Source organism: Bacillus sp. IS1, assembly GCF_032461585.1.
Taxonomy (GTDB): domain Bacteria; phylum Bacillota; class Bacilli; order Bacillales; family Bacillaceae; genus Bacillus; species Bacillus velezensis.
In genome coordinates, this window is record NZ_JAWCWR010000011.1 from 1 (window position 1) to 52,582 (window position 52,582).

The 52,582-nt window shown below is 42.9% G+C and carries 78 protein-coding genes, 5 tRNA genes, 1 rRNA gene and 1 pseudogene; 76 read left to right on the forward strand and 9 right to left on the reverse strand.

Annotation, left to right across the window (positions count from 1 at the left end; all coding sequences use genetic code 11):
- Positions 1–7 precede the first annotated feature (7 nt).
- From rrf to RUW00_RS21505, 3 genes are all read left to right on the forward strand, one after another.
- A 5S ribosomal RNA gene (gene rrf, locus RUW00_RS21495) occupies positions 8–123 on the forward strand.
- 46 nt (positions 124–169) lie between these two features.
- Positions 170–244: transfer RNA gene (locus RUW00_RS21500), tRNA-Asn, on the forward strand.
- Positions 245–246: 2 nt separating this feature from the next.
- A tRNA-Thr gene (locus RUW00_RS21505) sits at positions 247–319 on the forward strand.
- Positions 320–496: 177 nt separating this feature from the next.
- Here RUW00_RS21505 and RUW00_RS21510 read toward each other — a convergent pair.
- From RUW00_RS21510 to RUW00_RS21525, 4 genes are all read right to left on the reverse strand, one after another.
- Positions 497–1,711, reverse strand: a complete 1,215-nt coding sequence (locus tag RUW00_RS21510) for a site-specific integrase (RefSeq protein ID WP_069013509.1) — start codon at positions 1,709–1,711, stop codon at positions 497–499.
- Complete coding sequence (locus tag RUW00_RS21515) at positions 1,698–2,228, reverse strand: ImmA/IrrE family metallo-endopeptidase (RefSeq protein ID WP_025284104.1); 531 nt, start codon at positions 2,226–2,228, stop codon at positions 1,698–1,700. Before RUW00_RS21515 ends, RUW00_RS21510 begins: the two co-directional genes overlap by 14 nt.
- A gap of 79 nt (positions 2,229–2,307) precedes the next feature.
- On the reverse strand, positions 2,308–2,916 hold the full coding sequence (locus RUW00_RS21520) for a hypothetical protein (RefSeq protein ID WP_069013508.1): 609 nt from the start codon (positions 2,914–2,916) through the stop codon (positions 2,308–2,310).
- A 232-nt stretch (positions 2,917–3,148) separates the two neighbouring features.
- Positions 3,149–3,484: a helix-turn-helix domain-containing protein gene (locus RUW00_RS21525; protein ID WP_224994200.1), complete on the reverse strand. Its 336-nt coding sequence runs from the start codon at positions 3,482–3,484 to the stop codon at positions 3,149–3,151.
- A gap of 150 nt (positions 3,485–3,634) precedes the next feature.
- Here RUW00_RS21525 and RUW00_RS21530 point away from each other — a divergent pair, with 150 nt between their 5' ends.
- The 47 genes and pseudogenes from RUW00_RS21530 (at position 3,635) to RUW00_RS21760 (ending at position 31,613) form a co-directional block, all read left to right on the forward strand.
- Positions 3,635–3,868, forward strand: a complete 234-nt coding sequence (locus RUW00_RS21530) for a helix-turn-helix domain-containing protein (RefSeq protein ID WP_053285433.1) — start codon at positions 3,635–3,637, stop codon at positions 3,866–3,868.
- A gap of 67 nt (positions 3,869–3,935) precedes the next feature.
- Entirely contained in the window at positions 3,936–4,130 is a 195-nt protein-coding gene (locus RUW00_RS21535; protein WP_025284108.1) for a helix-turn-helix domain-containing protein, read from the forward strand.
- 85 nt (positions 4,131–4,215) lie between these two features.
- Complete coding sequence (locus tag RUW00_RS21540; RefSeq protein ID WP_038455948.1) at positions 4,216–4,482, forward strand: helix-turn-helix domain-containing protein; 267 nt, start codon at positions 4,216–4,218, stop codon at positions 4,480–4,482.
- 1 nt (position 4,483) lies between these two features.
- On the forward strand, positions 4,484–4,747 hold the full coding sequence (locus tag RUW00_RS21545; RefSeq protein WP_069013507.1) for a hypothetical protein: 264 nt from the start codon (positions 4,484–4,486) through the stop codon (positions 4,745–4,747).
- A 14-nt stretch (positions 4,748–4,761) separates the two neighbouring features.
- Positions 4,762–4,926, forward strand: coding sequence for a hypothetical protein (locus RUW00_RS21550; RefSeq protein WP_164971929.1), 165 nt, complete (start codon positions 4,762–4,764; stop codon positions 4,924–4,926).
- A gap of 161 nt (positions 4,927–5,087) precedes the next feature.
- Positions 5,088–5,282 (forward strand): hypothetical protein, encoded by a 195-nt coding sequence (locus tag RUW00_RS21555; protein ID WP_069013506.1) that lies wholly within the window; start codon positions 5,088–5,090, stop codon positions 5,280–5,282.
- 112 nt (positions 5,283–5,394) lie between these two features.
- On the forward strand, positions 5,395–5,580 hold the full coding sequence (locus RUW00_RS21560) for a hypothetical protein (protein WP_069013505.1): 186 nt from the start codon (positions 5,395–5,397) through the stop codon (positions 5,578–5,580).
- Entirely contained in the window at positions 5,577–7,565 is a 1,989-nt protein-coding gene (locus tag RUW00_RS21565; RefSeq protein WP_069448501.1) for an AAA family ATPase, read from the forward strand. The genes RUW00_RS21560 and RUW00_RS21565 overlap by 4 nt, the downstream gene beginning before the upstream one ends.
- The gene (locus RUW00_RS21570) at positions 7,562–7,813 is read left to right on the forward strand and encodes a hypothetical protein (protein WP_069013503.1); all 252 of its coding nucleotides are present in this window, start codon (positions 7,562–7,564) and stop codon (positions 7,811–7,813) included. Before RUW00_RS21565 ends, RUW00_RS21570 begins: the two co-directional genes overlap by 4 nt.
- Complete coding sequence (bet, locus tag RUW00_RS21575; RefSeq protein WP_069013502.1) at positions 7,806–8,546, forward strand: phage recombination protein Bet; 741 nt, start codon at positions 7,806–7,808, stop codon at positions 8,544–8,546. The genes RUW00_RS21570 and bet overlap by 8 nt, the downstream gene beginning before the upstream one ends.
- Entirely contained in the window at positions 8,543–9,244 is a 702-nt protein-coding gene (locus RUW00_RS21580; protein ID WP_069013501.1) for an MBL fold metallo-hydrolase, read from the forward strand. The genes bet and RUW00_RS21580 overlap by 4 nt, the downstream gene beginning before the upstream one ends.
- Positions 9,245–9,444: 200 nt before the next feature.
- Positions 9,445–10,200 (forward strand): hypothetical protein, encoded by a 756-nt coding sequence (locus tag RUW00_RS21585; protein WP_069013500.1) that lies wholly within the window; start codon positions 9,445–9,447, stop codon positions 10,198–10,200.
- Positions 10,201–10,205: 5 nt separating this feature from the next.
- Positions 10,206–10,487 (forward strand): replicative helicase loader/inhibitor, encoded by a 282-nt coding sequence (locus RUW00_RS21590; RefSeq protein WP_069013499.1) that lies wholly within the window; start codon positions 10,206–10,208, stop codon positions 10,485–10,487.
- Complete coding sequence (dnaB, locus tag RUW00_RS21595; protein WP_069013498.1) at positions 10,462–11,760, forward strand: replicative DNA helicase; 1,299 nt, start codon at positions 10,462–10,464, stop codon at positions 11,758–11,760. Before RUW00_RS21590 ends, dnaB begins: the two co-directional genes overlap by 26 nt.
- A gap of 14 nt (positions 11,761–11,774) precedes the next feature.
- Positions 11,775–11,957, forward strand: a complete 183-nt coding sequence (locus tag RUW00_RS21600) for a hypothetical protein (RefSeq protein ID WP_069013497.1) — start codon at positions 11,775–11,777, stop codon at positions 11,955–11,957.
- 96 nt (positions 11,958–12,053) lie between these two features.
- Positions 12,054–12,512 (forward strand): RusA family crossover junction endodeoxyribonuclease, encoded by a 459-nt coding sequence (locus tag RUW00_RS21605; protein ID WP_069013496.1) that lies wholly within the window; start codon positions 12,054–12,056, stop codon positions 12,510–12,512.
- Positions 12,482–13,174 (forward strand): hypothetical protein, encoded by a 693-nt coding sequence (locus RUW00_RS21610; RefSeq protein WP_069013495.1) that lies wholly within the window; start codon positions 12,482–12,484, stop codon positions 13,172–13,174. The genes RUW00_RS21605 and RUW00_RS21610 overlap by 31 nt, the downstream gene beginning before the upstream one ends.
- A 134-nt stretch (positions 13,175–13,308) precedes the next feature.
- The gene (locus RUW00_RS21615; RefSeq protein ID WP_069013494.1) at positions 13,309–13,488 is read left to right on the forward strand and encodes a hypothetical protein; all 180 of its coding nucleotides are present in this window, start codon (positions 13,309–13,311) and stop codon (positions 13,486–13,488) included.
- Positions 13,485–13,745: a DUF3850 domain-containing protein gene (locus tag RUW00_RS21620; RefSeq protein ID WP_109566639.1), complete on the forward strand. Its 261-nt coding sequence runs from the start codon at positions 13,485–13,487 to the stop codon at positions 13,743–13,745. Before RUW00_RS21615 ends, RUW00_RS21620 begins: the two co-directional genes overlap by 4 nt.
- Positions 13,729–13,935 (forward strand): hypothetical protein, encoded by a 207-nt coding sequence (locus tag RUW00_RS21625; protein WP_315956767.1) that lies wholly within the window; start codon positions 13,729–13,731, stop codon positions 13,933–13,935. The genes RUW00_RS21620 and RUW00_RS21625 overlap by 17 nt, the downstream gene beginning before the upstream one ends.
- A 141-nt stretch (positions 13,936–14,076) precedes the next feature.
- Positions 14,077–14,280 (forward strand): XtrA/YqaO family protein, encoded by a 204-nt coding sequence (locus tag RUW00_RS21630; protein WP_069013491.1) that lies wholly within the window; start codon positions 14,077–14,079, stop codon positions 14,278–14,280.
- A gap of 38 nt (positions 14,281–14,318) precedes the next feature.
- A complete protein-coding gene (locus RUW00_RS21635; RefSeq protein WP_109566641.1) occupies positions 14,319–14,540 on the forward strand; it encodes a hypothetical protein in 222 nt (73 codons plus the stop codon).
- A 47-nt stretch (positions 14,541–14,587) separates the two neighbouring features.
- The gene (locus tag RUW00_RS21640; protein WP_069013522.1) at positions 14,588–14,872 is read left to right on the forward strand and encodes a hypothetical protein; all 285 of its coding nucleotides are present in this window, start codon (positions 14,588–14,590) and stop codon (positions 14,870–14,872) included.
- Complete coding sequence (locus RUW00_RS21645; RefSeq protein ID WP_069448502.1) at positions 14,869–15,171, forward strand: hypothetical protein; 303 nt, start codon at positions 14,869–14,871, stop codon at positions 15,169–15,171. The genes RUW00_RS21640 and RUW00_RS21645 overlap by 4 nt, the downstream gene beginning before the upstream one ends.
- A complete protein-coding gene (locus RUW00_RS21650; protein WP_069013520.1) occupies positions 15,146–15,385 on the forward strand; it encodes a hypothetical protein in 240 nt (79 codons plus the stop codon). Before RUW00_RS21645 ends, RUW00_RS21650 begins: the two co-directional genes overlap by 26 nt.
- Positions 15,386–15,398: 13 nt before the next feature.
- Positions 15,399–15,833: a hypothetical protein gene (locus RUW00_RS21655; RefSeq protein ID WP_069013519.1), complete on the forward strand. Its 435-nt coding sequence runs from the start codon at positions 15,399–15,401 to the stop codon at positions 15,831–15,833.
- Positions 15,834–15,934: 101 nt separating this feature from the next.
- A complete protein-coding gene (locus RUW00_RS21660) occupies positions 15,935–16,321 on the forward strand; it encodes an ArpU family phage packaging/lysis transcriptional regulator (RefSeq protein ID WP_069013518.1) in 387 nt (128 codons plus the stop codon).
- 496 nt (positions 16,322–16,817) lie between these two features.
- Positions 16,818–16,988: a hypothetical protein gene (locus tag RUW00_RS21665; RefSeq protein WP_175365362.1), complete on the forward strand. Its 171-nt coding sequence runs from the start codon at positions 16,818–16,820 to the stop codon at positions 16,986–16,988.
- Between the two features lie 375 nt (positions 16,989–17,363).
- Positions 17,364–17,888: a stress response protein YvgO gene (locus RUW00_RS21670; protein ID WP_233662651.1), complete on the forward strand. Its 525-nt coding sequence runs from the start codon at positions 17,364–17,366 to the stop codon at positions 17,886–17,888.
- Positions 17,889–18,017: 129 nt separating this feature from the next.
- Complete coding sequence (locus RUW00_RS21675) at positions 18,018–18,539, forward strand: ParB N-terminal domain-containing protein (protein ID WP_069013517.1); 522 nt, start codon at positions 18,018–18,020, stop codon at positions 18,537–18,539.
- A 9-nt stretch (positions 18,540–18,548) separates the two neighbouring features.
- Complete coding sequence (locus tag RUW00_RS21680) at positions 18,549–19,574, forward strand: DNA cytosine methyltransferase (protein ID WP_069013516.1); 1,026 nt, start codon at positions 18,549–18,551, stop codon at positions 19,572–19,574.
- Between the two features lie 127 nt (positions 19,575–19,701).
- Positions 19,702–19,950: a hypothetical protein gene (locus RUW00_RS21685; protein ID WP_069013515.1), complete on the forward strand. Its 249-nt coding sequence runs from the start codon at positions 19,702–19,704 to the stop codon at positions 19,948–19,950.
- A gap of 48 nt (positions 19,951–19,998) precedes the next feature.
- A complete protein-coding gene (gene terS, locus RUW00_RS21690) occupies positions 19,999–20,880 on the forward strand; it encodes a phage terminase small subunit (protein WP_053285403.1) in 882 nt (293 codons plus the stop codon).
- Positions 20,880–22,226, forward strand: coding sequence for a PBSX family phage terminase large subunit (locus RUW00_RS21695; RefSeq protein WP_069013514.1), 1,347 nt, complete (start codon positions 20,880–20,882; stop codon positions 22,224–22,226). Before terS ends, RUW00_RS21695 begins: the two co-directional genes overlap by 1 nt.
- Positions 22,192–23,739, forward strand: a complete 1,548-nt coding sequence (locus tag RUW00_RS21700) for a phage portal protein (protein WP_069013513.1) — start codon at positions 22,192–22,194, stop codon at positions 23,737–23,739. The genes RUW00_RS21695 and RUW00_RS21700 overlap by 35 nt, the downstream gene beginning before the upstream one ends.
- Positions 23,723–24,640 (forward strand): phage head morphogenesis protein, encoded by a 918-nt coding sequence (locus tag RUW00_RS21705; RefSeq protein WP_069013512.1) that lies wholly within the window; start codon positions 23,723–23,725, stop codon positions 24,638–24,640. The genes RUW00_RS21700 and RUW00_RS21705 overlap by 17 nt, the downstream gene beginning before the upstream one ends.
- Positions 24,641–24,683: 43 nt before the next feature.
- Positions 24,684–24,867 (forward strand): annotated as a pseudogene (locus RUW00_RS23080) (hypothetical protein); the annotation flags it as partial.
- A 489-nt stretch (positions 24,868–25,356) separates the two neighbouring features.
- Entirely contained in the window at positions 25,357–26,544 is a 1,188-nt protein-coding gene (locus tag RUW00_RS21715; protein ID WP_069448503.1) for an XkdF-like putative serine protease domain-containing protein, read from the forward strand.
- 29 nt (positions 26,545–26,573) lie between these two features.
- Positions 26,574–27,509, forward strand: coding sequence for a phage major capsid protein (locus RUW00_RS21720; protein ID WP_069013426.1), 936 nt, complete (start codon positions 26,574–26,576; stop codon positions 27,507–27,509).
- A gap of 11 nt (positions 27,510–27,520) precedes the next feature.
- Complete coding sequence (locus tag RUW00_RS21725) at positions 27,521–27,871, forward strand: YqbF domain-containing protein (protein WP_053285396.1); 351 nt, start codon at positions 27,521–27,523, stop codon at positions 27,869–27,871.
- Between the two features lie 5 nt (positions 27,872–27,876).
- On the forward strand, positions 27,877–28,269 hold the full coding sequence (yqbG, locus tag RUW00_RS21730; protein WP_053285437.1) for a protein YqbG: 393 nt from the start codon (positions 27,877–27,879) through the stop codon (positions 28,267–28,269).
- Entirely contained in the window at positions 28,266–28,628 is a 363-nt protein-coding gene (locus tag RUW00_RS21735) for a DUF3599 family protein (RefSeq protein ID WP_069013427.1), read from the forward strand. The genes yqbG and RUW00_RS21735 overlap by 4 nt, the downstream gene beginning before the upstream one ends.
- Positions 28,625–29,128, forward strand: coding sequence for an HK97 gp10 family phage protein (locus RUW00_RS21740; protein WP_069013428.1), 504 nt, complete (start codon positions 28,625–28,627; stop codon positions 29,126–29,128). Before RUW00_RS21735 ends, RUW00_RS21740 begins: the two co-directional genes overlap by 4 nt.
- Positions 29,129–29,141: 13 nt before the next feature.
- Positions 29,142–29,579 carry a phage tail terminator family protein gene (locus RUW00_RS21745; RefSeq protein WP_069013429.1) on the forward strand — a complete coding sequence of 146 codons (438 nt, stop codon included), beginning with the start codon at positions 29,142–29,144 and terminating at the stop codon, positions 29,577–29,579.
- Positions 29,576–29,767 carry a YqzN/YkzM domain-containing protein gene (locus RUW00_RS21750; RefSeq protein ID WP_109566643.1) on the forward strand — a complete coding sequence of 64 codons (192 nt, stop codon included), beginning with the start codon at positions 29,576–29,578 and terminating at the stop codon, positions 29,765–29,767. The genes RUW00_RS21745 and RUW00_RS21750 overlap by 4 nt, the downstream gene beginning before the upstream one ends.
- Positions 29,768–31,168 (forward strand): phage tail sheath family protein, encoded by a 1,401-nt coding sequence (locus RUW00_RS21755; protein WP_069013431.1) that lies wholly within the window; start codon positions 29,768–29,770, stop codon positions 31,166–31,168.
- A gap of 1 nt (position 31,169) precedes the next feature.
- Positions 31,170–31,613, forward strand: a complete 444-nt coding sequence (locus RUW00_RS21760; protein WP_019712741.1) for a phage tail tube protein — start codon at positions 31,170–31,172, stop codon at positions 31,611–31,613.
- 365 nt (positions 31,614–31,978) lie between these two features.
- On the opposite strand, the gene bsrH is transcribed toward RUW00_RS21760, so the two are convergent.
- Positions 31,979–32,062 carry a type I toxin-antitoxin system toxin BsrH gene (gene bsrH, locus RUW00_RS21765; protein WP_129091953.1) on the reverse strand — a complete coding sequence of 28 codons (84 nt, stop codon included), beginning with the start codon at positions 32,060–32,062 and terminating at the stop codon, positions 31,979–31,981.
- A 159-nt stretch (positions 32,063–32,221) separates the two neighbouring features.
- On the opposite strand from bsrH, the gene RUW00_RS21770 reads away from it, so the two are divergent.
- The 17 genes from RUW00_RS21770 to RUW00_RS21850 all read left to right on the forward strand — a co-directional run bounded on the left by RUW00_RS21770 (position 32,222) and on the right by RUW00_RS21850 (position 46,672).
- Positions 32,222–32,671 carry a phage tail assembly chaperone gene (locus tag RUW00_RS21770; protein WP_069013432.1) on the forward strand — a complete coding sequence of 150 codons (450 nt, stop codon included), beginning with the start codon at positions 32,222–32,224 and terminating at the stop codon, positions 32,669–32,671.
- Between the two features lie 41 nt (positions 32,672–32,712).
- Complete coding sequence (locus RUW00_RS21775; protein WP_223198305.1) at positions 32,713–32,844, forward strand: hypothetical protein; 132 nt, start codon at positions 32,713–32,715, stop codon at positions 32,842–32,844.
- Between the two features lie 42 nt (positions 32,845–32,886).
- The gene (locus RUW00_RS21780; RefSeq protein ID WP_069448505.1) at positions 32,887–38,193 is read left to right on the forward strand and encodes a phage tail tape measure protein; all 5,307 of its coding nucleotides are present in this window, start codon (positions 32,887–32,889) and stop codon (positions 38,191–38,193) included.
- Positions 38,186–38,845, forward strand: a complete 660-nt coding sequence (locus RUW00_RS21785) for a LysM peptidoglycan-binding domain-containing protein (RefSeq protein ID WP_069013434.1) — start codon at positions 38,186–38,188, stop codon at positions 38,843–38,845. The genes RUW00_RS21780 and RUW00_RS21785 overlap by 8 nt, the downstream gene beginning before the upstream one ends.
- A gap of 13 nt (positions 38,846–38,858) precedes the next feature.
- The gene (locus RUW00_RS21790; protein WP_069013435.1) at positions 38,859–39,839 is read left to right on the forward strand and encodes an XkdQ/YqbQ family protein; all 981 of its coding nucleotides are present in this window, start codon (positions 38,859–38,861) and stop codon (positions 39,837–39,839) included.
- Positions 39,836–40,102: a DUF2577 family protein gene (locus tag RUW00_RS21795; protein ID WP_069013436.1), complete on the forward strand. Its 267-nt coding sequence runs from the start codon at positions 39,836–39,838 to the stop codon at positions 40,100–40,102. The genes RUW00_RS21790 and RUW00_RS21795 overlap by 4 nt, the downstream gene beginning before the upstream one ends.
- A gap of 13 nt (positions 40,103–40,115) precedes the next feature.
- A complete protein-coding gene (locus RUW00_RS21800; protein WP_069013437.1) occupies positions 40,116–40,541 on the forward strand; it encodes a DUF2634 domain-containing protein in 426 nt (141 codons plus the stop codon).
- Complete coding sequence (locus RUW00_RS21805) at positions 40,534–41,580, forward strand: baseplate J/gp47 family protein (RefSeq protein ID WP_069013438.1); 1,047 nt, start codon at positions 40,534–40,536, stop codon at positions 41,578–41,580. The genes RUW00_RS21800 and RUW00_RS21805 overlap by 8 nt, the downstream gene beginning before the upstream one ends.
- The gene (locus RUW00_RS21810) at positions 41,564–42,142 is read left to right on the forward strand and encodes a YmfQ family protein (protein WP_025284118.1); all 579 of its coding nucleotides are present in this window, start codon (positions 41,564–41,566) and stop codon (positions 42,140–42,142) included. Before RUW00_RS21805 ends, RUW00_RS21810 begins: the two co-directional genes overlap by 17 nt.
- Positions 42,139–42,411, forward strand: a complete 273-nt coding sequence (locus tag RUW00_RS21815; protein WP_069013439.1) for a hypothetical protein — start codon at positions 42,139–42,141, stop codon at positions 42,409–42,411. The genes RUW00_RS21810 and RUW00_RS21815 overlap by 4 nt, the downstream gene beginning before the upstream one ends.
- A 2-nt stretch (positions 42,412–42,413) precedes the next feature.
- The gene (locus tag RUW00_RS21820) at positions 42,414–43,511 is read left to right on the forward strand and encodes a hypothetical protein (RefSeq protein WP_025284120.1); all 1,098 of its coding nucleotides are present in this window, start codon (positions 42,414–42,416) and stop codon (positions 43,509–43,511) included.
- 11 nt (positions 43,512–43,522) lie between these two features.
- The gene (locus RUW00_RS21825; RefSeq protein ID WP_069013440.1) at positions 43,523–43,861 is read left to right on the forward strand and encodes an XkdW family protein; all 339 of its coding nucleotides are present in this window, start codon (positions 43,523–43,525) and stop codon (positions 43,859–43,861) included.
- Positions 43,858–44,022: an XkdX family protein gene (locus RUW00_RS21830; RefSeq protein WP_069013441.1), complete on the forward strand. Its 165-nt coding sequence runs from the start codon at positions 43,858–43,860 to the stop codon at positions 44,020–44,022. The genes RUW00_RS21825 and RUW00_RS21830 overlap by 4 nt, the downstream gene beginning before the upstream one ends.
- 95 nt (positions 44,023–44,117) lie before the next feature.
- The gene (gene xepA, locus RUW00_RS21835; protein WP_069013442.1) at positions 44,118–45,020 is read left to right on the forward strand and encodes a phage-like element PBSX protein XepA; all 903 of its coding nucleotides are present in this window, start codon (positions 44,118–44,120) and stop codon (positions 45,018–45,020) included.
- A gap of 70 nt (positions 45,021–45,090) precedes the next feature.
- On the forward strand, positions 45,091–45,369 hold the full coding sequence (locus RUW00_RS21840) for a hemolysin XhlA family protein (RefSeq protein ID WP_025284124.1): 279 nt from the start codon (positions 45,091–45,093) through the stop codon (positions 45,367–45,369).
- Positions 45,370–45,381: 12 nt separating this feature from the next.
- Complete coding sequence (locus RUW00_RS21845; protein WP_025284125.1) at positions 45,382–45,645, forward strand: phage holin; 264 nt, start codon at positions 45,382–45,384, stop codon at positions 45,643–45,645.
- Between the two features lie 55 nt (positions 45,646–45,700).
- Positions 45,701–46,672 carry an N-acetylmuramoyl-L-alanine amidase gene (locus RUW00_RS21850; protein WP_069448506.1) on the forward strand — a complete coding sequence of 324 codons (972 nt, stop codon included), beginning with the start codon at positions 45,701–45,703 and terminating at the stop codon, positions 46,670–46,672.
- 196 nt (positions 46,673–46,868) lie between these two features.
- On the opposite strand, the gene RUW00_RS21855 is transcribed toward RUW00_RS21850, so the two are convergent.
- Positions 46,869–47,501, reverse strand: a complete 633-nt coding sequence (locus RUW00_RS21855) for a DUF6338 family protein (protein WP_069013551.1) — start codon at positions 47,499–47,501, stop codon at positions 46,869–46,871.
- A 192-nt stretch (positions 47,502–47,693) separates the two neighbouring features.
- Between RUW00_RS21855 and RUW00_RS21860 the strand changes: the two genes are divergently transcribed.
- Both RUW00_RS21860 and RUW00_RS21865 read left to right on the forward strand, forming a co-directional pair.
- The gene (locus tag RUW00_RS21860) at positions 47,694–47,852 is read left to right on the forward strand and encodes a hypothetical protein (RefSeq protein WP_162532055.1); all 159 of its coding nucleotides are present in this window, start codon (positions 47,694–47,696) and stop codon (positions 47,850–47,852) included.
- Between the two features lie 242 nt (positions 47,853–48,094).
- Positions 48,095–48,325 (forward strand): helix-turn-helix domain-containing protein, encoded by a 231-nt coding sequence (locus tag RUW00_RS21865; RefSeq protein ID WP_069013552.1) that lies wholly within the window; start codon positions 48,095–48,097, stop codon positions 48,323–48,325.
- Between the two features lie 94 nt (positions 48,326–48,419).
- On the opposite strand, the gene RUW00_RS21870 is transcribed toward RUW00_RS21865, so the two are convergent.
- Positions 48,420–48,755 (reverse strand): hypothetical protein, encoded by a 336-nt coding sequence (locus RUW00_RS21870; protein WP_069013553.1) that lies wholly within the window; start codon positions 48,753–48,755, stop codon positions 48,420–48,422.
- Positions 48,756–48,829: 74 nt separating this feature from the next.
- On the opposite strand from RUW00_RS21870, the gene RUW00_RS21875 reads away from it, so the two are divergent.
- Entirely contained in the window at positions 48,830–49,366 is a 537-nt protein-coding gene (locus RUW00_RS21875; RefSeq protein WP_069013554.1) for a hypothetical protein, read from the forward strand.
- A 114-nt stretch (positions 49,367–49,480) separates the two neighbouring features.
- Positions 49,481–50,608, forward strand: coding sequence for a Rap family tetratricopeptide repeat protein (locus RUW00_RS21880; RefSeq protein ID WP_069013555.1), 1,128 nt, complete (start codon positions 49,481–49,483; stop codon positions 50,606–50,608).
- A gap of 175 nt (positions 50,609–50,783) precedes the next feature.
- Here the strand turns inward: RUW00_RS21880 and RUW00_RS21885 are convergent, their stop codons facing one another.
- Entirely contained in the window at positions 50,784–50,972 is a 189-nt protein-coding gene (locus RUW00_RS21885) for a hypothetical protein (RefSeq protein ID WP_069013556.1), read from the reverse strand.
- Positions 50,973–51,079: 107 nt separating this feature from the next.
- Here RUW00_RS21885 and RUW00_RS21890 point away from each other — a divergent pair, with 107 nt between their 5' ends.
- From RUW00_RS21890 to RUW00_RS21910, 5 genes are all read left to right on the forward strand, one after another.
- Complete coding sequence (locus tag RUW00_RS21890; protein WP_069013557.1) at positions 51,080–51,307, forward strand: WYL domain-containing protein; 228 nt, start codon at positions 51,080–51,082, stop codon at positions 51,305–51,307.
- The gene (locus RUW00_RS21895) at positions 51,300–51,509 is read left to right on the forward strand and encodes a LexA family protein (RefSeq protein ID WP_021494575.1); all 210 of its coding nucleotides are present in this window, start codon (positions 51,300–51,302) and stop codon (positions 51,507–51,509) included. Before RUW00_RS21890 ends, RUW00_RS21895 begins: the two co-directional genes overlap by 8 nt.
- Positions 51,510–52,097: 588 nt before the next feature.
- Positions 52,098–52,172, forward strand: a tRNA-Gly gene (locus tag RUW00_RS21900).
- 32 nt (positions 52,173–52,204) lie between these two features.
- Positions 52,205–52,281, forward strand: a tRNA-Arg gene (locus tag RUW00_RS21905).
- A 16-nt stretch (positions 52,282–52,297) separates the two neighbouring features.
- A tRNA-Pro gene (locus RUW00_RS21910) sits at positions 52,298–52,374 on the forward strand.
- 3 nt (positions 52,375–52,377) lie between these two features.
- Here the strand turns inward: RUW00_RS21910 and RUW00_RS21915 are convergent.
- On the reverse strand, positions 52,378–52,582 hold a 205-nt coding region (locus RUW00_RS21915), incomplete at its 5' end, for a hypothetical protein (protein WP_396334725.1).

The following is a 52,582-nucleotide window of genomic DNA, read 5'->3' on the forward strand; positions in this document are numbered from 1 at the left end:
TCAATGGTTTGGTGGCGATAGCGAAGAGGTCACACCCGTTCCCATGCCGAACACGGAAGTTAAGCTCTTCAGCGCCGATGGTAGTCGGGGGTTTCCCCCTGTGAGAGTAGGACGCCGCCAAGCTTTTTTATTTTATCTACCATGTTTTTGTTTATGAAGCTTATAATATTCCGCAGTAGCTCAGTGGTAGAGCTATCGGCTGTTAACCGATCGGTCGTAGGTTCGAGTCCTACCTGCGGAGCCATTGCTTCCATAGCTCAGCAGGTAGAGCACTTCCATGGTAAGGAAGAGGTCAGCGGTTCGAGCCCGCTTGGAAGCTTATCTAAATACGTTGATCTGAAGCAGTTTCCGCGCGTTATGGAACTGTTATTTTTTTGTCTAAAATTAGGTTGGGGACGAATTGGGGACGAATTATCAAATCGCACCTATTATCTTGTCCTAGTTTTTATATTTTTAGGCTGGGGACGAGTGGGGGACGGATTATCAAATCGGCCTTTTAACTTGTCCCAGTTTTTATATTTTCTGAGTAAATCATATTTCCGATCGCATCTGCCACCAATGCGTCTGCCTGTCTATTACTGTGAGTATATGTGTTTAAAGTTGTTTGTATATTTGAATGACCAAGTCTCTCAGAGATATCTTTTATATTTAAACCAGGTACTGTACCAAGCTGGTTAACTAACATGGTTGCATGTGTATGCCGCAAGTCATGCAGCCGTCCCGGCTTTATGTTATGTCTTTTAGTGAATTTCTGCCACCAGGTATTTGGAGATGTGGGATACTGTGGCTTCCCGTTATCCGCTCCAAACAACATGAGTTTATTTTTGTCTTCTTTCCATCCAACCCACAACTCACCTAATAGAAGTCTGTTTTTCTTTATCTCCTTTAATAAAATATAAGCTTCCTGCATAACAGAGGCCGGCAATGTAATCGTCCTAGATGACTTATTTTTTGGGGCCTTAAATCTATATCCGTGTTTCTTTGTATATTGCAATGACTCATCAATTCTAACCTGATTCGTGTCAAAGAATAGGTCAGATTCATCTATGGCTAATAACTCGCCTCTGCGAAACCCTCCAGTAATTGCAAATTTGATAAATACCCGATTTCTCAGAGGAGCATATTCATCAAGTAGATGAAAAATATGATTGATTTCTTCTTCTGTATATATTTCATATTCTTTATATTCTTGTTTTGGCCGCTTAACATTTAAAGCCGGATTTTCACCAATTATCTTCCACTCAGCAGCTCTTCCCAATATGTCTCTTATAATTCGATACCGGGCATGAATACTTGAAGATGAGATATTTTCATTACTCTTTTTGTAGTCATCTAAAAAATTCAGAATATGGATTGGCTGAATATCTTCTAAATGCATATCACCAAACCATGGCCTAATTTCTTTACTCATTATATAGTTATAGGTTTCAATTGTTTTCCCGTCTAGGTGACTCATTGCATATTTGTTTTCCCAGTCATCTACAAACATATTGAATGTTCTCTTTTGGGGCTTTATATAAGTGCCGGCTTCAATTTCAGCCTTGAATTTATACCATTCACTTTCTAAAAAAGTCCTAAGTTTTTTTGGTGATTTTAATAATTTTTCATCTTCAATCCTAATGGACTTTTTTTCTTTTTTTCTTTTTCCTTTAGTCCCTACCTCCACAATGAGACGGTACGATTTTTCTCCTCTTTTCTCAATACTCGGCATAGACAAACTTCTCCTTTTCTAATCTTTGAGTTAAGAAAGCATGATATTTAAAACTGAATAGTTTGCGGAGATACATATCCAGGCGTGTCTCTGCGAATGGATACGTAACTTGAAATAAGTTGGATATGTAGGTTATTGCCTCTCGTTTGGTGGCCGGTAGAACGAGATTCTTCAACATAAAAGTGGGAACTGCGAAGTGATACATAAAAGCATTTGCCTGATTCTCCTGCAGCTCTCTAAATAGGGAAGGGATCTTGTATTGAACACCGACATGATTAATGTGATGGCAGAGTTCATGGCAAAAATCTTCCCATTGCTTCTTTTTAGACATACGTGAATCAAGGATAATACAAGCCATCCCCAGTAATTTCACAGCTACACTCTTTTCATTTTTGTAGTAAATTAATATCTTTAATCGTTCTGCGATTTTTTCTAAGTCTCCAGCTCCTGGCTCAGTAATTCCTATACCGGAATAAATAGATCTAATTCTTTCTTCAAGTAATGATAATTGAAACAAAATAAATCCTCCTGCAGTAACTACAAACCTATGTTCGGTTTTATTGTTTAAAAGAAAAGCCTGAAAAAGCAGGCTCATTTTAATGCTCTAAGTTAATCTTTATATCCATCTTATCCCCTAATGCTGTAGCATTCTCATCGCTTGGAGATGCAACCCTTAGACGAATTGAATCTAGATTTTCTATATCCTCTTCATTTTGAAAGATATAAAAAACAGATCCACTGTCTTTTACTTTCCCAATATACTCTCCGAGAAGGTCGTCACTTTCATCAAGAGAAGGTTCCTCAACTTGTACTCCGGTGCTTGTAGCAAGTTTTATACTATCTGGAGTGAAATTCACTACTCCATCAGATGTATTCTTCGCTTCCAGTTCAAGTTCAATAAAAGGCGTTTTCTCATTAGCCACCGCTGCAATTACTCTTTTCACAGTAAGTTGCATAGGGCCAGATTTAGCTGTGGTTTCTTTATTGCTTATGGCCGTTACTTTTGCTGTTCCACCATCAATTTCATATACATCTCCAACTTCGTTGGGCCCGTTTTCGGAAATATCCTGACTCTCCGACGGGCTATTATCAGGAACACTGTTTTTGTTCCCGGAAGATGAAGAAGAAGACTCTTCACTATTTTTGCAGGCTGTGAGTAACACGAGCGAAGCAATCAATAGTAAAGTCCCCAACCTCTTAAACAATTTTTTGTCCCCCTTTTGATTTTCTTTATATCTCAATCAATTTACTTATTCGTGAACAGTTTATTTTACAGTACACGCTTACCGCAAAACCTTGGTAATTCTATGTTTTCATGGGGATGAAAATTTTTAATTTAACACTTAATTTTCTTTTTGTTAAACAAATGCTAAACAAATGTTTTACCAAAAGAAGAATTAAGAAGTTAAGAATTAAGAAGTGGAGAATGATTGTCTGCTATTCATCGAACCCTTTTTTGAGAAGATACTCTAAAAGCTCTTTCGCTTGTTCCTTGGTGATTTTTCCGTCACGGCCAGCAATTAAAGTTTCAGGGTCATTTAAGAGTTCATCTATCTTTGAGTCATGGGAGTCACCTTTTAGAAGGTAGTCTGTAGAGACATCCAATACTTTAGATAAACTAATAATTTCTGAATCAGTAATAGGGCGAGTACCTTTTTCTATACGGTTCATAACAGCATAATTTAGGTTTACACGGCGAGCCAACTCCCTTTGGGACCAGCCTTTTCTTTCTCTTAATAAAACGATCCGATCACCTATATTCAATGTTTTCACCACTTTCCAAGTAAGACAAATGATATCACGTTTCCGATATGGAAACAAAAAAAGTTTCTAAATTGTAAACAAAAATCGTTGACATTTCTGTTTTAGAAATGTATTATGTGATTACAGTGTTTCTGAAACAGAAACGAAAGGAGTGAAGAAATGCAGCAGCTTAATTTAATTTTCATCAAGAATAGACGAAAAGAATTAAAAATCTCTCTGCAATATATGGCGACAAAATTAGGTTTCAAAACTGGCTCAAGTTATTTGAAATATGAGCAAGGCCTATACGCTTTTAAAGCTGAACAATTGCCGATCTTAGCACACCATTTACAATGCAAAATAACAGATTTTTTTGCGGAAAACGTTTCTGATTTAGAAACAAGTAGTGCTTAAGGGATTTCGTAATGAGAAATGAACCGTTAATCCCTAAAAATAATGATTAATGGTGAGGTGTGAAATTTTGCAACGAACAGCATTAAGCCCTCAAGAAACAGCTGCTTTTTTGGGGGTTCATAAAGAAACCATTTATAGCATGGTAAGAAACAACCAAATTCCTCATTTTAGGGTGGGGAGGAAGATTTTCTTTAGGGTTGATTCACTCAATGCATGGATAAAAGAACAGGAAGAAAACAGCGTGCTTTCTATTGAAATGTAGATTTCTTCCACCTAAGAGTACAACATGCTCCGACACAAATCTGTTCTGTTTCAGAACATGTTCCGATTTGGAACATTGAGGGGGGGTGAACAAGTTGAAATTAGGGGCACTACTTCGAAGTACGCGGGAGCGGGCGGGTCTTTCACAAGAACATCTAGCTGAATTACTACACCGATCCCGCAGCTGTATATCAAAATTTGAGAACGACAAAAAATCTTTAGATGTTCCTACATACGTACGATGGATGGAAGCGACAAATGCAAAGGAGGCAATGATTGCAACGTTATGCGGCATTGATCCGAGCGCAGTCGCTCAAAGCATCCAAAACATCATGACTCTATTTGGAGGTTGAAATGAAAAACGAAATGGAAAAGCCAGTCTATGCGGGCATTCATCATAGTGGAATAACACTGGAAATGATCTGCATTGAAACATTGCATACAAGAATCATGGAAGCATTAAAAACAGGAGACACAGCTAAAGCTGTTGAGGCACATAAAGATGTGTTGCGCTCGTTGATTCAGATCAAACGATATCAGACTGCCGAACGAGTGGAGAAATTGAAGGCATCATCAAAGATAGTATCTGTCCAGTATCCGGAATCATTAAAAAAATGAAAGGATTGATTTAAATGTCATTTGTATTATCTGCAAGCCGTTTGATGAAAGCTTCTGAGGTTGTTAAACATTGTCGGGAAGTAAAGAGAAATCCGGCTCTTATTCTTATGGCAAATGCCCAAGCAAAAGAAGACATCGAGAAAATAAAAAAGCAGCAAGCCGGCACGCTCACTGCATAAAACAAATGTTCGTATCTATTATACCGCTCTTTTGAGAGCACGGCAAGTTTGTTCTTGTCGTCAGGCCAGGGGGAGAGGCGCTTATCCCCCCAACGCCCTTCACATTGTCTCTTTCTTTGGTCTGACGATGGGCGCAAGCATCAGGAAGGAGTGTGAGTAAATTGGGTAATACGTTTGACGCTGTGGAGGACTTGGTTGCGGCAACAAAAATTATCGGTGAGCTCCGGGCTGATATGTCAATTGTGAAGACAATGGCATCTCTATTGGCAGAGAGTAAAGATGTTAACGTTCTGCAGAATACATTGAACAAAATATCTGATGATATTTCAGCATCATTGGCAAAACACAAATTTTAAGCATTAAAAAAGCTCACTGTCCAGAGTGAGCTTCGGAAGGTGTTGCAATCTTTGGTACTAACAAGTTTACTTTATCACCTTCCAAAAATCAAATATTGGAGGTCTTTGACAAATGAATGAAGTTTTTTACACTGAACCATTTAGCGAGAATTATCGCGATCAGGTCAACCTGGCATCTGCCGGCGGATCTATCTCTTTTGATATTAAAGGCAATGTGGCTTTTCGTTTTCCTACTGCCGCTGCTCGTGAGGAATATCTCGCTCTTAAACAAAGAGCGGAAGGACGTGGGGGCAAATGAAAAAGGAAATGAAGCTATTGAAGTTGGAGCTGCTGAATTTCAAGGGCGTTAAGCAATTCACCCTTGATACTCGAGGTGAGAATGTCAAGGTGTACGGAGATAATGCCACCGGTAAAACAACTTTATTTGATGCCTTTATTTGGCTGCTGTTTGACAAAGACAGTCAAAACAAAAAGGATTTTCAAATTAAAACACTGACAAAAGAAAATGAACCGGTATCTGGATTGAATCATGAGGTAACAGGCGTTTTCGTTATTGACGGTAGTCATCTCACTCTTAAAAAAGTTTATTCCGAGAAATGGACGAGAAAGCGCGGCAGCAGTCAGGCTGTATTTTCTGGCCATACCACAGATTATTTTATCGATGGTGTGCCGGCAAAGAAAAAAGAGTTCAATGATCGTGTAAATGGAATCATTTCGGAAGATATTTTCCGCCTTGTCACTTCTCCATCATTTTTCAATGAACAAATGAAATGGCAGGACAGACGAAAGATTCTTCTTGAAATTTGCGGTGACATTACGCAAGAAGAAGTTTTTCAAGCGAATCCATCCGTAAAGGCTTTAGAGAGTATCTTAAACAAACGATCAATTGAGGATCACAGAAAAGTAATCGCGGCCAAACAAGCGGAGATAAATAAAGAGTTGAAGGCGATTCCTGTCAGGATTGATGAAGCCCTCCGGTCGGTCGAGGATATAACTGACCTAAATGAACAGGAATTAAACGACGAAATCAATTGTCTTCAAAATGACATCGATTTGTTGGAGGATCAGCTGCAATCCGCTCGAAACGGAGAGGCGGTATCGGAAAAGAGAAATGCCATCCTGCATATAGAGAACGAGCTTCAGGAAATGAAAAACGCTCATCAGGAGAAAGAATACAGCAATATCAGGGCACTGAAAGAAAAACTGTTCTCGGTAAAAAATAAGCTGGAGGAAATTTCTCTGGAGATTAAATCGAATACCCGTCAGCTGTCGCTTGAAAAAGACAACCAGGAAAGATTAACTGCGGAAATCCAGTCGCTGCGCCAGAGTTGGCTTGATAAGAATGAGGAAACGTTTGATCAGCATCAAACTGAATGCCCTACATGCGGCCAGGCATTACCGCCGGAACAGGTTGAGCAAGCGAAAGAGAATTTCAATTCTCACAAAAGCAGTGAATTAGAAAAAATCAATGAGCGGGGTAAATCGCGTAGCGAAGAGCTAAGGAGATCAGAAGGCATAATCGCAGAAATAGAGTCAGTGGCTCAAAAACTGCAGAAGGATTATGAGAGCAAAAGTGAGGAATGGTCACAACTTGATACTGAAATCAAGGCGGCCGAGAGCAACATGTCAGATATCACCACGGATGTTGCTTACAAAAACAAACAATCAGAGATTGATAGCATCCGTAAACAGATTGAGCAATTGGAGTCATCAAAGAACGAAGCAATTCAATTGATCAAAGATGATATTAACGGCAAAAAACAGGAGATGCTGCTGCTTCAAAAAGATTTGGCGAAAATTTCGCATTCTAAAAAAGTGAACAAGCGGATCATGCAGCTTGAAGAGGAACAGAAGGGCTTAGCCGAGGAGTATGAAGGGCTTCAGCATCAACTCTATTTGACTGAGGAATTTGTTCGTACAAAGGTAGATCTCCTGGAAGAACAAATAAACAACAAATTCAAATTTGCCCGCTTCAAGCTTTTTAAGAGTCAGATCAATGGAGGTCTTGAAGAGACGTGTGAAACGCTATATGAGGGCATTCCGTACTCTTCCGGCTTAAACAACGCCGCCCGCATAAATGTTGGACTGGACATCATTAATACCCTTAATGAGCATTACGGCATTTCTGCTCCAATCTTCGTAGATAACTCTGAAGCAGTGACTAAATTGATCGACACAAATTCACAGATTCTCAGTCTGATTGTCTCTGAAAAAGACAAGCAGCTGCGGATTGAATTGGAAGATAGTTCGCTCATTCCAGTGGATTGTGAGGTAAGTGCATGAGTGAAATTGTCACAGTAACAGTAGTTACGGGGAAAGGTTGGGAAGATCTACGCCGTGAAACCTTGCGTATAAATTCGGAAGAGATTATGCATGTGGGTCCGCTTTCTGAATGTCCAGAAGATGCGATTTTAGAAAGAGATTTAGTCGGACCCTCCGACTTCGCTGAGCTGCTTAAAAACTTTCTAATTGAGCATAAGGGAAAAAAGGTGAAATTTGTGTACGAGGATGAGGAGGATTCAAATGAGTGAAACCACAGAATTAATGACAAAACAAGTTGAGTTTTCAGTAAATGGTGAATCTGTAAAGCTCACGGGAAAAACAGTTAAAAACTTTTTAGTTCGCGGAAACTCTGACGTAACTGATCAAGAAGCAGCAATGTTTATAAACCTTTGTAAGTATCAAAAACTTAATCCGTTTTTAAATGAGGCGTACCTTGTGAAATTTAAAGGCTCACCGGCTCAAATGATTGTCGGTAAAGAAGCATTTATGAAGCGTGCAGAGAATAACGAGCAATTTCAGGGGTTTAAAGCTGGAATTATCGTTGAACGTGAAGGGGATATGGTTGAACTAGAGGGCGCAATCAAACTTCCAAAAGATAATCTAATTGGAGGGTGGGCTGACGTTTACCGTGCGGATAGGCAGCAACCAATTTGCGTGCGTATAAGCCTGGATGAATTCAGCAAAGGACAATCCACTTGGAAGACAATGCCCTTAAATATGATTCGAAAAACAGCAATAGTAAATGCCCTGCGTGAAGCCTTCCCTAATAGTTTAGGAAATCTATACACAGAGGAAGAGGAGCAGGCTAACGATGATATACCTGCTGAAGAACGGGTGCGCCGTGAGGTAAATGAAAACGCGAATACAGAGGTTATCGATATCGAACCAATTCCGGATCCACAAACAGAACAGCCGGAGCCGCAACCAACAAAAAAAGATGAGAAGCCTTCAGTCTTTGAAGGGAACGGACCAGACTTTTGATTGAAATTACAGCCCTGTCATCGAGCAGTAAGGGGAATTGCTATCGGGTTACCGATGGTAAGACCCCGCTTCTGTTGGAATGTGGTATCAGCTTTAAACAAATGCAAAAGGGCTTTCAGTTTAGAATGTCTCAATTCGCTGGCTGCCTTGTCTCTCATGAACATGGGGACCACTGCAAGGCTATTAAGGATGTTCTGAACGCCGGCATTGATTGTTATATGTCTCCTGGGACGGCCGGAGCAATTGGCCTCACTCATAACAGAATTAAGCCTGTGCCCGTAAAACAGCCGTTTAAGGTTGGTTCCTGGTCTATTATGCCCTTTGACGTGCAACACGATGTAGCGGAGCCGTATGGCTTCCTATTGGCGAATGACGCCGGGGATAAACTGCTTTTCGCCACTGATACCTATTATATACGCTATAGGTTCCCTGGTCTCACTCATGTCATGGTGGAATGCAATTACTCAGAGAAGATATTGAATGAAAATATTGAGAGCGGCATTACCGCTCCCGCCATGAAAAAGCGGCTTTTACAATCTCATTTTAGTTTAGAAAACGTCAAGAAATTTTTAATGGCCAATGATTTAAGCAAAGTACAGGAGATATGGCTGCTTCATCTTTCAGAATCAAACAGCGACGAAAAGATCTTTAAAGAAGACATCATGAAATTGACAGGAAAGGTTGTCTATATCCCGTGAGTGAACTGATAAAAACTACGTATCCTTATTGTTATGTGTTTTTGGCACAGACTTCCGCTCCGCATATGAGAAAAGCGGTGCTTGAGAATTATATTAAGACATTTATGAGCAAGTATGAGCCGAGCCTTGAATATGTGGCTATTAAAGGCACTTACGCTCTTTGTAGAAGAAAATAAACTCTTTGGAGAGGAGGAAGGCTCTTGTCAGGCTGGGTGAAATTATACAAGTCAGTCGTCGATCATGAGATCTTTACAGATAATGTGGGCTTTAGGCTATTTACTTTCTTAATGGCTAAAGCAGCTTATCAGGACGGTATGAAAATAAATGATTATGAATTGAAGAAAGGACAATATATCCGCTCGTATTCAAAACTATGTGATGATTTAGCAGTAAAAAAGGGACGAGGGTTAACCAGATTTACAAGAGCGGCAATTAAGGCTGCAGCTGAAAGGCTTCAAGCAAAAGGCATGATTGCTGCAGAGGAAACGGAATACGGAATGCTCTGGACCATTGTGAACTATTCGAAATTTCAAGGCTCTGAAAGAATCGTAAATGAAGAGAGCTTTTCAGAAAGGCGGCAAATATCCCAACCAAGTGATGAAAAACTGACTCCTTTCCAAAAAATCGAGGAAAAGTACCTGTCCCGAAAGGGCGGCATGTTTACAACACCATATGATGTGGCTGCCATAAACAGAATCCTTGATCAAAAAATTCCAATTGAGGATGTCCTGGCTTGGATAGATGAAATATTTGATCGTTACGTTCCTAAGCATCGAGCAGACGGTATCAAATCCTTTACTTACTGTGAGCAAGGTATTTTAGACAGGTGGCACGCTAAACAGAATCCACCTCCAAAAACAAACGTTTCGGAGTTCCGGCCGCGCGGATCAAAACAAGAGGAGAGTTTTGCCGCACTTGAAGCATATGCCAAAGAAAACGGCATTTCGATGGGGTGATCAAATTGAAAAAAGAAGAAGCAATGAAAATTCTAAGGCGACTCTCCGCCGCGTATACCCGCTTTGATTTAACAGGTGATGTGGGTATGGAGCGGATCGGATTATGGATGGAGCATCTGACTGAAATGCCATACAAACCTGTTTATGACAAAGTCAATGAGCATATTGCTAATAAGCCATTTCCTCCGACTATCTCAGAAATTAAAGTCAAACAACCAGCGAAAAACGAGTTTTTAGAGCAACAGAAAGAGTGGGAACGGAATGCAAAACATGCTAAAAAACCTTGAAGCAGAAGAGAGCCTATTGGGCTGTATCCTTGTTGAAAATGAATTGATTAAGGAAACCACCTTGGATCCGAAACACTTCGCAGACGAGCGGCATAAACGGATATTTAAGGCTATGCGAAATGTAGATGCTTCCGGCCAGCCTGTTGAAATGGTCACAGTAGTTACAGAGTTGGGAGAAACCGTCGAAGCGATCGGCGGCACCAGCTATCTTGTTGATTTAGCCAATGCTGTTCCATCTGTTATTAACTTCGAGACCTATCAAACATTAATCTACGAAGCTTTTAAACTACGTGATATGCAAAAGACCGCTCTTGATTTTGCGAATAATCCAAGCGATGAGGGGATTTTGCAGGTTTATCAGAAGACCGTGGAGCTGCAGGAGATCGGTGTTACAAATAAACGAACAAAGATGGATGTTTTAACCGAGATTTACAACGACATGTACCAAGAGAAAGGTGAAATAACAGGAGTGGAAACCGGTTTGGCCGATTTAGATGCAATGACCGGCGGTTGGCAGGACAGCGATTTAATAATCATTGCCGCCCGGCCTTCCATGGGGAAGACTGCTTTCGCTTTAAACTTGGGTCTCAAGGCTGCCCTTACGGGTGGGGTTGTCGATGTTTTTTCATTGGAGATGCCCGACCGTCAACTCGTAAACCGGATGCTCAGCAATTTGGGTTCAATCGAAGGTACAAAATGGAGAAATCCGCACAAGTATTTCAGTGAAAAAGACTATGAAAATGCGAATCGGGCCATCGGTGAATATGAAAAATTAGACATTAATATTCATGATAAGCCGTCACAGTCAGTGGCTGATATTCGTTCTGCCATTCGGAAGACCAAAAAGGACCACCCGGACAAAAAGCATTTGGTTGTGATTGACTATCTTCAATTAATCCGACCTATCGGCAAATTTGAAACGAAAAACTTAGAGGTCGCAAGCATAACGGGCGAATTGAAGAACATAGCCCGGACCTTCAATGTGCCAATCATTCTTCTTTCTCAGCTTTCTCGCGGAGTTGAGCAGCGGCAAGATAAGCGGCCGATGATGTCTGACCTTCGAGATTCAGGAAGCATTGAGCAGGACGCCGATATCGTTAGTTTTCTCTATAGGGATGACTATTACGATAAACAAAGCGATCTGAAAAACGTAGTGGAAATCATTTTTGCAAAACAAAGAAACGGATCCGTCGGCACTGTCATAGCTGCCTTTATTAAAGAGTACGGACGATTCTTAAACCTTGATAGACAAATGGAAGCCCTTGTGGGTTAAAAAGGAGCGGTTTTATGCCAAATAATGAAGTGGAGAAGCGGAGAGAATTTCTAATCAATGAATTGATTCGGTATGGCTATTCCATTGAAAAAGGAGCGGACTTGAGCCATTTGACGCTATTCAATCTGGAGAACCTCACAATTCAAGTAAAATGCCAGTTTGGCCGAAAGCTATCCGAAGAGGAGGAATCCTGCTGATGTACACCGTCCTGGCACTCATTTACGCGGTAAAGGAAGGCGAACAGCAGGAAATGATCATACAGCAGTGGATTCAGGATGACGGGAGGTAACAGCATGATCCAATTTACTATTTACGGGGAGCCAGTTGCGCAGGGGCGCCCCAGGGCAACCACAATTAACGGCATGACCAGGTTATATGACCCAAAGAAATCAAGGGATTTTAAGCAATATGTTAAACTCGCCGCCTCAGATCATCGGCCAAGTTCCTTGCTGACGGGCCCGCTTGAGTTAAGAGTCAAGGTCTATAAATCTACCTTGAAGAGTTTCAGTAAGAAAAAAGCGGCTGAAGCTGAACAAGGATTACTAAGACCCAGCAAAAAGCCTGATGTGGACAATTATATAAAGGGCATTAAAGACGGTTTAAATAAAGTCCTCTGGCATGATGACAGTCAAATTGTAGACCTCCATGTCAGTAAGTATTACAGCCAAAACCCAAGAATTGAAATTCTAGTAAAACCACTATCACAAGAGGAGGAACAATTATGTCTTTCGTTGACTTCAAAGGAATCGTAAAAAAGGTGAACCACAAACCCAAAGGAATTACCGAGGTCGTTCTGGAGGTCCCAACTAAAGAGGTGGGAAGCGGCATTCAAAATTTAGCCGAGATGATTGACAAGGACGTTCAGGCGCAGCTGGAGAGCGAGGTTGTACAGTTTAATGTACAAGTCAACGCGCACACCGATCGCCCGATTATCAATTACACGGTTGGCTCTGATGGAATTGTCAAGGTAGCGGATCCGGAACCAGAACAACTTGAGGCGAATCTTGGACTCCCTGAAGAAAAGCCGAAAATCGAAGAAAAGCCAAAGGAAATCGAGAGGAAGATTGTTGACTCCTTCATTACTGAAGACATGGCCCCGATCCTCGATGGATTCCCTGTATACATTACTGAAATGGCCAAGCGGCGCATAGAGGGTGAATCATACCAGAGGATTGCAAATGATTATGTAATGTATGAAGAGAACCTTATAGACCTCATCAACGAGTACAGAAAAGAAGTTGCACCGTATGCTCAAGCCTGGTGGGACTGGAAGCAGGATCAGGAAGCGGAGGCAGAGCCGATGGAAAAGCAGGCGCCGCGTGTTCCTCTTGATGAAGCTGATAACCCCGAGCCGTCAACCGAGGATGAAAAAGAGGATGAGAATAAGGACGAGGACGAACACGGAGCGGCATAAATGGGGAGAAGGAAAAAGCAGCCGCGTTGGTATCTGCTGTTTCGCATAGAGGATGGACAAGCTGTCCACCTCTATGAACCTTTAAAGAAATACGAGCTGGTGAGCCGGATCCGGAATGGATGGAGGGTAAGAAGATGACAGAGAAGAGAAAAAAGCTCTTAGAAAAATTGAGTGATTTCCGCATGGTTCCTGGCCATGGTCCTGATCTTTCCGCGATGACAGATGAGCAATTAGAAAAACAACTATGGTTTTTAGAAACTGCTTTCAAGATGGCTTGGGAAGAAGAAGATAATGAGGACGGTGATGATATATGAGCGTAAGACATCATCTGAAAATCTTACCGGAATATTTTATAGCGCTGAAGGATGGCCGAAAAACCTTTGAAATTAGGCACGATGATAGAGGGTTTAAGGAAGGGGATACCCTTTCCCTGAATGAATGGCAGGATGGATACACTGGCCGCTCAATTGACGTACATGTGACATTCATTACTGACTTTGAACAAAAGCCCGGCTATGTCGTTCTTGGTATTCAAAAGAAAGTGAGAGAAGATGATGATCGAAATATTTAAAGGCGATTGGGTGAGCGCAAAAGGTAACGGGATCGTCGTAAAGGGATATGTAGAGGAGATGCTGGGAAAAGCAGTTATTATCCGCCTTGTAGATGGAGAAAAAATAAAAGCTTCAATCCGGGTAGTGGAGAAGATGGATGACACGCTGCATGCCGAAGACCTTGATACAATGATTGATTTTTTTCCTTGATTATGGGAGATGAAGAATGGTTTCGGGAATTGTCTGAACTGAAATACAAACGCCGTGCCCGTATAACATAAAAAACCGTAGCACAAGGCCCCGGTTTTAGTTAATCTCGACAATTAATTATAACACGGGGAGTGCTGCAATATGAACAGACCTGAAAAAATTGAAAATCTACATCAACTTTCCGTTAAGGACTTAATGGAAGACCAAAAAACGAAGCTGATCATCTTGGATGGCTCAAGCGGGTCAGCCTATCTTGTAGATACACCGGAATATGGAAAGACCATCATACAGACAGCCAATAGCAAGCACACAAAGCTAAATTACGATTATGGCTTTTTGCCGTAACACGGAGGGGAACCCCCTCCTTTTTTGGAGGGATTTTTATGGTCATGAAGGGAGAATGTCTCAGCGCAGACATTACACCGCTTGAAAAAGGAAAAGAGTATTTCCTCTTTCCTTTAGGAGAAAGTCATTTCTACGTATCAAAATTTAACAATGTAAACGCCCATTGCGGAGCCTATCAAAAGAAACTATTCCGGATAACTGATGCCGGTCAGAGTGAAGTGCCTGAACCGAATGAATGGCATCAAATGAGTTTGTTTTGATTCCAAATCAAATAGCAGGGGCATTCCCTGCGGGGGAGGAAACGAAAATGAGTGAGAGAGTTGAACGGTTAAAACAGCTTACTTACATCCCACAAAAGGAAATAGGATGGCTTCTTGAACAAGCTGAACTGGCTGATAAACAGCGGGCTATCATTGAGGAACACCAACGCCAGCAGGACATTGCGGTCAATCAATTCCGGCAGGCTCAAAAGGACATTCAGCATCTAAGCGGGGAAAGAAGCAGATACAAGAAGGCTTTACAGCAAACTATTAAGAATATGCAATTCACTATAACGGTTGCCCAACATGAATTGAAGGGGGATGCGGAATGAGTAAAGACCTTTCGGAAGTGAAAATGGAGCAAAAACACATTAATTTAATGAAAGCCTGTGAGAATGGCGCGACGATTTGGGGCTATCGTGACGCTTTGTTGGCGAGGGAAATACAAAAATTTGATCCGTCTTTTTTGAAATTTATTCAGGATCTTGATGAATTGGGGAAATACGATCCCGAAGTTAATAAGCTGACAGGTGCGGAGAGACTTCCGTATTTTGGATGTGTTTTGCAGCCTGACGGGCTGACTTATGTCGAGAGGTGGGTGCGGAATGATTCGTGTCTATCAAAAAGGTGATTCGCAATATAACAATCTAACGGCCGCTTGGTCTAAAATGACTCGCTACGAAAAGGAAAAATATCAAGTGGAAACCATTATCCTTGCGCCGAGTCAACAGAGGGAAAATGTCGACTTGATAACAAAGGCTTTAAATGGTGATGAAGTTGAGAGGTTTACATCGGTAGTGCCGTGCCTCATGGTTTGCGTATTGGAGAAAAAAGCTCAAATATGAAGGAGGAACAATGATGAAAAAACTATTCAAATCAATCATGCTATCAGCAGTATTACTTACAGGAGCCACGGCCATTGCGCCGTCTGCTTCCGCCGCATGGTCCGGTTGGCAAAATGAATCCGGGTACAGCGGCCGGGTGTTTACGGATGCCGCGACTTACACGGCCGGTGCCTCCACGGTGGACTGGAAAGCCGAGAAAAAAGGCTCAAGGACACTTTATTACACGGCCGGCGTGTACAAGAAGCGTAGCGGCGGCGGGCTGACTGATACGAATTTAGTGCAGCGGGGCAGCTTCAAAACTGCAACGCCTCTGAAATCATTCAACGTGAAAACAATTCGGAATAAGACCGGGAAAGGAACCTATGTCATCCAACTGGACTGCTATTCTGATTCCGGCAAGCGGAACCATATCGGAACCTTTGAATCAGCAAAATTTTACGTCAAGTGATTCATTTCGTTATCGAATAAAATGAGCAATTGCGGACATCAGACATTCGGCATAAGGCTGTGCGTTTGATGCCCGCACTATTACTTTAAGGAGGGAACAGAGTGCAAGCAGTCAAACAATTGTCATTCATTCCAGAAGTAAATGAAAAAGAAGTACGTAACATCGTCATTAAAGAGCTCAAAACGTATAGATCATTAAAAACCCAAGCGGAAAATAGACAAGAGCAAAAGGAAAAGGGAATCATCGGGCTGTTTCCGCAGTTACGAAAAAACACTGATTATAATGAGCTGAAGGTCAAGCAGATGAATAGGGCGCTAGAAAACTGCCTTGATCAAGATGAACGCAGTATTCTTGAAAAGAAATATTTGTCTCCAAGAAAAATAAAGGATTTAGAAATTATGATTGAGCTCGGCCTGAAAAGAGATAAGTTTTATCAGGTGAAAAGACAGGCCATCTACAATATCGCGACAGCGCTCGGAATAATCTGAGGGCTGTCTTTTTTATGAGCGACAAAAAGCCGACAAAAACCCGATAAAAAGCCGACAAAATGGGGGATAAAATGGGTACTTTTTTTAGATGCGGTTTGTCATACGATAGAGACAGGAAGAAAACGAACGTGAATATCTGTCCCAAAAGGAGAAACCTGCGGACGCTGATCTTTTGCATGAGTCTATTTGTGCATCTGATTAGTGGCCGCTTTTTTATGGCAGATTGGGAGACGCACCTTTCCCGTATCAAGCGTGCACTCGGATGTATCGAATGACAATGAAGGCCGTTAGCTTCACAGGAGGAGCGGCTGGAGTCTATGCAGTATTGCGCGCGATAGTCACGGGGAACGCAAGCGGTGAGATTCCGATTGCAAGGAAAGTCTTTTAAATCGGCTCTCCATTTTCTTTGCTTACCTCCTGGGGAAAATCGACGGGCCACAAATAAATAAAAGCGAATAGCGTAAGGCGGTGCTTATTCGGCAAGGAGAAATGAAAGATGAAGATGAGAGACGTTTTATCTGCTGATACGAAACAGCAGTTTAAAAAAGTGTTAAGTCCCTCAACAAAGGCACATGAACCTCTGACGAGAAGGGATTGGGAAGAAATCATGGGAACGAAGCGCGACACCTATAAACGGACAGGCGGCCGTATTCGCCGTAAACAATAGGGGCTCACGTTTTGTTATATCGTTCTCCTTTAAAGCGTTGAAAATAAGTCTTTTTGACCGCGTTGAAAACAATTGTGATATTTTCTTACAAATTTTCTTGAAAAGGTTAAAAAATTACTAAAAATTTTATTAAATAAGCCTCAATTGATTGACATGACCGATCGATTTGTCCCGTGGTCTAATTTCTTTTCTGCCCATTTATATGATTTATTGCTTATCGTAAAATACTAAATTTTCATCATTATTCCAATCAAGAAACTTTATATACTGGTTTCATATAAAGAAGGGGGGTATAAAGCAGGAAACGAGTAATAAGTTGTCTGTTGTCGGCCTATGGATCTCACACTTATTAAAAAATCTCTAGGGGGAATTGAATTGAAGAAAAAAGTAATCACATCCGTCACCGCTCTGATGCTCGCTGCTTCCAGTCTGCCTGCTTTTGCCCACGCTAAAGAAAAAGAGGTTGAACCCACTGTTTCATCAGCACCGGCCGTTAAACAAACAATGAGCCATAACCAGTTTAATGCTAAAGAGAGCACTGGTATCCCTGGTGTTAATTTCAATGTAAATCTTGACGTCCTCGGCATAGCAAATTCAATCCGAAATGCTGTTGTGCAAAACGCAAATCGACCGGGTTTTGTCAAAAATATGATGGAATCTGCTTTTTACTCTGCCGGACAGAAATATAATGTCATGGTATTTAATTTGGCCCAGAATTACGAAGATCACTTCAGAGGCGTCAAATTCTATGGATCTGCCGTTCTTAATGGAGTGGTATACGGGATCTGGGTGTTTGAAGATGGGGAATTCACAAACAAAGGAGATGGCGGCTGGGATAACTGGGCGTTCAGAGGCTGGTTTGACAGAGATGGCAAATATGTAAAATTTTATAGACCGTAAAACATCAAAAAGGTATGCGGTTGAAAAGTGAAGTGACACACCTTTTTGATGTTTTGTTGAAAGCAAGCGGAATATAACTTAAGCATCCTTCGGGGTGCTTTTTTATTTGTACCAGGAGGCGAAAGCATCATGAATATCAAAACAATATCAGTTGAAAAAATAAACCCCGCTACATACAATCCTCGGATTGACCTGCAGCCCGGAGATCCGGAATATGATTCCCTCAAAGCTTCAATAACTCGATTTGGCAATGTTGAGCCACTCGTATGGAATGAAAGAACCGGTAATCTGGTTGGCGGACACCAGCGATTTAAAATATATATGGAAAGCAACCCTGCTGAACTCACTGTCTCTGTAGTCAACCTGAATGAATCAGAAGAGAAAGCCTTAAATCTGGCTTTAAATAAGACGGGCGGAGATTGGGATGAGCACAAGCTTGAACAGGTATTGCGAGATCTACAGGAGAATAATTTTGATTTATTTGTTACTGGCTTTTCAGATTCTGAGTTAGACGAGATTCTGGATGAATTACCTGAACATGCGGGGAATGGCGGGAAGATTACTGATGGCCATGAACTGGACTTAGATGAATATGAAGACGATCATTTTGAGCATACATGCCCGAAATGCGGATTCTCGTTTAATGAGTAGGTGAAGCATATGATTGGTTACAAGTGGAGGCTTTCCGATCTGAAATCTGTAGAGCGGAATGGCCTAAAGGTATTCAGTACATTCTCCTGCGGCGGCGGCTCATCTATGGGCTACAAACTTGCCGGATTTGAGCTTGTGGGGAACTGTGAAATCGATCCCCAAATGATGAAGATATACAGAAAAAATCATAATCCACAGCATTCTTTCTTAATGGATATACGAAAATTTAACAAAATCCCTTTGAGCGAACTTCCGGAGGCTCTATTTGATCTTGATGTGTTCGACGGTTCTCCGCCGTGTAGTGTATTTTCAATATCTGGTGAACGGGAGGATGCCTGGGGGAAAGAAAAAACGTTCAGGGAAGGTCAGGCTAAACAGTCATTGGACGATTTGTTTTTTGAATACCTGGATGCCGTAGAAAGATTGAAGCCTAAAACGTTTCTCGCTGAAAATGTAAAAGGAATGATAATCGGTAAAGCGAAAGGATATGTCAAGCTTGTCATTGAACGAGCAAAGGAAATTGGGTATGACGTTCAGGTGTTTTTGTTGAATGCAGCAACAATGGGAGTCCCGCAGCGGAGAGAGCGGGTCTTTTTTATTGGCCGTCGGAAGGATCTGAACCTCCCACCTTTGCATCTATCTTTTAATGAATCACCTATTTTGTATGGTGAGTTCAGGAGCGGCCGGGGATCAAAGCTGACAGAGACCTCTAAAACATATAGGCGATGGGTGAAGCGGCGCCCGTCAGATAACACTATAGGAGATATAACGAAGAGAACAGAGGGGAAAGAAAGTAATTTCAATACTGTCTTGGTCAAAAACAGCCTTGTGCCGCCTACTTTGGCTAGTAACTCTGTTTTCATACGTTATGATGAACCTTACTATATCTCTGAACGAGATATCATCTTAATGCAGTCGTTCCCGTTGGATTATGATTTCGTGGGCGCTAGCACCCAGTATGTTTGTGGAATGAGTGTCCCGCCTATCATGATGAACAGGATTGCGGAACAGATTTCTAATCAATGGTTTAAATAAAAAAAGAGGGTGCTGCTAACACCCTCCAATCACAACAGAGATAGCTCCCTGTCGAGAGCGTGATCAGACGCGGCCGCGTTTGTGGGAAATCACGCTCTGATTCATATTGTAATGGAGGACGGGGAGCATGACAAGAGAAAAAACAAACATATGTTCCTATTCTGATGAAGAGAAGGAAAAGCTTCTGCTTTTACATAAAACCGATGTTCTTGAAAATATCAGTGAATCCAAAGAAAAGTATCGGAAAATTGTTAGTGCAGGCATTGCACAGTGGATCAGAGACTTTCAAAACGGTCGAATAGAGGTAAACACTGTGGACGACCTAAAAAAGCTCATAGAGCTCGATATACAGCTTCAGAAGGATGAAGAATTTTAAAAACAAACTCAAACTCAATTAGATGGCTCGGGGGTGGGTGATGATGTAATGCCAAGAAAAAGAGATCCACGCAGAGACGAGGCTTTTCATTTGTGGAAAGAGAGCGGCGGAACCAAGAAATTAAAAGACATTGCCGATGAATTGGGCGTCACCAGTAGCACCGTCCGCAAATGGAAAGCGAATGATAAATGGGAAGAAAAAATCAATGGGAGCGCTCCTAAATCGAAAGGGAGCGCTCCTTTTCGTCCGGGCGCTCCAAAAGGCAACAAAAACGCTCGGGGGAATAAAGGAGGTAAGGCGCCGCCTGGTAACAAAAATGCTAAAGGGAACAGGGGCGGTGCCGCTCCCAAGGGAAATAAAAACTCTGTGCGTACAGGTGAGTATGAATCCATATTGTTTGATTTCATGGATGATACAGAAAAAGAGCTGTTTGATCAGATTGAAACTGACCCGCTCTATCAAATTGAGTTAACGATCCGGGAGCTTTATTTAAAAGAGCGGCGTATGATGCAGCGCATCATGAGGATTGAAAATGGATTAAATGAGAAGCAGCGCCGTGTTCTTCAACAGATGCGCAAGGTAAAAGACATCATCCCAACTAATGACAAGAAAACAGGACTTGTAAAGCATGTGCCGCTTATGAACGAGCGGCTGGTTGTCACGGAAGTGGAAGAAACAGCGATGCGGTCCATTGACGATATCTTAAATATCGAAGAAGCAATGACCCGTGTTACCGACAGGCGGCTGAAGGCAATTCGTCAAAAGCACGATATTACCCGCTCTATGGATGAACACGATTTGAAGCTACGCGCCATGTATCTGACAAACGAGACAAAACAAGCTGAGCTTGAACGCTTGACCGCAAGACCTGTGGATAACTCTGTGAATATCATAATAGAGCGTAAGCGCAAGGATAAGGATGACAGCTGATGACTGTTAAAAAAGTAAACCCACATTTCGAGGATTTCCTTTTTGACTGGAACCAAAAGTTTCAGTTTTTGGTTGGCGGCTATGGGTCATCGAAAAGTTACCATGCTGCACTGAAGATCATTCTGAAATTACTCACAGAGAAGCGGACTGCGCTTGTTATCCGGGAAGTTTATGACACACACAGAGACTCAACTTTTTCTCTCTTCGAAGAGATTGTCAACGAATTAGAGATTGATCACGTTGTTAGGTGTGTTTCGTCACCGATGCAAATACGGTTTCCGAATGGCAGCCGAATTATTTTTAAAGGGCTGGATAAGCCGGCCAAGCTGAAATCAATCAATAACATTTCGATCATATGGATTGAGGAATGTTCTGAGGTGAAATATGAAGGCTTTAAGGAATTGCTTGGGCGCCTGCGTCACCCTACATTGCCGCTCCACATGATTCTTTCCACAAACCCGGTCGGAGAGGATAACTGGACATTCCGGCATTTCTTCAAAGATGACCGTCAAAAACGGTTTGTGCTTGATGATAAAGAGCTTTATGAAAAGCGTACAGTCGTTGTGAACGACACCTATTATCATCATTCAACTGCGGAAGATAATCTATTTCTGCCCGAAAGCTATGTGAAGCAGCTCGATGAACTGAAGGATTATGATCCAGACCTTTATCGCATTGCGCGGAAGGGGCGCTTTGGCATTAATGGTGTGCGGGTTCTTCCTCAATTTGAAGAGCGGCCGCACGAAGAAGTTATGGAGGATATCGCCAACATTCACCGCCCGCTTAAACGAGTCGGCATGGACTTTGGTTTTGAGGAATCGTATAACGCCATTGTCCGGCTTGCTGTGGACACGGAGAAGAAGTACCTCTATATCTATTGGGAGTATTACAAAAATCAAATGACGGACGATAGGACGGCCGAAGAGATAAAGGAATTTGCGGAGACAAAGGAATTGATCAAAGCGGATGCCGCCGAGCCGAAAACAATTCGTTATTATCAGCAGCAAGGATTCAATATGGTGGGGGCTCGGAAGTTCCAAGGTTCACGTCTTCAATATATTAAGAAGATCAAGCGGTTTAAAAAGATCATTTGCTCTGACCGTTGTGAAAATACGGTATATGAGCTGAAGCCGCTCACCTATGCTACCGATAAGCTGGGTCACATCATTGAAGACGAGTTCACGATTGACCCGCATACTTTTTCAGCGATATGGTACGCGCTGGATGATTATGAGGTTTCCGATCTTAAAGAAAAACCAAAAGGACGCCCGCAGCGGGCCAGACCGGTTAGGGAAGAAAGGGGGTTATCAGATGACGAAGCAATCAGTCAAAGCACGAGTGATTAAAGCCGCTCCGCCTGCTGAAACGACAAAACAAATATATGCTGATGAATTTGCAGGCCATTACACAGAAAACATGATCATGGAGCCGCCATACAACCTGAAGGAATTAAAAATGATAGCTGAGTATTCAACAATGCTACAGCAATGTGTTGATGCCTACAGGACAAATATTGTGGGGTTTGGGTTTGACATGCGATACACAAAGGATATGAATTCACATGAAGTAGATTCTGCCGAAAAAGCGGCTGCGGATAAGGAATGGCAACAGCTTGAGGAGTTCATAAAGCATCTCCATTTTGATGAATCAGCAGAAACACTGCTCGGCTTCTGTTTAGAAGATCGGGAAAAGACAGGAAACGGATATATAGAGGTTATCCGTAACGGTAAAAATCATCCCGCCGGCATCGAATACATGGCCGCAGAATATGTCCGGGTGTGCAAGCTATCTGATCCTATAGAAGTTCCTTTCAAATACTTTGAATCAGGTCAATTAAAGACTATGAAAAGGCAGAAGCGGTTTCGTAAATATGCTCAGATGATCGATGGCCGAGTCATTTATTTTAAGGAGTACGGTGACCCGCGTACACTTAATCTTGAAACGGGGCAGTATGATGAAAGAACTCCTATTGATAAGCAGGCCAACGAGGTTGTGCATTTTAAGATAGGGAGCGGCGCTTATGGGAAGCCCCGGTGGATCGGTCATATTGTCAACTTATACGGCGCCCGCAAAGCAGAAGAGCTGAATTTCATGTACTTTAAACAGGGCCGGCATGTTCCCGCTGCTATTACGATCGAGAACGGAATGCTCTCGGAGGATTCGTATAAACAGCTGCAGGACTATATGAACGGCCTTGAAGGCGTGGAAAACTCACATAAATTTCTTTTGCTCGAAGCGGAAGGGATAGCCAAAGGGAAGAATATTCATGGTGATGAAGAAATCGTACCGGTCAAAGTGGACATCAAGTCACTGGCCGAGATTCTTCAGGAAGATGCTTTGTTCCTGGAATATGACCAAAAGAGCCGGGATAAAATCCGCTCTGCTTTCCGATTGCCGCCGCTCTATACTGGCGAAGCCCAGGACTATAACAAGGCGACAGCTGACACGGCCAGAAAGATTACTGAAGAGCAAGTCTTTCAGCCGGAACGAAATGTACTTACTGGCAGACTGAACGCGTTATTTTTAAATGATCTTGAAATTCATAAAGTAGAGCTGCAGTTGAAAGGCCCGGACTTTCAGGACCCGCTTGAAATTGCAGAAGTGCTGACTCCTTTCATTACGGCTGGTGCTGTATCACCTAACGATCTGAGGGATCTGGCCGGGCGCGTGCTCGGCAAAACGCTTGAGGAATGGCCGGAGGAAGAATACAATCGGCCAATTGGTAAGAACGAATCAACACCGGCTGAGGATCCTTTTACGGCTCTGTTTAAATCCAAGGGCGGCACTCCTGACGTGATCGGGCTGTTAAAAGATATGCGGGATTTGTTGGAGGATTTGAAGAATGAACAAAACCGATAAGCTGCTGGTCAGTCTTACCTCATTTATTCAAAAAGCCGAGGAAAGCGAAGGTCAGAAGCTTGTGGAGACGATTCCTGACTTCCCCGGCCTCTCTAAGATACCCCGTTACGTAGAGAATTATGAAAAAGGCATCGCCAGATTGCTCAGGAGCCAGCGTAAGAGGTTTTTAAAAGGATTGAACGGCTTTGTAAGCAAAGCTGATTCAGAGACGTTACAGGAGCTTCTGGTGTTTTTTACGCAGAACCTTTTTGCAGAGGATGATTTTCAGGAAGAGTTCCAGGAACTTACCGAGGATTTTCTGCAGCAGACGCTTGAAGAGCTGGCCGCTGTCATAATGGATTCAATCGATCCTGAAGTTCCGTTCAAAGTTCTTTCCTCCCGCTCGATCGACTGGATCAAGGGTTGGTCAAAGAGATTGGCCGAGATTATGCAGCTCAACACACATGAGGCGGTGGAAACGGTGCTAACGGAAGCCGTTGACTCAGGCTCTTCTATTCAGGAGATTGAACTGACTCTGAAGGACATGCCGCATTTCGATAGACCAAGAGCCCGGACAACAGCTATCACGGAGGTGCTGGCCGCTTCCTCTGCCGCTCAGCATGAATCTTATGCGCAGTCCCCGGCTGTCTCTAAGAAGAAATGGAGGCACAGCGGAGGGAAGAAGAACAATCCGCGTGAGAATCATATAGACCTCGACGGCACTATTGTTGGTGTTGATGAAGAATTCAAGATACCAGGAAGCAGCGAAACCTGTATGTATCCGCGAGACACAAAGCTTTCCGCCGCTGAGCGGGTGAATTGTCATTGCGTTCTATCACCTGTGGTAGACAACGAGATATTAGGGCTGTCAGCTGAGGAAAAAGAAAAGATTCGGAGAGAAGCCTTAGCAAACATGGAATAAAATAGTATAATATCCTCATTACTTTCGTAAATGGGGTTTATAAATGAATTGGATGGAATTTGTTTCATCAGTAGTCAAATCAATTGTTTGGCCTGTAGCTATTATCATCATAGTTATAAAATTGAAAAGACCTGTATCAAATTTAATCAGCACGTTGGCGAAGATAAAATATAAGGACTGGGAATTTGAGTTTCTAATAAATAAGAAGTTGGATTTGGTTGAGTTTTCACTCTCAAATGAAAGTTCTAATGAAACAGATGTTGAAGATAATCCAACTAGTGGTAAAACAGTAGAGGTAGAACGTACTCCTCGCCAAGGTTATGTGGAATCTGAAGTAGGAGCCGGTAAAACTAACCCCTTTACCCGTATTATAAGAAATGATTTATACGGGCTGGAAAATGCAATCATTAACCTGTATCATACCGCGAAAAAGAGGAAAAATGAAACGCCTCAGAAGGCACCGATTGGGAAGGTGATTGGATATTTGGTCAGTGAAGATATAATTGATGATAAACTCGGTGAGGCCATACTGGTACTAAGACAAACTCCAGACGAGCTTGAAACAGTGCCGGTAATACCGGAGTCCATAATACAAAGAGCGCGAAAAAATATAGAAAGTCTTACACATTATTTTAATTCCAAAAATGATTTATTAGCTTCGAGCACTAAGTCTTCTGAATAAAGAAGGCTTTTTATTTTGAAAGGAGGTGAAGAACATGCCAAGAGAATTGGTGAACGCAAAAATCACACATGTTTCTTATGTAGACAAGGCTGCTAATCAAAAGCAGTTCTTTTTTATGAAATCAGAAAAACAGCCGGACTTTCAAAAGGAAGTGAAGGTCCTTGCGAAAGAAGCGGATGAGCAAAAACTTGTTTACGGTATCGTTTATGAACCGGACACAGTGGATGCTCACGGGGATTTCATGACAGCTGCAGAAATTGAGAAGGCCGCTCACGGCTTCCTGAAAGATGCTCGTGAAATTGATAAGCAGCATGACTTTCAGGGCGGCGTTGGTGAAGTGGTAGAATCTTATGTCGCTCCTGCTGATTTTGAAATGAATGGTGAAACCATCAAAAAAGGATCATGGGTGCTTGTGACAAAGGCCTCCGAGGCAGTTTGGGATGAAATCAAAAAGGGCGAGATTACCGGTTATTCAATGGCCGGCATCGCAGATATCGCAAAACAAAAAGAAAAGCCTGTTTCTCCAGAGGACAACAACGAGAAAGGGCTTTTTAATTTGGTCAAAAACTTTTTTAATGCCAATGTGGCCAAGGGCGCGGTTCGGGACAAATATGATGAGGGGCGCCAACGCCGTGAGTTTTGGGCCGCACAAGATGCGTTAAACTCAGCTTTATTCAAATGGGACTATCCCGGAGAGATGGAAAATGATCCTGCAAAAATCAAAGAAGCTCTGCAAGACTTCGTGGATATCGCTCAGGATGTATTGATTTCCGATGACATTCTAAAAGCGATCGGGCCGAAGCCGGCAGAGCTGCAGAAGGCCGGCCGGAAATTATCGGCTGCTAATGTACAGGAGCTTAAAAATATACAGGATTCTATCGGCAACTTGTTAAGCCAAGCAGAAGTAAAGGAGGAAGAGGAAGAGATGACTTCAGAAGACGTAACAAAATCCATCGCAGAAGCATTAGAGCCAATTCAGAAGCGGCTCACGGAATTAGAAAAGGATGAAGATCCTAAAAAGAAGAAAGACGAGGAAAAAGCATCTGAGGAAGAAGAGGCTGAAAAAGAGGCTGAGAAGTTGAAAAAAGCCATCACAGACGCTGTTCAACCGCTCGCTGATCGTATTGATGCCATTGAAAAAAGCCGCGGCGTTTCAAAACAAGAAGAGACCACGCAGGAAACCGCAGATGTTAAAAAATCAATCTGGGCCGGCCTTCTTTAAGCAGAAGCGGCAAACACAAGGAGGATCACATGAGAAATCAAGAGGTAATTGAAAAGGCAGAGATGACGCTTGCCAGCTTAAAGAGCGGCGGCATGATGAACCCAACACAGGCAAATGCATTTATTCGAATGGTTCAAGATGCGCCGACTATCTTAAATGAGGCGCGTGTCATTCCTATGGATCATGATACGCAAAAAATTGAGAAAATCGGGTTTGGGCAGCGGATTCTCAGAGCTGCCCAGGAAGGTGTTTCGCTGACAAAAGATCAAAAGGTTGCTCCGACAACAAGCACTGTCAGCTTGAGCACAAAAGAAGTCATTGCAGAAGTAAATATCACCTACGACACACTTGAAAACAACATTGAAAAAGAGGGACTGCAAAATACAATTATGCAGATGCTCGCTGAACGTGCGGCCGTTGATATTGAAGAGCTGTTAGTAAACGGTGATACGGCATCTTCAGACTCATATCTCGCGCAAATAGACGGAATTCGAAAGCAAGCCACATCTCATATTGTGGATGTAGCGGGCGAAGAGTTGACTCGCCAGGTCTTCAAGCGTGGATATAAAGCAGTTCCTTCAAAATATCTCCGGATTCCGCAGGAGTACCGTTTTTATACCTCTCCTGGCATGGAAGTTGAATGGAAAGACCGAGTGGCTGACCGTCAGACTTCTTTAGGAGACACCGCGGTACAGGGCGGACTTTCTTCAGCGTTTGGTGTTCCGGTCAAAGGCATTGCCAACTTGCAGCCGTACACCACAGGTGAAGGGGATAGCGCGTCAGATGTGTCAGATATTATCCTGACTCACCCGAAAAATATCATTCTCGGTTTTTCGCGCAACATTCGTATTGAAGTAGATAAGGATATCCGCCGCCGTATGTTCGTGATCGTCCTGACGGCTAAGCTGGACAGTAAATTCGAAGAAGAAGACGCTGTGGCTAAAATCATCAAAGTGAAAGAGTAGGTGAATAAAATATGGCCGACACATATACAGCGAAGTTGATAGCAGGTCAAACTTACGATGTTATGGGGTATGTCTTCCTGCTTAATCAGAAGCGTGAAGTGGAGAAGCCCGTCTATTCTTATTTGAAGAATAATGAGCAGTTTGAGTGTCATTTAATTAAAGAAGAGCCGAAGGAAACGGAAAAACCTAAAAGCGATGATGACACGGCAACAAAGAAGAAGTACACAGAAACAGATTTGAAGGGCATGAATAAAACTGAACAAGAAGCCATTGTTACTGATCTTGGCGGCAATCCGTCTGACTTCAAGAATGCAGATGAAAGAATTGCCTTCATCCTTGAACAACAAGGAAAAGAAGAGTGAGCGGCATGTTAATTACCCCCGCTGACTTAAAGGCTTACTCGGTTTTTGATTCAGTCAAAGATCGGCCGGACGTGCTGCTTACCCAGGACATCATAGAAGCCGTTGCTGAAATTTCGTTAGAAGTTGGCCATGATTTTTCAGGAGAGGAATATGATCCTCTTCCTGAAAGGGTCAGGCTGGCCGTTTTAAAGATGGCGCAGTTTTACGCACTGATCAATTCGGATGAGTCAATCACAAAAGGATATACGTCCGAGAAGATAGGCGATTATTCGTACACTCTCGGCAATGGAAGCACCATTCAAAAACCCAATATCTATTCACTGATCAAGGATTACGTGGTGCCGGCTGATTCAGATCTTGAAGGCACAGAAGTAAAAATGCGGATGAGGTCTATATGAGTTACCGCTCCTTACTGACGCACAGGTGTGATGTTTACCATCTGCAGGAGAAACACGAAGGCCAAGAAAAGAGATACGGCGTGCCTGTTCACGATGCACCGCCGGCTTACACTTATCCTGATGAGCCTGATATAAAGAGTCAGCCCTGCTATTTTACTGAGAAGAGCCAGTCAATTGTTCAGCAGGAGCCGAACGCGGCCATCTACCAGTCATTTATGATTCATTTCCCGGCTTCTGCAGATATTCGGATCAATGACAGAGTGAAATGGGAAGGCACTGCTTACAAGCTGCAGCAGCCGCGTTTGATTAAAAATCACCATTTGGAAGTGACGGCAGTCAGGGAGGTTAATTACCTATGAGAATTAAGGGTCTCGATCAATTCGTTCAAGCGCTGCACCAGGCATCCCACGGAGGACTGCGGCAAGAATATGAGATGTGGCTTGAAGGAATGGGTTATCAATTCCTTGATATTGTCCAGGATGAAGTGATCCAGACACAGACGGTAGACACGCGCCGCCTGCTTAACTCATTCCATAAGGGCGATCAGGAGAACATCTTTTCAATGACGGCTGGTAAATTAAAGCTGGATGTGGGAACGAATCTGGATTATGCCTCTTATGTCAATGACGGGCATTTCACCATTGATCCATCCAAGAATCAGGATCGTCGCTGGGTGCCGGGCCGATGGAAAGGTGACCGCTTTGAATATGATCCTGCTGAAAAAAACTCCGGAATGCTGCTGAAGTTCAAATGGGTTGACGGTTCGGGGTATTGGGATAATGCAATGGCCATCTTTGAAATGATGTTTGAGCGTAGCCTTGAGCGGAAGCTCCAGCAATGGATTGAAAATAAATTTTAGGCGGTGGCAGCAGATGAATAGTGAAGTTGGCTCAATCATGGGCTATCTATACAATTTGTATCCTGTCCAGGTATATGAGGAAGAGATACCGCAAGACTTTGCGGTCCCATCTCTTTACTTCCCGCCGGCTTCTACCGCCGACGGTCCAGACACAGTTTCAACATTTCAGAAAGTCTATGTGCTAAACGTGAAGCTATTTCACAAAAATGCTCAGAAGGCTCATACAGAAGCTGAAAGGATAGCGGATGTCCTTAGAAGTAAGAGGGGGCTAATCCCGCTCCTGAAGGAATCTGGTGAAAATACGGGTGATTTTATCCGTCTGTCACGAATTGAAACCCGGGTGACGGATGATTATGCAAGTATTGTCCTGAATTGGACAGACCGCTATTGGTATGAGAGAGAAGAAAAGCCAGCTCTGAATAATTTTGATTTTACAAGCGGGGTGAAATGATGGCCACTAAGTTAGAAAAAGCAGAAACTGCTTTCTATATCAAGGATTTGAGGGGGCACAGTCGTGAGCTCTTTGGGGTAAAGCCCGAAGTATTTGACGGTGCTCTTTTTCATGTAGACAAAGAAAGAATTACAAAAACAGAAGCGAAGAAGCTCATAACTCAGTTTCTTCAAAAGGAGGTTAAATAGATGAACGGCGGAACATTTACACCAGGCAAGGAAAAAGAGCGTGCGGGTATCTACTTTAATTTTAAAACGACCGCCGAGGATCGTGTGTCTGTCGGTGAAAGGGGAACCGTGGCGCTGCCGATCGCTTCTAGTTGGGGAGAGTTGAAAAAATTCATTTCTATCTCTTCCATTGAGGATTTGAATAAGAAGATCGGATTAAACATTGATAATCCTTCGCTCCTTCTGCTGCGTGAAGCAATGAAGAAGGCAAAAACAGTCTTGCTTTATCGGTTGACTGAGGGTCTTCGTGCTTCTGCAGAAATTAGCGAAGGCGTTAAGGCCACCGCTCTTTATGGCGGGACTAAAGGGAATGACATCATTATCCGGATCACCGAGAATGTCATTAATTCAAAAAAGGTTGATGTCATTACGTATCTCGATGAGTCAGAAGTTGATAAGCAGACCGTAGCGGCTGCGGAGGAATTGAAGGCAAACAGCTATGTATCCTTTACTGGAAAAGGAGATTTGACCGTATCCATCCCGCTTACCGGTACATCTCCTGCTGATGCAAGCGGAGACTTACCGGCATCCGCCGGCACCCGTCTTTCCGGCGGCACAGATAAGATCCCGACGAACGCCGACTATATGGATTTCTTAGATGCGGCTGAAACTGAATACTTCGACACCATTGCTCTGCCAGTAGAAGACAATGAACAGCTTAAAGCCACGTTCGTGGCATTCGTGAAGCGGTTAAGAGATAACCAAGGTCAGAAGATTCAAGGCGTCCTTTCGAATTATAAAGGGGATCATGAAGGCATTATCAATGTGACAGGTGGGGTCCTGCTGGAAGACGGTACTGAGATTACGCCTGAAAAAGCTACTGCCTGGGTGGCCGGGGCCAGCGCGGGGGCTACCTTTAACCAATCCCTTACGTTTGTTGAATATGAAGGGGCTGTGGACGTTTTAAATCGCATTGACAATGATGAAATTGTTGAACGACTCGCTAAGGGTGAATTTTTGTTCACTTTCGATCCCCGCGATAAGGCGGTGGCTGTTGAAAAGGATATTAATTCCCTGACAAGCTTAACGGCTGAGAAAAACAAGGTGTTCCAGAAGAACAAAATTGTTCGGGTCCTTGATGCAATTAATAACGATCTGACATCACAGCTGAAAGCATTAATTAAGTCCAGAAAAGCGAGCGGCAGCGATGTCCCGGCTTCGGATGACGGCCTGCAGTTCGTGAAAACCCTGATCACTCAATACATGGGAATCCTTCAAGATGGGGGCGGCATTACGGGGTTTGACTCTGAGTCTGATATCGCGATTGTTCTGAATGAAGATCGAGACGGCTTTATCATTGATTTGGCCGTGCAGCCTGTTGATGCAGCAGAAAAATTCTACTTTAACGTGGAGGTGAAGTAAGATGGCTTTTAAAGCGCAGAATACGATATCTGGTAAAGAGGGGCGCCTCTTTTTGGATGGTGAGGAATTGGCTTTTATTAAAACGTTTGAAGCGAACGTGGAGAAAAACAAATCAGAAGTCAATGTCATGGGCCGCCGTATGACCGGCCATAAAACAACTGGCGCGAATGGAACGGGAACAGCGACATTTTATAAAGTCACATCTCGCTTCGTACAGCTCATGCTCAATTACGTGAAAAAAGGTGAAGATCCTTACTTTACCCTGCAAGCCGTGCTTGATGATAAATCATCTGGCCGCGGGACCGAGCGGGTTACTCTCTATGATGTGAACTTTGACTCTGCGAAGATCGCCGGGCTGGATGTTGATTCCGAAGCATTGGAAGAGGAAGTGCCGTTCACCTTTGAAGACTTTGATCTTCCTGAAAAATTGAAGGATACTTTTTAAAAAGACTTAAGTGTAAACAAGAGAATTTTTAAGCTAATTCAAGAAAACAGGTGATTTTTTAATGAATTTAGGAGTCTTAGATTTATACTGATTTCACTTGGGGTATACTATTCTAAGGGCTTGTAGTATAATTACGCTAAACGTAATAGCGTAATGAAATAACGCATTAATTCTAAATTTGAGTTAAATTGAATTCCTGTTATCAAATGTATTTCTTTCAAAAGGAATGCATAAAATAAAAAAAGACCCGGCTGCAACCGGGTCGGTATAAATGTTGGCCCATCAAGAGGGCTGGCTTAACAACTTCATGAAAGATTTACGGATAGACTTAACCCTTTAACTTTTCCACGAGCTCAAGGGTGGGTCTATTTCTTTTTTATATAAGTCAACAGGGCAATTATAAAAGAGCCGAAAGCAAGCATTAGCATTAATGCTTGAAACGTTGACATCATGAGCATCACCCCCCTTCATGAGGGAGTGAGCCAGACCGCCCTTGAGGTGTTGAAAGCCAATTCATTTATACTAAACCATATTGTACCATAACACTCTCACAACCGAGAGTGTTTTTTTATTGCCTGAAGACAACCAAAACAAAAGGAGCAATTAACATGAGCGAAAAACAAAACGAAAAAGTATATGATCTTTCATTCTTTATGCCAGGACAAACAATCGAAGCGGAAGAGGTAAAAGTGCCGATTTCAAAGCGGTTTAAAGACAAGGCGGGGAACGTGGTTCCGTTCGTTTTCAAAGCAATTACGACTGAGCGCATCGATGAGTTGGAGAAAGAAAACACAACATACAAAAATGTCAAAGGCCGCGGCCGTGTGAAAGATCTGGACAGCCAGCGCTTCTATGCACGCATTGCTGTTGAAACGACTGTTTACCCGAACTTTAAATCAAAAGAGCTGCGCGAAGCTTACAAGACAGAAGATCCGGTGGAAGTGGCAAAGCGCATCCTTTCTGTCGGCGGGGAATACGCTAACTGGCTGAACAAGGCAATCGAGATCAACGGTTTTGAAGATGATCTGGAAGACCTTGAAGAAGAAGCAAAAAACTAATACGGGGCGGGGATAAAGAGGCCGTGTATTTCTATTTCGCAATGCACGAGCTGAAATATTCCCCGTCTGAATTAAGGGAGCTTTATGAAGCTCCGCGTGAATATAAGGCGCTGCTGTACGGCGCCATTGCTTATAAACTTGATTTGCTTGAAAAAGAAGCGAAAAAATCATAGGTAGCTGTTAGAAAAAGAAGCAGAGAAAGGAGGAAAATAACCATGGCGAAACTAACAGCCACATTTGATCTACACGATAAGATGACCAAAAAGCTCCGCAAAATACAAGGAAATGCTGAAAGACTTCAGAGGGCTGCTAATGGCCCCCTTGTTTTTGAAGCTGATGACCGGACACAACGGACCATACGGAGGATAGATCGCTCAGCCACCCAATTGACGCGGCGCCCCCGCTCTCTTGATGTCCGTCTCGATGATCAAGCTTCAGGAGGGTTAACTCGCATCAGGCGGCAGACTGAGGACATCACAGAAGGTGAACATGAGGTCAGGGTATCGGTAGATGACAGGGCGACCCCGCGCCTACGTTTAATCAGGGGAAGCCTGTCTGATTTACAACGATCGGACGCAACGCCTACTGTCTCCGTCAGAGACCGCGCATCCGGGGATTTAAACTCTCTCCGGCATCGCGTCTCAGATTTAGATGGATCTGAGGCAACGCCTACTGTGTCTATTAAAGACAAAGCTTCCGCTGCTCTCGATGCTATCGAGAAGAGGTTGGACGGCTTAAAGACTGTCACGATTACATTAGCGGCAGCGGGTGGATTATCAGGCGGCGCAATTATGAACTCCGGAAAAAATGCAATGGCTCAGGACGCCTATGTCTCAGCAACTTCAAACGTGAGCAAAAAAGATGCAGGGCGAATGACTGATGACATTTTCTACAAAAACAAAGCCGGTGGATCCCGGGAGGAAGTAAGCTCAGCATTAAAGGGACTCTCGCAACTGACGGGGGCATCCGGCCGGGCGCTGGCGGAACTCACCGAGTCTTCAAGCAAAATCGCTCAATTGATGAATGCTGACCAAGCTGAAGTAGACCGGGCGTTCAGTGCTATGTATAACAACTTGAAAATGACTGGTAAAGAGAGCGGGGACACCATAGCTTACATTTACCGGAATGCTGGTGACCAGGCTGACGATTTGCTGGACACAATGAATGAATACAGTTCCACTTTCAAAGACATGAAGCTTACGGGCGGTCAAATCGCAAACGCCATGATAAAAGGGACCAAGGGCGGCGCCCGGAACTTCGACAACCTTGCCGACAGTATGCGTGAATTTAACATCCGTCGCACGGAGATGTCAGATAACCAAGTCGCCGCGTTTGAACAATTATTTGGCGGCAAAGAAACGCAAAAAATGTTCAAAGGCTTCAAAGACGGTTCTATCAGTGGACAGGAAAGCCTCTTTAAAGTGGCTGATGCGCTATCCAAGGTCAAAGACAAGACCAAGCGTGCTGCCATTGCAACTGAGCTTATCGGGACGCAGTACGAGGACTTAAAGCAGCCAATCCTTGATATGGCTGAGGGGATCGGCACAAGTGCGAAAACAACCGGCGAGCTAAACCGCAGCTTTACTCAGCTTCGGAATAACAATCCGATGACGCCTGTAAATGATGCTATTAGGGATTTTGAGAGTATATCAAAGGATATGGGAACCTCATTGTTAACCGGTCTTGGCCCTGCTTTTGATAAGATTAGTGACTTCCTGAACAGTAAAGAAGGCAAAGAAAAGCTGAAAGAGATTAAGAACGACATAACCGATCTTGGAGAAGCTATTGGTGACAAGCTGAATAAGGCTATCGAATTTACGGTTAATCACTGGGATGAACTGAAAACAGGGTTTAAGGTTGTGGTCCCGCCTCTGATCGGTTTAATAGCTTATCTGAAGATTCTCCGTCCGATCCTGAAAGGAATAGGCACAGCCGGCGGCGATGCTGCCCGCGTCATAAAAAAACTGATTCCTTCACGAACGGGTTCAGCATCCGCAGATCCCAATACGAGAAGCGGTAGAAGAAACGGAAGGGCCGGCAGAGCAAGCCCAACGAGTATAGCAAGGAGCGGCAGTCTGACAGGCTGTTGTTGTGCTGGCGGTTTCGGTGGGGAAGGCCGGGGAAAAGGCAGATCATCTGGCCGACAAGGAGGCGCTGCCCGCAGGAATCCCGCTCGTGGGACAATCAGCGTGCCTGCTGATCGCTTAGGAAGAGAACGGGGGCGTACAGGGGTGGGCTCCGCTGCCGGTCGGGATGGAGTTTCAACCACAAGAACAGAACTCCGGTCTGCCGGCCAGGCCTCATCCAAAATGGGAAAAATCCTTAAACCGCTTTCCGGAGTTGGAAAGTTTGCGAAAGGAATCCCGGTACTTGGTACAGCGTTGGCGGCAACGGGGCTTATCGGTATGAATAAAGATAATGCCGGTGAAAAGCTCGGCTCTTTCGGGGGCAACATGGCAGGCGCGGCTGCCGGTGGGGCAACCGGCGCGGCAATAGGCTCTGTCGTTCCGGTTGTGGGAACAGCTGTCGGTGGTTTAGTCGGCAGTGCTGTTGGCGGCATTGCGGGATCAGATGTAGGTTCGTCAGTGGGGCAGTGGTTTGATAACGGCGGCATGTCAAAGACATGGGATAGCATCAAGACTGGCGGTGGAGATGCCTTTGCCTGGGTATCCGAAAAAGGACAGGACGCCTTAGACTGGATTACTGACACCTGGGACGATCTATCATCTTGGTTTATGGACAATGTCTGGGATCCAATTGGTGATTGGGTCGGTGATACCCTTGACGACATAAAAAAGAAATTTGAAGACGGAAAGAAATGGGTTACTGATACTTGGAATACAGTGTCAAATTGGTTTGATAAGAATGTGTGGACGCCCATCTACAATACGGCTGTCCCGATTATCAATTTCGTAGTCGGCATTTTTGCTTTTGCGTGGGATGGCATTAAGAAGATATGGTCTATCGTCTCAACTTGGTTTATGGATAATGTTTGGAATCCAGTAAGTGATGCAGTGACAACGGTAGCGAAGTGGATCTGGACAAAGATCACTGATGCGTGGAAGTGGATTTCTGATACTTGGTCTACTGTGTCATCCTGGTTTATGGATAACGTCTGGAATCCAATAAGTGACGCTGTTGCGACTGTGGCCGGTTGGATACAAGCGCATATTGATTATGCGCGGATCTGGATTCAATTAAAATGGCTTCAAGTGGCGACATGGTTCTATGACAACGTCTGGAACCCAATCAGTACAGCAGTTACTGACGTAGCAAACTGGATTTGGACGAAGCTTAATGATGCGTGGACTTTTATTTCGGACTTATGGTCAACTGTGTCAACTTGGTTCATGGACAATGTCTGGAATCCAGTAAGTGATGCGGTGACAACGGCAGCAAAGTGGATCTGGACGAAGCTTAACGATGCGTGGAATTGGATCTCCGATACATGGAATACGGTTTCCACTTGGTTCACTGAAAATGTCTGGAACCCCATTGTCACAAAAGTGGAAAATGCTAAAAAATCAATCACGAAAAAGTTTGAGGATGCCAAAAACGCAGTTACCGGCGCTTGGGGAGGAATTGAGGCTTGGTTCAAAACAAATGTCGGTGATCCCCTGGGGAAAGTGGCCGACGGAATTAAAAAGAAGTTTGAGAAAACGTTTTGGTGGGTCATTAAACTTAAAGAGTTAGCCGACGCCGGTGGGGAGTTTATCGGTTCTATTATACATCGTGGTGAACAAGTCACTGGACTGCACCAAAAGGGGAAAACTTCAACAAACAACAATTCGGCAGGAACAGGAATTGGCTTAGCTCGTACGCAACAACAGCCTGCAAATAGTGTTTTTCCGCCAAAACAAAAAAGCGTACTGCAAAAGAATGCCACAGGCGGCTTCATCACAAAGCCTACTATTTCATGGATCGGTGAAGCCGGTAAGGAGTTTGTTATCCCCGTCGATAATAATCGTGGTCGCGGTAAGATGCTTCTTTCACAGGCGGCTTCTAAGCTCGGCATGAGTGTTGTGGACGATATGGCTGCAGCTTCAAGCGGCGGTGGCGAATCTTCTGTTTCTCCATTATCCAGTGGTGCGGCAGTTTCTGCTTCTGTCTCTCCAACAGTAGACACGTCCAGTCTGAATGACCAGGCAGCTACATTTGGTCAACAGTTCTCACAAGGCTTTGATCAAGGTATAAGCGACAATGTTGTGTCTATGGATGCTTGGAAACAGAAAAACGTTGGTCAGCCTATGAACAACTTGATTTCCTACTCGCCGAATTATGGGAAACAGGTTGTCAATGGGTTTGCCAGTGGTCAGAACAGCACTGCGACAGGTACGGATGGATTTCTGCAAACCAAAGTCAAAACCCCTTTCCAAAATACTGTTAACAAATCAGGGTCATGGGGAAGCGGGACGGTGAAGGGATTCGCTTCCGGTCAGAACAGTACGGATCCCGGCACTGCCCAGTATGTCAGCTCTCGTATAGAAAAGCCTTTTCTCCGTTCTAAAGAGTCCTCCAACGGATGGGGGAGCGGAATGATCGGCAACTTTATTACTGGGATGGCATCCAAGGGCAGCGAAGTATCTGAAGCCGCGAAGGAACTTGCTAAAAAAGTAGAAAAAGCATTCCGTGAGGAGCTTGATATCCATTCGCCTTCCCGTGTCATGATGAGTCTTGGCCGCTTTGCATCAGTAGGGGTTGTTAAAGGTCTCGGCTCTGTCGATGTGAAAAAGTTTGCCGAAAAACAAGCGGGTTCACTTGCGGCTGCCTATTCCGGAATGGGGGCAGTCAGCGGCAACGTTAAGGAATGGCTAATGTTTGCAATGATCGCAACTAAAACTCCATTCAGCTGGCTTCCGGGCTTGATGACAATTGCACAGAATGAATCAGGCGGCAACCCTAATTCCATTAACTTATGGGATAGCAATGCCAAAGCCGGCCACCCGTCACAAGGGTTAATGCAGACGATCCCAAGCACCTTTGAAGCTCATAAGGCGCCAGGAATGAATGATATCAGCAACCCAATTCACAACGCTGCTGCCGCTATCGGCTATATTAAAAGCAGATACGGATCGATAAACAATGTGCCCGGGATTAAGAGCCTGGCGCGCGGCGGCCCATACGTCGGTTATGCCAATGGTGGTTTGATCACTAAGGAGCAGATCGCCCGTGTCGGTGAAGGGAATAAACGGGAGTGGATCATTCCTGAAGAGCGGGGCATCCGCGGCCGTTATTTGCTTGGTCGTGCCGCTCAAGCGCTTGGAATGGAGGTAACTGATCCTGCGCAGACGGGAACAACTGAACTCTCTTCCGGGAAAGTATCTGCGGCCACCTCGGGCGGCACGCAGACTGCGGTTGCCGCTTCCGGCAGCAAAGAAATTGTAATTCAACTTAACGGCGATCAACATTTTTATAACAATCAAGACGCTGATAGCCTCGTGGCCAAAATCAAACAAGCTCTGATAGATGAATTAGAGAAGGATATCAATATCGGAACGAAAGGAGTCGTAGCTTTTGACTAAGTCTGTTTATGAGTTTTGGATATCACAGGGGAAGGACAGGCTGCGGCTGCCCGTCCTTCCGGAACAGATCGACATATCTGATACGATTCAAAATGACTCTGTAAAGGTTGCCCGCTTCGGTGAGATTACCTTTATAGATAATCCGGGAGCGAAAGAAATTTCGTTCTCTTCCTTTTTTCCAAAGAAGCACAGTCCGCTCTCCGAATATAAAGGGTTTCCTTCCCCAGAAAACGCAATTGCAAGAATAGACAAATGGTTGAAATCGAAAAAGCCTGTTCAGTTTTTGATTACCGGAACAAAAATAAACTTAACCTGCAGTATTGAGGCATTTTCGCACAGTGAGGGACAAAAGGACATAGGGGATCGAGATTTTGAAATTAAGCTGAAGGAATACAGGACCGCTTCACCCCGGAAGATAAAACAAAAGAAGAAAACAAAGAAAAAACGGCCGTCAAAATCTGCTCCAAAAACATATACCGTGAAAAAAGGGGATACTCTTTGGGATCTGGCGGGCAAATTCTATGGGAGCAGCATGCAATGGCGGAAAATATGGAATGCCAATAAAACGGCAATGATTAAACGCAGCAGAAGAAACATCAGGCAGCCGGGCCACTGGATATTCCCCGGCCAAAAATTAAAGATTCCGCAATAGCAGGTGATGACACATGATTGAGCTTTTTGTCATTAAAGAAACAGAATGGCTTGAGCTGGTAACAGAGACAGTCTCTCTTGAAGGACAGCGATATCAAGCGCCGCGTTCAATCACGGCCACGATCATAACAAAGCAAGGAAATCACTCTTATTACAGCGTAACTGAAGGCGATACCGTTCTATTCAAGTGGAAAGGTAAGGAATTATTCCGCGGCATTGTGTTTTCGCGCAATCCTGATGATCAAAAATTGACTTTTACGGCCTATGACATGCTTCAATATCTGGTGAAGAACAAAGATGTTTACGTCTTCTCAAATCAGCGTGCTGATCAAATAGTAAAACGGCTGGCCCGAGATTTTCAAATACCCACTGGGTCCATCGCCAAAACAGCATATACTATTAAATCATTGGTTTTTAAAGACGATACCAGCCTTTATGACATGATATTAAAGGCATTGAAGCAAACAAAAAAACAGACCGGTCATAATTATCAGTTATATGCCTCGAAGGGGAAGCTTTGTCTCAGGGCTTGGCCTGACCCGTCAGAAGTTTGGGTGTTAGAGACAGGCGTAAACATCACAGGATACCAGTACAGCACCTCAATAAATGAAACAGCAACGAAGGTCAAACTCCGCCGTCAGAAAGACAATAAAACGTATACTGCCACTGCGCGCGATAGTTCAGGAATTAATAAATACGGGGTTCTGCAGTATGTGGAAACTGTCTCGGATAATATTAATCAGGCGCAGCTTCAGCAGCGAGCAAACGTACTCCAATCACAGAAAAAAGGTGTGAAAAAGGAATTAAAGAGTATTCAAGCTATTGGTATCCATGACTTGCAGAGCGGGCTTCCGGTGTATATTTCTATTCCGGAAGTGGGGGTAAAGAAAACATATTGGATTGATTCTGACAAGCACGAATTTAAAGGCAGCTCCCACACGATGACAATTGATGTGGTTGAGAAAAACACAATCCCGGACGGGGCTTCATCATGAGGTTAAGTGAAGCAATTAAACATCTGGCTATCGGGGCTGTTGGTTCTGAGTCGCCGGTGGATATGCTGCCGGCTGAAGTCGTTTCTGTTTCCCCTGTTGAAATCAAGCTCAATGAAAACGAAAAATTGATCATTCCTTCTGACTTAATTATTATCCCTAAACGCCTGCGCGCCGGGGGAGAAGATGAGCTTAAAACTGGTGAGAATGTAATGGTTGTCTCCTTAAAAGGCGGACAATCATTTTTTATTCTCGACAAAATATAGGGGGGTGCGTGGGTTGGCCCTTTCACCAGAAATAGAATTTGATGATTTTGAAGATGACAGCGAAGCAATAGAGACATCGCGCACATATAGAATTGACTTTGAAAATGGGCGAATTACTAACGAGCTGATCGCAGGACTTGAGGCAATTAAACAATTTGTTTATATGGCCCTGCATACAGAGCGGTATTCCTATTCTGTTTTCAGTCATGACATTGGTAATGAGCTTCAAGAGGTTCTTTCTGATAACGAGACAACAGACGCATATAAAAAAATGGAGATCCCGAGGCTGATCGAAGAAGCTTTAATTTATGATGATCGAATTTCTTCTGTCACTGATTTTGAGATTGATAAATCAGGTGATAGGTTCATAGTTTCTTTTATCGTAGAGACAGACGAGGGCACGTTGGAGATCGAGGAGGTGCTTGGCGAGGATGTTTGAAGATCAAACGTTTGAGGAGATTATGGATCGTATGCTGTCCCGTATCTCTGCGGATATTGATACAAGAGAAGGGAGCGTCATTTACAATGCGCTCGCGCCTGCGGCCGCTGAGCTTGCAAAGTCTTATATTTGGCTTGATACCGTTCTGGAGCTCGTGTTTTCCGATACGGCTCAGGGCGAATTTCTGGACAGGCGGGCTGCTGAAGCGGGGATTGAAAGAACGGCAGCCACAAAAGCTGTAAGGGCGGGCGAATTCACATCAGGGGTGAAAATTCCTGCGGGTTCCCGCTTCTTTGTTGATAATCTCTATTTTCAATATACAGCTGATGGAACATTAGAATGTGAAACGGCCGGTGAAGCTGGTAATGCAAATATCTCCGGACAAAATCTTTTGTCGCTCGATACGATACCCGGTCTTCAAAAGGCGATAGTGAAAGAGATCCTGATTCCTGGCCGCGAAGAGGAAGACGACAATAATTTGAGGGAACGCTATTTTACCCGCGTGCGCCGAGAAGCCGTAAGTGCTAATAAAGAGCATTATAAGCAGTGGGCGGAAGAAGTGGACGGAGTGGGTAAAGCGAAGGTCTTCCCGCTTTGGAAGGGAGACGGCACTGTCAAGATTGTGGTGACGGATGCTAAGCTGGAGCCGGCTTCAGATATTCTGATAACAAAGGTCGGTGATTATATTGATCCGGAGCCCGGACAAGGAGAAGGCCAGGCGCCGATCGGTGCGTTTGTAACAGTAGAAAGTGCAGAATGGAAAGAGATTGAGATATCCGCCTCTGTGCTGCCTGAAATCAATAGCTCGATTGACCAAGTTAAAGACGAAATAGAAGCGGGAGTCCTGAATCTTTTCAAAAAGATGGCTTTTGAAGATAATGTGATCCGACTCTCTCAAATTAACAACATCGTGTATAATTCGCCATCCGTGAGCGATTACTCTGATATTAAAATTAATGGACTGGCTGAAAATTTGGTCCTGGATGACATTGAAATCCCTAAGCTCAGGCAGGTGAAGATCGTTGAGCAAACTCGATGAGATGACGGCTTACCTGCCGCCCTTCTTAACAAAGTTGAAAGAAATGACTCAAATCCTTCAGACGGAAGCACCGGAATTTGAGAAGCAAAATGATGGCATCTTTGATCTGACAGATCAGCTGTTTGTTACAACAGCTACCTGGGGGCTCGAACGCTGGGAAAAGATATTAAACGTGCCGCGCGAGTCGGGTGATACGTATGAGATTCGCCGGCTGCGCCTGATTTCCAAAATGTCCAATATTCCTCCGGCAACATATCTGGCCATTGAGCGGGCGCTTAACAGGTTCTTGAAAAATCCGTCTGCCTGCGTCCGTTTGATTCCTGGAGAGTATCACTTTAACGTTGATATTGATATAGATGACCTGCAGCACATGACTGAGCTTATTGAGACGTTAGAGAACATGAAGCCGGCACATTTGGCTTACACACTCAGGCCGGCTTTTAATGAGAGTCTGCAAATAAAGGATACAGTCATATTGAATCACAGGAGATACCGTAAAGTGAGTGAGCTTCGGGTAGGTTATTCCGTAACTCTTAATAACAATGAGGTGATCTTGACATGATTTCAAAAGCATATAGAGAGCGTACTGCTGCCGATTTAAAAGATCGAATCAGCAAAGTGTTGCTGAATGGAAAAGAGACTGAAATCGTGGAGCTTTCGATCAGTGGCGCGGTGGTTGCGGTGCTCACACATCGTGAAGAGGATATTAAGCACATTGAATCAGTGCAGATCATTGATGACTTGGGAAATGTGATTACTGAACGAAAGACTGATTTAAATGTCAGTGATAACAGAACGTTAGATTTTAGGTTTACTTTTGAGGTGGTATAACAATGGCTTACGAAGCAAAAACAAATTGGCTTCCAGACGACCCGATTAACGAAGGCGATGTTAACCGCTGGGAAAAAGGAATAAAAGACGCCCATACGGACCTTGCATCTCATAAAAACGACATGAATAACCCGCATAAAACGACAAAGGGACAAGTCGGCCTCGGGAACGTGGACAACGTGCAGCAGGCTCCGAAACGAGACTTTGATATTCATGTGAATGATGCTGAACTTCATATCAATAAAGAAGAGCGGGAAAACTGGAACAACAAAGAAACCCCTGAAGGATCAAAAGAAAAAGCTAAGCAGGCATTGACTGAGGCTATCAATTATGTGAATTCCAATTTCAAAAACGAGAACTTAATTTGCATTCGTGATGGAGATGAAAGAGCGATCGTCGATGCAAGAACACCAGGCACTGATTACCCTGAAGGAATAACCTTTATGGGTATCTATGAGGGCAATGACACAGGCTACCCTCTTGGCTATGGCTTAATTAAAAATGAAAATTTAAACAAATGGCGCTTTGCTCAGTATTTCTATGGTAATGGCGATGGAACAAAGAGGAAGAATATCGGGACATGGATTCGCCATTGGTGGGATAGTACAGGCTGGACAAAATGGGAAAAGATATCAGGTTTTGCTCACGCAAGTGTGGGAGTATCCGATGTTCAATATTTAAAGCAGATTGATCACACCAAGATAGCTTTTAATCGAAAAATAAAAGACAGTCATGATGCTTTTGATATTAAAAATAATAGATTTGTCGCGCCGAATGATGGAATGTACTTAGTGAATGTTGGGCTTTATATGATCAACTACGCTATGTATATCAACTTTCATCTGAAGGTGTATCTAAACGGAAAAGAGTATAAAACCCTTGACCACTATAGAGGATATTTTGATAACGGCAAAGAAATGAATTTAGGGCTAAACGGAACAGCCGCTATCCCGATGAACAAGGGTGATTATGTGGAAATCTTCTGCTACTGTAATTATGGCGGAGATGAAACCGTAAAGAGAGGCATTACTGATAAGAATGATGTTTACAACTTCTTTGATATTCAAGAAGTTGGAGGATTAAATTATCCCAATGTGTAAGGAGGTAAAAAATGAATATAGGTGAAGCAATCCTTTATAAATATCCCGATGCCGATCCGACTAAAGATTTTATCATTCAGAATAATGGCGATGGCACCCCCTCTTACATTGCACGATGGAATATCCGGGCCCCTATCCCTACAGAAGCGGATTTGCAAGCTTGGTGGGACGAATTAAAGCAAAATCCGCCATTTGAACCGCCTGATCAAATTCAATTACTGGCACAGAAGCTTTCGGAAGAAAAACTGGCCCGTAAACAGCTTGAAGAATTAAATCAAACACTTGGACGGCAGCTGTCAGAACTAAAGCTCGCCGTAATGTCATGGGAAGAGAGGGATGAATCAAAATGAATTATTGGATATTGGCACTATATTATAAATGGGCCACTCCGGAGATGGTGAAAAAGGCAATGTATTACGACGATTGTTCTGCAGCTGATTTACAGCAGGGCGTTGAAAAGAAGCTCGTTACCCCGCAACAGTATATAGAGATCACTGGTAAAGCCTTATAGGCTTTTTTATTTTGCCTTGAAGGGGGTGAGACGATGTCATAAGTCTGAAAAAGTCCGCTCAAATAAATAAAAAACTTTTATGAAGGAGGACAATTATGTCATCTTTAGGATTCACATTTCCAACGGATGCCGCGGGAAAGCCGGGCGCAGTAAAACCATTTAGAGAAGGAAAAAGCGATTTTGTTGAGCCAGTTGCAGATATTTCAGGAACAGCAGAGCTTCTGACTAATGCAACATTAAAGGCTACAGATTCTTATAGCCAATATGGCCAGGATAGATTGGGATCGATCTTAATTTCTAAAATCAAAGGCGCTGCATATTCGGATCGCGAAGGGACCCTATTTATTGAGCAAAGCAACGATAATGTTTCATGGTCCACCATCACATCATTAGAAGTGAAAGCAAATACTCTATCAGAGACTGATTGGGTCGATTTATCACAGAGATACTACCGCTTCAGATATGCGAATGGTAACCTGCAGCAATCAGAATTTTTACTGTATCAGTCGCTCGGGGCAGGCCAGGGAGATGTGAAGATTCGGGATTCAGTCTCAATTAAATCTGATAAACCGCTCCCGCTTGAATTTACATCAAGCAATGTAACCAAAGACGGCCGCTTAAAGGTAGAAACCCAAGGAATCGCGATTAATCCGGCTGATTTTGAAAGTGTACAGGCTAAAACAGCCGATATCGTTTTTCATGACAAAGTGGAGACCCCAGGCGAAGGGAATATTTTGAAAGTCGGTTCCTTTAAAACATTATTGATTGAAGTCTATGGCACGGCTGATACAAGTGAATTGAAGTTCTGGGGGAAATCTCTTTCAGGAACAAAACGCCCGCTGCGCGGCCAAAAAGTAGACGACGGCACCCTGGCTATAAGCACAGTCGGTAAGTCAGAAGCTTGGACTTTTGATATTACAGGATTCAAAGAGATCGTGATGGAGATTACCGCTTTAAATAATGGGAACTTTTCCGTAAAAGGGACAGCCGTCTCATAAAATAGCGGCTGTCCTTTTTAATTGCCTCATACAGGAGGTGAAAACGATGTAATAAAAGGGGGGCGTACTAATGTCAGAAGTGACGGAGGTACCAGATGTGCATGTATTACAAAAAGAGATAATGGAAATGAAGACAGGTCAGAAAGCAATCGAACAGCGCGTAAATGTTCTTGAACGCGTTTCCGATAGGCAAGACCAGCAGATCATGACATTAAACGAAAAACTCAACAAGATCGAAGAGAACACAACTTGGATCAAGCGCACAATCACTGGCGCTATCATTACAGCGGTATGCACTGGCATTATTGGCGGCGCAATCGCTATTTTTTATACTGTTTTGCAGAAATAAGGAGGAAAATACATGAAAAGATTTGAAAAAGGCACGGTCGTCCGGACGGTGCTTCTTTTAATTGCGCTTATTAACCAAACAATGTTGATGTTTGGCAAATCACCTTTGGATATCACAGATGCACAAGTGAATCAGCTTGCTGATGCGCTGTACACTGCCGGCTCTGTAATATTTACTATCAGCACTACGCTTGTAGCATGGTTCAAAAACAATTATGTGACTGAAAAAGGCCATAAGCAAAGAGCCGTTTTAAAACAGCACGATTTGACCAAGTAAGAGCTGCCGTTCGGCGGCCTTTTTATATTTCAAAACAGAATAGGAGAGATTTTTCATGACAATTGCAGTCAAAAAAAGAATAGTAGAATCTGAGAAATATGCTCTGAAATGTCCGAATCCGATGACGCCGGAGTACATCACCATTCATAATACGGCAAACGATGCATCAGCCGCCAATGAAATCAGTTATATGACTGGTAACCCTGAATCGACAAGCTATCATTTTGCTGTCGATGATATAGAAGTGATTCAGGGAATTCCGCTGAACCGGAACGCATGGCACTCTGGCGACGGCACAAACGGAACCGGGAACCGTAAGTCTATTGCGGTAGAAATCTGCTACAGCAAGTCAGGTGGCGCGCGGTACCGGGCAGCAGAGGCGCTGGCTATCAAGTTTGTGGCGCAACTTCTCAAAGAGCGCGGATGGGGCGTTGACAAAATCAGAAAACATCAGGACTGGAACGGAAAATACTGCCCGCATCGCATTTTGTCTGAGGGGCGTTGGGAACAAGTGAAAGCGGCCATTGCTGCAGAATTAGAACGTCTTGGGGGTAAAAAAGCACCCAAACCACCAAAGACAGAAACCAAGACAGGCGGGGCGACGTACACCGTCAAGAAAGGCGATGCTCTTTCTGTCATTGCACAGAAAAATGGTGTGAGCATGGCCACCCTGCAAAGGTTGAACGGTATCAAGAATCCGAATTTTATCAAAGTCGGCCAAGTATTAAAGCTGACGGATTCGGCCAGTACCCCAACAAAAGGTAAAAAATCATCTTACGCGCTGCCGTCAGGTGTTTTTAAAGTGACATGCCCCTTAACTAAGGGACCCGCCGTGAAACAGATTCAGACAGCACTGGCGGCTCTCTATTACTATCCGGACAAAGGGGCGAAGAATAACGGAATAGATGGTGCATACGGGCCGAAAACAGCAAATGCAGTCAAACGGTTCCAGTCCATGTATGGCCTAGCTGCTGACGGTATTTATGGACCAAAAACTAAAGTGAAGCTTGAGGCGCTATTGAGGTAAATAACTCTTTCCGATTATTTAACCCCGTATTATGATTTTGAAAAAACAGACAGTCAGGACTATCCCGACTGTCTGTGCAAAAAAAGTTTGACCATATTAATTTTGGCTGGGTGGCTTTGGTGGTCTTTGAGTTTTTGGGACACCCTTTAACCCATGATTGATTTTTGTTCCTGGTTTTATTTCTCTAGGATCAGGTTTATTCGTGTCTTTGTTCAACGTCAACACCCCTTTCAATTTCAATTTCTATCTTTGAGTTAACATCAAAGTTAAAATAAATAAAATTTTGTTGATAGAGCTCCTTTAGCTCTCCGGAACCTTCGTCCTTGTAAACTTTTACCTGAGATAATACAAGCTCTCTTTTGTCGTCCTTTTGTGAGTAAGCAGAAATGGCGCCTTGATAAACGATATTGGTTTCACGGTCGCGAAGAATAACCCATTCTGATCTTTCATCGCTAAATATATAATCCCAAACATCATCTTCTCCATGTTTATTGGAGATTCCCAGAAGGTTTGCAACTTTGAAAATATACTTTTTATTTATGATTACCACTAAGATAATTGCCAAAATTGCACCGATTAAAGTTGCGAGGAAAACCTCGGACACCTTGATTTGCTCTTTGCTGTTTAACAGTGAACTTAAAAATGTAACTTTCCAATAAAGTTTATCATTTAACTGGTTGCAGATATAAACGATAAACATAAGAATCCCATATGCAAACACACCAATTAGATATGAATGTAAAATGAAATGGAACATTTGTCGTTTTCTATGAGTTGTTAATAGATCAAGGAGTGTTGCACCAATTATTCCAGGGAGAAACAAGAACAAAAGCCTTACTGCTAAATCTGATATATCTATATCATCACCTCCCGCTTATTGAACTCCTCCTGATAAACTCTTTCCTTTCAATCCGACAAGAAAATTATAGCAGTTCGGTGAAAAAATTCTAGTTTTTTTACAACACCTGTTTACAACGGTAAATAGGTGTTGTATAATTGAAGTATGAAAGGAGGTGCTGAGGTGGACGAGATCAGAAACATCGTTCTTATCATCGCTGGTATCGTGACCATTATCAAAAACATCTATGATATATGGCAGAAAGAAAGCGAAAAGCGAAAAGCGAGAAAAGAACATGAAAAAGCGCTCCCGCCGGGTAAGCAAGAAGCGCTAACAACATAGTGAGACAAGGGGATAAAATCCCCTTGCTCGATTATTATATCACGTCCACGACGATATGAAAAAATATTTTAAGCAGTACAGCTCGTTTGATATGACTACACTTATTATCATCATTGCTGGTATTGTGGCTATTGATTACGAAACAGCCGGTACCCTTGGGAAAATCACCATGTTTGTTTTATACTTGGCTGTAATGGTTATTTTGTTAAAAGGATTTTTTATGATGTGGAGAGAAAACCGACATGAAAGAAAGTGAAAAAATTAGGTTTATCCAGAACGAAGTTTTGACGGCTGCGGAAGTCGCCGAGCTGCTTGGTGTTACTCGGCAGCGTGTAAGCCAGCTCAACAGCGGCGGGAGACTTAAAGCGGTTAAAAAGGTGGGAACGGTGGCTTTGTTCTTGCTGGAACATGTACAAGCTTTAAAAAAAGAATTAGAGGCAGAGCGGAAGAAGTATCGGCCGTATGATCAGTAAAAGCCCACCTGTTAAAAAGGCGGGCTTTTTTGTTTATTATGCTTCAAGTAAAAGAGTGTTCTTTTTATCAATCTGTACTGCATATAAAGGCCCTTTAGTTATTTATGTTTCCATCTTTCATTTTTATATTTAAAGCATCATAATCCTCTTTTTTAAAAGAGACAGTTACTCTATCCACTCTATCTGAATTTGGATAGAGGAATAATTGTTGGTTAAATTTTATCCCTGATGGACCAATTATTCGATAAATCAGGTTTAAAATTTTAAAACAATCTAAATCTACCCCATCTTTTAAATGGTTCTTCATACTAATAATTACATAGTTGTTGACGGTTTCAAATCTAGGTTTTTGGGGAGATATATTATTGATTTTACAAAGCCCTTTTACAGATTGTTTAAAAATATCTAAAACCTCATTATTTTTTGACAAAAAGCTCACCCTTTTTTTTGTTTATATGGTACCATTATCCATAGAAAAATAAAATAGGAGTTGAATTGAATATTATGAAAAAGTTGTTTGTTTTGTCATTTCTTGTGTTTTCGTCATTCTTATTAGCAATTCCTTCTTTAGCAAGTGAAAAACCTAGTCAATTGGAAGATTTATCTCAGCTTGGCGACATTGTTTATCAAGATGATGAGATTACAGTAAGAGATTTTGGCAATGATCCTTTAGTTTCCAATATCATTGCTGAAGACCCAAATAGTGTTATAGCTGATGAAGATGATGGAATTAAACCAACAGCTGTGGGTCCTGGAGGAAAGGCAGTTATTAACGCAGCGACTAATGGAAGAACTATTTACTGGACTGTTAGACCAGCAACATTATGGCCTTTCCATTTTGAAGGTTTTATAAAATTACGTTATTATTCTGGTTTTAAAAGAGATGCGCCAATAGGTGGTATGGGGGCTTTAGGAAGCAGTTTAAGTGGAGCTGTGCACATGAATAAGAATAACGGAGGGTATGCATCTTTGAAGGGTACTGCGTACTCATTGGATCTGAGTAAATACTCAGTATTACCTGGAGTTGGAACTTCATTCTAAGAAGATAATTATATATTTGTTATAAGTGAGTAGACCGCAAACAAATTGCGGTTTTTTTTCGTTCAAACATAATTTGGAAATGTTAGAATATTATATAAAAGGAGGAGTGGCCTTGTGAGTTCTGTTTTACCATCATCAGAGGTTGGCGTTAAGATTAATGAATGGTACAAAATGATACGTCAGTTCAGTGTTCCGGATGCGGAGATTTTGAAAGCGGAAGTGGAACAAGAAATAAATGAGATGGAAGAAGACGAGTATCTACTGATTTACTACACCCTCATGAAATTCCGCCATCAGCTCATGCTGGATTATTTAGAACCGGTTACCACACGTGTGAGACCGACAATTGATGAGTTGTTGGAAAAAATCGAAGCGTCAAATAAAGGAATTTCCGGCCTTCTGTGCTATTATTCTTTATTTTTCCGCGGCATGTATGAATTTGACCAAAAGCAGTATGTAAAGGCGATCGGCTTTTATAGAGAGGCTGAAAAACAACTCGTTCATGTGTATGATGATATTGAGAGAGCGGAGTTTCATTTTAAACTAGCTGAAGCATATTACGGTATGAAACAAAGCCACGTCTCTATGCATCACGTAAAGCAAGCGCTCGATATTTACGATCAGTATGAGTTGTATAAGGTCCGGAAAATTCAATGTCTATTTGTCATATCAGGGAATTATATTGATTTTAAGCGTTATGAGAAGAGTCAGCCGCATCTTGAAAAGGCTCTTGAATTATCGAAAGAGTTAGATAATAAGAGATTGATTAGTTCTGCTCTTTATAATTTGGGTACAAATTTCGGAGATAGGGGCGACTATGAAAAGGCTGAGATATTTTTAAGGCAAGCAGTTGAGATAACCGAAAAAGCAAAATTGAGCAACTTGCCGCACTCTTTATTTTCTTATGCAAAATTCCTTTTTAAACAGGGGAAAATGGCTGAGGGTATCCAAGCAAGCAAAAAAGGTTTGTCGGCCGCGGTATATCAAGGCGATAAGCTTTTTGAAAATCTTCAGGGGTATCTGAAGGCACTTTATGTGGATGCAGTGGATCAACAGGGAGTTAATGAAACAATTGAGTATCTGGAGAAGAATAAGAATTACTCATATGTTGAAGATATTGCTTGCGAAACTGCATCTGTTTACGCAGATTCAAGGGAGTTTGAGAATTCTTATTTTTATCATAAAAAAATGGTTGATACGCAAACACAAATTCAAAGGGGAGAGTGCCTGTATGAATTTTAAAAAGAGTATCTTCATCGTCCTGGGTCTGTCATTGACTTTAGTATGTGGGTTGGGTATGAACTCACTAGAAAAACAAGCACAAGATACAATCAAAGTAGCTTCTGATCGCCTTCAAACTTGAACAGATTACGCCTTTTCTTCGGAAAAGGCTTTTTTGTTTCTTCATTATATTGTTTCAAAACATCCACTTGTTTTTATGCTTATCCCATTTCAGCATACGCTGCCTTATGAGGTTCTTCACTGCTTCCCGGATAGCGCGTTCATCCTTGCCGGTTTTTCTCTTCAATTCATCCAAGGAAGGATTTTTCCCAAAGCGGGTCATGTTTAAGATGATCCTATATACTTTCCTCTCAAAGTCATTCATTTGAATTACCTCCTGAAGAGAATAATACCAGAACAAACATTCCCTTTTCAACTTGAAATAGAACAAAAGTTCGTATATGATGATAGTAAATAAGGAGGGGCAGCAGCATGAAAGCATTGTTAAATCGTTCGTTAAATGAAAAGTCAGCACTGGACATGATCTATATAAAAGCTGATGGGACAGTCTCGAAAAGAACCATCATAGTGCATCAGGTAAAACAGAATTTTATCCGGGCATTTTGTTTTAAGAGTAGGCAGACAAAAACATTTAGGATAGACAATATTCTTGCCGTTGCCCCGGTCAACTATAAAAAAGGGGTAAGGAATCATGCGTAATCTTACAAAAAGGCAAGAAGATGCTTTAAACGCGATATCGAATTTCTTAAATCAGTATGGAGTGGCCCCGACACATCGGGAGTTAATGGAGGAACTTGGTTTGCGGTCCACCAGTTCAGTGAAGGGGCTGCTAGATAGGTTAAGAGAAAAGAATTACGTAACATGGCAAGAAGGATTACCGCGGACAATTAAATTATTATAAGGAAGAGCCCTGGATAAGTAAGGGCTCTTTTTTTTGACCGACTCCAAACGTCTTATCTTGAGTGGGGGACGAATTGGGGACGAACTGAATTGTACGAGATCATTTTAAAACTGTCTAAAACATTAACACTTATAACGAAACCCTTTTATAACAGGGAATATCCCATTAAATAATTCTAAGACTTTAATTGACCTCTTCCATGGTAAGGAAGAGGTCAGCGGTTCGAGCCCGCTTGGAAGCTTATCTAAATACGTTGATCTGAAGCAGTTTCCGCGCGTTATGGAACTGTTATTTTTTTGTTTGGATCAGTAAAAACTGTTACTGATTGCAGCAGTTAAGGTATAGGTGTTTAAAGCGCGCTTTCTGATGAGGTTAGCCTTGCTTCAATGATTCAAAGAGATTAACATAATTAATTGTTAAACGGTATTGACTTTTATCAAAACCTTGATATAATTACTTTTGTCATAATGAACAGTATGCTTTAGATTAAACTGCGGGTTATACTGTTTGGAGTTTTACTGAATAAATAACAATACAGTTTTTGGGTTATCTGATGCTGTATTCTGGCTGCACATTACATTTTTACTTGCGGAAGTAGTTCAGTGGTAGAACATCACCTTGCCAAGGTGGGGGTCGCGGGTTCGAATCCCGTCTTCCGCTCCATTTTATCCCAACGGGATATTGTGATATTAATTGCGCCCGTAGCTCAATTGGATAGAGCGTTTGACTACGGATCAAAAGGTTAGGGGTTCGACTCCTCTCGGGCGCGCCATAATATTTTTAAAAATCGGGAAGTAGCTCAGCTTGGTAGAGCACATGGTTTGGGACCATGGGGTCGCAGGTTCGAATCCTGTCTTCCCGACCATTCTCAAACTTTAAAGATAATATACTGGTTTTCTTTTTCTCTCTTTTTTTTAAAAAATGCTTGATTTATAGAGAGACACCGTGGTATATTATTAAACGTCGCTGATGAACAGCAGACAACAACAAAAAGCTTCGGAAACAACTTAAAAAAAGTTGTTGACATAAAAGAAGCTGAGTGGTAAGATAATAAAGCTGCTTCAACAAGCGGT

What these genes read in the sequence shown, in the direction of transcription:
- RUW00_RS21510 (WP_069013509.1), bottom strand. Translation starts at nt 1,711, where the DNA reads ATGCCGAGTATTGAGAAAAGAGGAGAAAAATCGTACCGTCTCATTGTG.
- RUW00_RS21530 (WP_053285433.1), top strand. Translation starts at nt 3,635, where the DNA reads ATGCAGCAGCTTAATTTAATTTTCATCAAGAATAGACGAAAAGAATTA.
- RUW00_RS21545 (WP_069013507.1), top strand. Translation starts at nt 4,484, where the DNA reads ATGAAAAACGAAATGGAAAAGCCAGTCTATGCGGGCATTCATCATAGT.
- RUW00_RS21550 (WP_164971929.1), top strand. Translation starts at nt 4,762, where the DNA reads ATGTCATTTGTATTATCTGCAAGCCGTTTGATGAAAGCTTCTGAGGTT.
- RUW00_RS21560 (WP_069013505.1), top strand. Translation starts at nt 5,395, where the DNA reads ATGAATGAAGTTTTTTACACTGAACCATTTAGCGAGAATTATCGCGAT.
- RUW00_RS21565 (WP_069448501.1), top strand. Translation starts at nt 5,577, where the DNA reads ATGAAAAAGGAAATGAAGCTATTGAAGTTGGAGCTGCTGAATTTCAAG.
- RUW00_RS21570 (WP_069013503.1), top strand. Translation starts at nt 7,562, where the DNA reads ATGAGTGAAATTGTCACAGTAACAGTAGTTACGGGGAAAGGTTGGGAA.
- bet (WP_069013502.1), top strand. Translation starts at nt 7,806, where the DNA reads ATGAGTGAAACCACAGAATTAATGACAAAACAAGTTGAGTTTTCAGTA.
- dnaB (WP_069013498.1), top strand. Translation starts at nt 10,462, where the DNA reads ATGCAAAACATGCTAAAAAACCTTGAAGCAGAAGAGAGCCTATTGGGC.
- RUW00_RS21600 (WP_069013497.1), top strand. Translation starts at nt 11,775, where the DNA reads ATGCCAAATAATGAAGTGGAGAAGCGGAGAGAATTTCTAATCAATGAA.
- RUW00_RS21605 (WP_069013496.1), top strand. Translation starts at nt 12,054, where the DNA reads ATGATCCAATTTACTATTTACGGGGAGCCAGTTGCGCAGGGGCGCCCC.
- RUW00_RS21610 (WP_069013495.1), top strand. Translation starts at nt 12,482, where the DNA reads ATGTCTTTCGTTGACTTCAAAGGAATCGTAAAAAAGGTGAACCACAAA.
- RUW00_RS21615 (WP_069013494.1), top strand. Translation starts at nt 13,309, where the DNA reads ATGACAGAGAAGAGAAAAAAGCTCTTAGAAAAATTGAGTGATTTCCGC.
- RUW00_RS21620 (WP_109566639.1), top strand. Translation starts at nt 13,485, where the DNA reads ATGAGCGTAAGACATCATCTGAAAATCTTACCGGAATATTTTATAGCG.
- RUW00_RS21625 (WP_315956767.1), top strand. Translation starts at nt 13,729, where the DNA reads ATGATCGAAATATTTAAAGGCGATTGGGTGAGCGCAAAAGGTAACGGG.
- RUW00_RS21630 (WP_069013491.1), top strand. Translation starts at nt 14,077, where the DNA reads ATGAACAGACCTGAAAAAATTGAAAATCTACATCAACTTTCCGTTAAG.
- RUW00_RS21635 (WP_109566641.1), top strand. Translation starts at nt 14,319, where the DNA reads ATGGTCATGAAGGGAGAATGTCTCAGCGCAGACATTACACCGCTTGAA.
- RUW00_RS21640 (WP_069013522.1), top strand. Translation starts at nt 14,588, where the DNA reads ATGAGTGAGAGAGTTGAACGGTTAAAACAGCTTACTTACATCCCACAA.
- RUW00_RS21645 (WP_069448502.1), top strand. Translation starts at nt 14,869, where the DNA reads ATGAGTAAAGACCTTTCGGAAGTGAAAATGGAGCAAAAACACATTAAT.
- RUW00_RS21650 (WP_069013520.1), top strand. Translation starts at nt 15,146, where the DNA reads ATGATTCGTGTCTATCAAAAAGGTGATTCGCAATATAACAATCTAACG.
- RUW00_RS21655 (WP_069013519.1), top strand. Translation starts at nt 15,399, where the DNA reads ATGAAAAAACTATTCAAATCAATCATGCTATCAGCAGTATTACTTACA.
- RUW00_RS21665 (WP_175365362.1), top strand. Translation starts at nt 16,818, where the DNA reads ATGAAGATGAGAGACGTTTTATCTGCTGATACGAAACAGCAGTTTAAA.
- RUW00_RS21675 (WP_069013517.1), top strand. Translation starts at nt 18,018, where the DNA reads ATGAATATCAAAACAATATCAGTTGAAAAAATAAACCCCGCTACATAC.
- RUW00_RS21680 (WP_069013516.1), top strand. Translation starts at nt 18,549, where the DNA reads ATGATTGGTTACAAGTGGAGGCTTTCCGATCTGAAATCTGTAGAGCGG.
- RUW00_RS21685 (WP_069013515.1), top strand. Translation starts at nt 19,702, where the DNA reads ATGACAAGAGAAAAAACAAACATATGTTCCTATTCTGATGAAGAGAAG.
- terS (WP_053285403.1), top strand. Translation starts at nt 19,999, where the DNA reads ATGCCAAGAAAAAGAGATCCACGCAGAGACGAGGCTTTTCATTTGTGG.
- RUW00_RS21695 (WP_069013514.1), top strand. Translation starts at nt 20,880, where the DNA reads ATGACTGTTAAAAAAGTAAACCCACATTTCGAGGATTTCCTTTTTGAC.
- RUW00_RS21700 (WP_069013513.1), top strand. Translation starts at nt 22,192, where the DNA reads ATGACGAAGCAATCAGTCAAAGCACGAGTGATTAAAGCCGCTCCGCCT.
- RUW00_RS21705 (WP_069013512.1), top strand. Translation starts at nt 23,723, where the DNA reads ATGAACAAAACCGATAAGCTGCTGGTCAGTCTTACCTCATTTATTCAA.
- RUW00_RS21715 (WP_069448503.1), top strand. Translation starts at nt 25,357, where the DNA reads ATGCCAAGAGAATTGGTGAACGCAAAAATCACACATGTTTCTTATGTA.
- RUW00_RS21720 (WP_069013426.1), top strand. Translation starts at nt 26,574, where the DNA reads ATGAGAAATCAAGAGGTAATTGAAAAGGCAGAGATGACGCTTGCCAGC.
- RUW00_RS21725 (WP_053285396.1), top strand. Translation starts at nt 27,521, where the DNA reads ATGGCCGACACATATACAGCGAAGTTGATAGCAGGTCAAACTTACGAT.
- yqbG (WP_053285437.1), top strand. Translation starts at nt 27,877, where the DNA reads ATGTTAATTACCCCCGCTGACTTAAAGGCTTACTCGGTTTTTGATTCA.
- RUW00_RS21735 (WP_069013427.1), top strand. Translation starts at nt 28,266, where the DNA reads ATGAGTTACCGCTCCTTACTGACGCACAGGTGTGATGTTTACCATCTG.
- RUW00_RS21740 (WP_069013428.1), top strand. Translation starts at nt 28,625, where the DNA reads ATGAGAATTAAGGGTCTCGATCAATTCGTTCAAGCGCTGCACCAGGCA.
- RUW00_RS21745 (WP_069013429.1), top strand. Translation starts at nt 29,142, where the DNA reads ATGAATAGTGAAGTTGGCTCAATCATGGGCTATCTATACAATTTGTAT.
- RUW00_RS21750 (WP_109566643.1), top strand. Translation starts at nt 29,576, where the DNA reads ATGATGGCCACTAAGTTAGAAAAAGCAGAAACTGCTTTCTATATCAAG.
- RUW00_RS21755 (WP_069013431.1), top strand. Translation starts at nt 29,768, where the DNA reads ATGAACGGCGGAACATTTACACCAGGCAAGGAAAAAGAGCGTGCGGGT.
- RUW00_RS21760 (WP_019712741.1), top strand. Translation starts at nt 31,170, where the DNA reads ATGGCTTTTAAAGCGCAGAATACGATATCTGGTAAAGAGGGGCGCCTC.
- bsrH (WP_129091953.1), bottom strand. Translation starts at nt 32,062, where the DNA reads ATGTCAACGTTTCAAGCATTAATGCTAATGCTTGCTTTCGGCTCTTTT.
- RUW00_RS21770 (WP_069013432.1), top strand. Translation starts at nt 32,222, where the DNA reads ATGAGCGAAAAACAAAACGAAAAAGTATATGATCTTTCATTCTTTATG.
- RUW00_RS21775 (WP_223198305.1), top strand. Translation starts at nt 32,713, where the DNA reads ATGCACGAGCTGAAATATTCCCCGTCTGAATTAAGGGAGCTTTATGAA.
- RUW00_RS21780 (WP_069448505.1), top strand. Translation starts at nt 32,887, where the DNA reads ATGGCGAAACTAACAGCCACATTTGATCTACACGATAAGATGACCAAA.
- RUW00_RS21790 (WP_069013435.1), top strand. Translation starts at nt 38,859, where the DNA reads ATGATTGAGCTTTTTGTCATTAAAGAAACAGAATGGCTTGAGCTGGTA.
- RUW00_RS21795 (WP_069013436.1), top strand. Translation starts at nt 39,836, where the DNA reads ATGAGGTTAAGTGAAGCAATTAAACATCTGGCTATCGGGGCTGTTGGT.
- RUW00_RS21805 (WP_069013438.1), top strand. Translation starts at nt 40,534, where the DNA reads ATGTTTGAAGATCAAACGTTTGAGGAGATTATGGATCGTATGCTGTCC.
- RUW00_RS21815 (WP_069013439.1), top strand. Translation starts at nt 42,139, where the DNA reads ATGATTTCAAAAGCATATAGAGAGCGTACTGCTGCCGATTTAAAAGAT.
- RUW00_RS21820 (WP_025284120.1), top strand. Translation starts at nt 42,414, where the DNA reads ATGGCTTACGAAGCAAAAACAAATTGGCTTCCAGACGACCCGATTAAC.
- RUW00_RS21825 (WP_069013440.1), top strand. Translation starts at nt 43,523, where the DNA reads ATGAATATAGGTGAAGCAATCCTTTATAAATATCCCGATGCCGATCCG.
- RUW00_RS21830 (WP_069013441.1), top strand. Translation starts at nt 43,858, where the DNA reads ATGAATTATTGGATATTGGCACTATATTATAAATGGGCCACTCCGGAG.
- xepA (WP_069013442.1), top strand. Translation starts at nt 44,118, where the DNA reads ATGTCATCTTTAGGATTCACATTTCCAACGGATGCCGCGGGAAAGCCG.
- RUW00_RS21840 (WP_025284124.1), top strand. Translation starts at nt 45,091, where the DNA reads ATGTCAGAAGTGACGGAGGTACCAGATGTGCATGTATTACAAAAAGAG.
- RUW00_RS21845 (WP_025284125.1), top strand. Translation starts at nt 45,382, where the DNA reads ATGAAAAGATTTGAAAAAGGCACGGTCGTCCGGACGGTGCTTCTTTTA.
- RUW00_RS21850 (WP_069448506.1), top strand. Translation starts at nt 45,701, where the DNA reads ATGACAATTGCAGTCAAAAAAAGAATAGTAGAATCTGAGAAATATGCT.
- RUW00_RS21865 (WP_069013552.1), top strand. Translation starts at nt 48,095, where the DNA reads ATGAAAGAAAGTGAAAAAATTAGGTTTATCCAGAACGAAGTTTTGACG.
- RUW00_RS21875 (WP_069013554.1), top strand. Translation starts at nt 48,830, where the DNA reads ATGAAAAAGTTGTTTGTTTTGTCATTTCTTGTGTTTTCGTCATTCTTA.
- RUW00_RS21885 (WP_069013556.1), bottom strand. Translation starts at nt 50,972, where the DNA reads ATGAATGACTTTGAGAGGAAAGTATATAGGATCATCTTAAACATGACC.
- RUW00_RS21890 (WP_069013557.1), top strand. Translation starts at nt 51,080, where the DNA reads ATGAAAGCATTGTTAAATCGTTCGTTAAATGAAAAGTCAGCACTGGAC.
- RUW00_RS21895 (WP_021494575.1), top strand. Translation starts at nt 51,300, where the DNA reads ATGCGTAATCTTACAAAAAGGCAAGAAGATGCTTTAAACGCGATATCG.